This window comes from Globicatella sanguinis NBRC 15551 (genome assembly GCF_001552295.1).
In the GTDB taxonomy this organism is placed as follows: domain Bacteria; phylum Bacillota; class Bacilli; order Lactobacillales; family Aerococcaceae; genus Globicatella; species Globicatella sanguinis.
The window spans coordinates 1-41079 of record NZ_BCQX01000001.1 but is presented as its reverse complement, the minus strand read 5'-3'; the positions used below and the strand labels follow the sequence as shown (position 1 = coordinate 41079).

The following is a 41079-nucleotide window of genomic DNA, read 5'->3' as shown; positions in this document are numbered from 1 at the left end:
TGAACAATAATCTTAATTATATTTTTCAAGTTTATGTCTAGCTATCGGGCAGAAATGTTTTAAAAGGTCCCTAAGAGCAGTATTACTTTTTAGTTTCTACTGAATAAGGGGAGGTTTTATCTTTTCTGTTCGGTCTTTTTTGCTATAAAATAGGAGAGTGGCTAAAGTTTTTCAGATTAGAGAAGTCAATGGAACATGCAGACAAAAGGCAAAGCATATTTTCGACTGCTTCTCCACTTCCAACGATACTGTGGTTAGGCAAACATGACAAAAATATTAAATTTTCTATTTCTATCCCACTGCCAACTGTGCCGAGGAGGTTAGACGGAGCTTAAACTACTTTATTTTCTACTTCTGGTATAGGCCCTAATATGCCGGGGATTACCTGAAATAAAAAAACTAACTTTCTACAGCTTGCTCACTCACAATTGTGTGGGCTGAACTGATGAAATACAAATTATTTCATTTCCTTCTGGTTCACTCCAAGCTTTGCTAGGGTGGGTAGACAAAGTATAAATTATTTTATTTTCTACTTTTGGTTCACTCCCCAATACCCCTGCAAATTTTTAGATAAGTCATTTTATGATTTATGACTAAATTATCTGTCATCCTTCATCATTAGTAAAAGAATCCCTTGATTTACTAATGGTTTAAGTAGTTGTATTGAACAATCTGTTTTTTTAATATAACAGAGTTATTAAACTGTACTAATTTAATAAAAATAATTAATGAAAAGGCTTGAAGCGATTTCGTTATGTGATATAATTTAATTATAGAAGACTATTACATTTATTAATAACAGTTTAGGACAAGGAGGATTTTAAGATGACAGAAACTGTAACTCCTGTCATTGGACATGTTCATTCTACCGAAAGCTTTGGTTCAGTTGACGGTCCAGGAATTAGATTTATTAGCTTTATGCAAGGATGTCGGATGCGTTGTGAGTTTTGCCATAACCCAGATACCTGGAATACACGAGGAGGCAAAGAGTATACTCCGCAACAATTGTTTGATGAAGCAGTTCAATACCAAGCTTTCTGGGGAGAAAAAGGTGGCGTGACCGTGAGTGGTGGTGAACCTTTACTACAGATTGATTTTCTAATTGAATATTTCAAGCTATGTAAAGCCAATGGTGTTAATACAACCTTGGATTCTTGTGGGGCTCCTTTTACACGTAAAGAGCCATTCTTTAGTCGTTTTCAAGAATTAATGAAGTATACGGATTTAATTTTATTGGATATTAAACATATCGATCCAGAAGGACACCGTAAATTAACAGGACACCCAAATGACAATATTTTAGATTTAGCTCGCTATTTAAGTGAAATTAATCAACCTGTTTGGGTTCGTCATGTTCTAGTACCAGAAAGAACAGACTATGATGAGTATTTAGAGCGATTAGGAGCGTTTGTCGCGACTTTAGATAATGTTTTAAAATTTGAAGTATTGCCTTATCATAAATTAGGGGTATATAAATACAAAGCTTTAGGTATTAAATACCGTCTAGAAGGTATCGAACCGCCTACAGCTGACCGGGTTGAAAATGCTAAACGTATTTTAAATACTGAAAGTTACCAGGGATATTTAAATTATAAACCTAAAGAATTTGCCGGTTATTAAAATTAAAACTCTTTGTTATCAGATAGCTGATACAGGGAGTTTTTTTAGATTCTAATAGATTAAATTTTAAATATTTTAGTAAATTATATAAGCTTTTATAATATTGAATGGTATTTTTGTGAGTTTATTCTCAAGTAGTTTGAAAAGCAAAATATTTTAGAGTATAATTGAGACGTCTTAAATTATTCATAAGGAAAGGGGATCTATTATTGGCTAAAGCTCAAACAAAGGCTGAGTTACGTGCTAAAACGGGAGAAGTAAAAATCTTTGGTTTACTACAAAAACTTGGTCAAACATTTATGCTACCTATTTCATTATTACCGGTAGCGGGTATCTTATTAGGGATTGGTTCTTCATTTACAAATCCAACCGTTATTGAAATGTATAATTTACAGAATATTTTACATGAAGGTAACTTTTTATATGGTGTGTTAAGAATCTTTGCTGATGCAGGGGACATCATTTTCGGTAACTTAGGTTTATTATTTGGTATTTCAGTTGCTTCAGGTTTAGCAAAAACTGATAAAGGCGTTGCATCGTTATCTGGTATTATTGGTTATTTTGTAATGTACGCTGCAATGACAAGTACGTTAAACAACTTCCGAGATGTTGAAGAATTAAGTAAAGTACAAGGTTTAATTACTAGCTATTTAGGCTTTGACAATACCATGAACTTAGGTGTTTTAGGTGGGATTGTCCTCGGTTTAGTGGTGGCATATTTACATAATAAATACCATACCATTGAATTACCTGAAGCTTTATCATTCTTCGGGGGAACACATTTTATTCCAATCGTTTCATCAGTTGCTGGATTAATCTTAGGAATTATGTGGGCTTTCGTATGGCCAATTGTTTCTTATGGTTTCTCTAGTTTAGGTGGATTTATTTCAGGATTAGGCATTTTTGGTATTTTCTTATATGTCTTTATTTACCGTGCCTTAATTCCATTTGGTTTACACCACGTCTTCTATTTACCTTTCTGGCAAACAGCTATCGGTGGAACAGCAGTAGTCAATGGTAAAACAATTGTAGGGGCTCAAAACATTGTGTTTGCTCAATTAGCAGCTGGGGTACCGATTGATCCTCATGCAGCGGCTCACTTTACGTATATGTTCCCTGTTATGTTATTTGGTATTCCTGCAGCCGCTATCGCTTTATATCGTGCTGCTCGTCCAGAACGTAAAGCTGAAGTTAAAGGTTTCTATACTTCAAGTGCTTTAACTTGTTTTATGACTGGGATTACTGAACCAATCGAATTTGCTTTCGTGTTTGCTTCACCAGTTATGTATTACTTAGTCCACTGTGTACTTTACGGTATTTCAGGTGTCTTAGTTTATGTATTAGGTGCTGGGGTTGGTTTAACATTCTCAGGTGGTATTATTGACTTCATCTTATACGGTGTTTTACCAGGTAACCACATTACTAACTGGGTTCCGGTATTGTTATTAGGATTAGCATATTTTGTATTATACTTTATCATCTTTAGCTGGGGTGTTCGCAAGTTCGACTGGAAAGTTCCTGGTAGAGAAGATGAATCAGAAGAAGTAGCGGTTGAATTTGCTGATGCTTCATACGATGAATTAGATGAAAAAGCTCAACGTGCTTACCGTATTGTTGCTGGTTTAGGTGGTTCAAACAACTTAAACGATGTAAGTAACTGTGCAACTCGTTTACGTGTTCAAGTTAAAGACGGTTCACTTGTTAACGAAGCCTTATTAAAACAAACTGGCTCAGCTGCGGTTGTTGTTAACGGTCAAAACGTTCAAGTTGTCTATGGTACAACAGTTCCTAACGTTAAATCATCGATTGATCAATTAATTGCATCTGGTAATGCGCCAAAAGAAGGTGTCGTAGCAAATGGTCATGCAGCTGACACTACAGAAGTAGTTGAAGAAAAAGTTGAATTACCAACAGAAACTGGAAAATTAGTTGAAATTTACGCACCTGCTACTGGTAAAGTGATTGATATTGCGAAAGTAAACGATCCAGTATTTGGTGGAAAAATCATGGGTGAAGGATTTGCCGTTCAACCAACAAATGGCAAAGTCGTGTCTCCAGTTGATGCAGAAGTTGTGATGATTATGGATTCAAAACATGCGGTTGGTTTAAAAACAGCTGATGGCTTAGAATTATTAATTCACATGGGTATTGAAACTGTTCAATTAAATGGGGGAGGATTTGAATTATTTGTTCAAGAAGGCGACCAATTAAAAGCTGGTGACGCTGTTGCACAAATGGATTTAGATTATATTTTAAATGAAGGCAAACAAACCGATGTCATTGTTGCCTTAACCAATACCCCAGATATGGTGAACCGTACGATTATTGAAGATGAAAAATCAGTAGAAGCAGGTTCGTCTATCGGTCAAGTTGACATCAAAGCTTAGTTTAGATAAAAAGATTATCATTATTAAATGGGGTAGTCTTGTTGATATAAAAGTATAATTTAAGACAAAAGAGTGAAGACCACGAGGCATCAACTTCGTGGTTTTTTTGATTACTCGTAGCATTAATCAATTTTGAAAAATGTAGTTTTGGTCATTGGTTGGATTAAGCATATACTCATTTAGTTGTTAATATTGAATCATTTGAATTCAGATTGCAAAAAACACGAATATTCTAATTAAAAACGAATTTATTATTAATAATTCGGTTGAAGAACTTCAATAATATGGCTATATTATTATTTGTTGATTAAACAAATATTTTTTATGAGGTGTAAGTGTGGAAGAGAAAATAATCGTATCCCCAGAAGATAAGCTATTATATGGCATTAATGATGTGCCACCTATGGGTGTGAGTATTTTATTAGCGTTACAACATATTTTAGCGGCCTTTGCCGGGATTATCGCTGTTCCTTTAGTTGTCTGTAGTGTATTAGGGTTTGATGTTCAAACTACTTCGATCATGGTTAGTGCTACCATTTTTGCATCAGGAATTACTACATTTATTCAATCAAAAGGGGTAGGTCCAGTTGGATCGAGAGTTTCAGGCATGATGGGAACGGACTTTACTTTCGTGAATCCATCCATTAGTGTAGGAGCTAAATTCGGCATAGCTGGGATTGTGGCAGCAACCATTACAGGTTCTCTAGTTGAAATTATTTTAAGTCGTTTTATTAAACCCTTAATGAAATTTTTCCCACCATTAATCACTGGGACAGTTGTTTCATTAATCGGGATTACCTTATTACCTGTTAGTATGGATTGGGCTGCTGGTGGTGTTGGCGCTGCTGATTATGGTTCAATTAAAAATATTGCGGTTGCTTTTGTGATTATGGTCTTTACTTTATTTTTAAATCATTATGGTAAAGGGATGTGGAGTACAGCTTCTGTCTTTATTGGGATGGTATTTGGTTATATCGTTTGTATTCCTTTAGGGATGGTTGATTTAGATTCCGTAAAAGACGCTGCTTGGTTTGCGTTCCCAAATGTATTACGTTACGGTTTTAAATTTGATTTAGCTTCAACTTTATCATTTGTACCTGCTTATGTGGTATCTTTAATTGGTACAGTGGGTATTACGATGGCGATTGGGGAAGCATCAGGTGAGAAATTACCAAGCGAACGTGCTGCTAGTGGTGTTTTAGCTGATGGTGTTGGTTCAATGATTTCTGGTTTGTTCGGTGGTGGACCGAACACCGCTTTCTCGCAAAACGTTGGTTTAATTACATTAACTAAAGTAGCGAGTCGTCACGTGATGGTGGTAGCCGGGATTATTTTAGCTATCTTAGGTGTTTTTCCTAAATTATCAGCATTAATCTCTGTTATGCCTCAACCAGTTTTAGGTGGTGTAGGGGTCATTATGTTCGGTTTAGTAGCTGCTCAAGGGATTAAAACTTTAGCGCAAATTAAATTAGGCGACCGAGAATTATTAATTATTTCCGTTGCATTTGCCTTAGGGATTGGCGTAACGGTTCGTCCTGAATTATTAGAAGGTTTACCAAATGCGCTACAAATGTTATTATCATCTGGTATTTCTACTGGTACATTAGCAGCCTTAATCTTAAATGTTGTTTTAAAAGAAAAGTAATTTAATAAAATAAAAATAAGGAGTGGGCAAGTTTTTCTTGTCCACTCCTTATTTCATTAGGCAAGTTATTGCATAAAATGTAGTTAATAAGCCATTAGCTTTATTTAAATTAAACCAGTGTCTCATTAAAAAAATTTATGGATGTTTCGGCCGGTGTCACTTTTAGAAAGTTAATTGATGTTACGGCGTTTCATTTCATTTAAAATAAATTGTTTAGAATTTTCTAGATGCTCACCAATAATCAATTCGATTTGATCTTTATCACGATTTTTCATTCCACGGTAGATTAACCAGTGTTCTCTTAAAGCTAAGTCACGACGATCAGATGAACGAATCGATAAGTCACGAAAATAAAGTAAATATTCAGATAATTTAGTAACGATTGATTTCAAACGAACCATTTTACTTTTCTCCCAAATAAAATTGTTGAAATCAGAAAAGTTCTGTAAAACTAAATCAATCTCATTGGCATCATTATATTTTTCACCCGTTAATAATAGTTGTCTTAATTCTTCAAAATCATCATCTGTCATTTGTTCACAAGCTTTAACTGTCGCAAGTGTATCTAGAGCTTTGCGGATATCATAAATTTCAAAGGCATCTTTAATGGTAATTCCTTTAACAATCCGTCCTATTCGAGGAATATGTTCGACTAATTTTTCTTTTTCTAATTCCAATAAGGCATAGCGTACGGGAGTGCGACTAATATTTAATTTTTCAGCTAATTCCTTTTCATTAATACGTTCACCCGCAGGGATTTCCCCAATAATAATGGTTTTACGTAATGCTTCATAAACGGAATCTTTCAAAGGAATATCTTGAGAAACTAAAATATTGGATTTGATAATATTAATTTGTTGTGGCGTTATCAAAACAATCACCTCTCTATTAATGAAACTCAGCATTTAAATAATATCTCTACTGTGTTTTTATTGTTTTTTTAAGACAATCACAATTAAAATCGTTTATAATAAACATAAGATTAATTTTAATTAAGCGTTTTAATGATTAACGCTTATTATTTTAACATAAATCATTATAAAATACATATAATTTAAGAAAGAGAGAGCAGATAAATGAGCAATATTTGTGAGTGGATTGCGTCAAATGCTGAAAAAGCTTTGTTAGTAGAAGTGATGTTGACGCCCAAACCAGGGTTAGTTGATTGTATGAATAGTGGCGCGCATTCAGATATGAATTATTTTACTTTTATTGAAAGTACGAAAGCATTGACGCCATTTTTCAAACAGTATCTACAATTGGGAGTGGAACATGAAGGTGACTTACAACAATTATTTATGAAAGCTCGACAAATGGGTTTAAAAGCCGAGCAAGCGATGTTACAAGCTACTAAGGGGGTTAATACTCATAAGGGTGCTAATTACTCTTATGCAACGATTTTAACGGCTTTAGGATATTATTTAAAGCAACATCCCGAAAAAACAACCTTTAGTGCACAAGATACCGAAGCAATCCTATCGTTATCAGAACCCATGACCTATCATTTTTGGCAATCAGAACTAGCGCAATTGAAAGATCAAACAGAGGAGATTACTAATGGGGAGCGTATTTATTTAGATTATGGTTTAACAGGGATTAAAGGGGAATCGATGAATGGTTATCCTTTATTGAGAGAGACGGTTTTACCTTTTACTAGAGAATTATTAAATTATACGGACAATTTGCAATATGTCTTATCTAAAGCGCTATTATTATTAATATCTCAAGCAGAAGATACTAATATTATTCATCGAGGTAATTATAAGATATGGCTAAATGTGAAAGCGAAGGCTAGATCTGTATTAAAAGAATTAAATGAGGATAATTTTCAATATTTAATTAGTCAATGGGACCAAGAATTGATTGAAAAAAATTTGAGTCCGGGTGGTGCCGCTGATTTATTATCGATAGTCGTATTCTTTTTATATTTGGAAAAAATATTGTAAGATAAAAAAAAGAATGAGGAGGCACCAAGGTGAAGTTAAATAAATCGCTACTCAATAGGCGAGAATTTTTATTAATCATTACTTTATATACATTTGTATTTGCGCTATTTATTCCTGAAGAAACGAACGTTTTACAGATGTATTCTCAATTAATCATGTCCCAAACTAATTTATTGACGGATTTTATTGAAATAGCTGGTTTTAGAGCGACTTTCTTTAATGTGGGACTTCATAGTCTCGTTATTTACTTACTTTTACTGTGGAAGGGTCAGCGTTATCTAACCAGTTTTGAATTAGGTGTAACAGGATTATTTTTAGGACATGCTTTCTTTGGAACGCATATCATTAATATAACGCCGATTATTTTAGGGACGATGTTTTATTATTATAGTATGCATCATGAAAAAGAGTATCGTTTGGTAAGTATTCTAGCGACTGCCAATGCACCCTTGGTTAGTTCAATTTATTTGGATAGTGGATTTGGTCCTTATCGTTGGCTTTTAGCGATGGTGGTAGGATTTGTTATTGGTAGTATTTCAGTTAAAATTGCCAATCACTTTGTCCAATTCCATAAAGGGTATACGCTCTATAATTTTGGGTTTACTATGGGTGTTATCGCCATGTTTATTAGTTTCCTATTCCCTTATTTCGATATGAATGTAGAAATTAATTTGTTTCAAGATAACGAGTATGCGATCAATTATTTTGAATTTTACTTTTGGGGTTGGCTAATCCTTTTAGCAATCATTGGGTTATATCGTCAAAAGGTCCAGTTTAAAGAATTATGGTCTTTTATTAAAATAAAAGGGAATTTTTTCCATGATCAATTTCGATATTTTAGAACCTCTACCTTAGCACTTAATATGTTAATTAATGGTATTGTATTCTATATGTTACTTAAGTTGATAAATGTCTCTTTAAATGGCCCAATAATCGGAGCAATGTTAACGGTTATTTTATTTGGTGCTGTCGGAAAAACAATATTAAATTCACTGCCGATTAGTTTAGGTATCATCTTTTCAGTTTATATTTCTGGTAATTCATTTAATAGTACCTTTATTGTATTAGCGTTACTATTTAGTACTGGATTAGCACCGATTTCGGCTCGTTTTGGACCATTATGGGGCTTTGTTGCCGGGGTACTGCATTTCCACATGGTCGAAATTAGTGGACAACTTCATCTAGGGATGAATATTTATAATAATGGATTTGCGAGTGGTTTTGTAGCAGCGATTGTCATTCCTATTATCGAATTAATTGGTGAGTGGAAAGACTCTATATTAAATCCATCTTAAATACGAGTTCGAGTATAGAACTATCAAGGAATACTTCTTTGGTTAAGAGTCAAGAATTAATGTGAAAATATGGCTTGGTTGAGACGAAAGTGTCTTTCCAAGCCATGTTTATTTTTTAGTAGTGTGCTAAGGATGGGCGTTATTGGGCGGTTGAAGTCTGCAATTAATGATGTTGGTTATCCTTTATAGCTTTAATATTGCGAATAATCGTATGAGCTTCAGGGGATGTTAAATAGTCAAAAGTGGTACTAGGCACTGATTTTTTTACAAAATCCCAGTCATCCTCTTTAATGGCCGTTCTAACTTTTGAAGCACTGATTGCTTGATTAGATTCATCTTGTTTACGTTCAATAACCGTTAATCGAAGAGGGGAGTCTTGAAAAACATTTCTCATCATTTGGTTGTAAATGTTTGTCATTTGACTATATGGCTCTTCACCCACAAAGCGATCGGTAATATCTAAGTGTTGGGCGATTTTCATAAAGATGCTTGCATCGACCACCGCTTGGCTTTCAATGACACTTTGTTCATCTTTTTGGAAATAGCCTGGAAAGGTTGCTTGGCTAATAATATAATGCCCAGTTGGTACAATCATCACATTCGGTAGGTATGCTATCCCTTTTTCTACTAAGTTTTTTCTAACAGCGTAGGGAAAAACACTCGCATCTTCCTCAAGTAAAAATAGATACACCCAATCAAATTTAGCCGCAACCGTTTCAACTAAATATTGGTGTCCCAAAGTAAATGGATTACAATTCATGACGAGAGCCGCTTTCGTGCCAGAATCTTTTTTAAATGGGTTGAGTGAGTTTAAATAGTGATCAAATCCTTTTGGTTTATTTTCTAAAAAAGTAATACCATTTTCAGTTTGCACCAGTTTATAAAATCCTAGTTGTTCAAAAAAATGCGCAGAGTCATTTTTAGTGTAGACAAAAAGATGAAAAACATCTTGGTAATAAAGCTGATGAATTAAATGGGTAATAATTTGATTCATCAACCCTTCACCTTGATAGCGATCATCAATTGCTAAGCAACGTAAAGTGTTGCGATAATAACTACCAGTCGCAATCATCTCATCTTTATCATTAAAAATGGCACAACTATAGTCAATATTTTGATCGAGACGTATACCTTGTTGATTTAATAATGTTACCATTTTATCTTTTTGCTCTTTTGTATATAAAGTGGTTACTTCATAATGCATCGTCATCATCCTTTCAATATTAGATATCAGCGTATTGATTATCTTTATCTTATCAAAAATTTGTAAGGAAGCGTATTATTTATGATAGAAATACGATAAAAAAACACGATATCTAATTATATTTTGAAAGTTGAGAAAATATTTATTCAATGAGATACTAGAATTACTAACAATGTATAAAGAGGAGTGACGATCATCGAGACGATTTACTTGGCCGGAGGCTGTTTATGGGGCATACAATACTTTTTTAAAGAAATGACAGGGATTCATCATGTGGAAGCTGGTCGAGCTAATGGAACTACAAATTCTCTAGAGGGGCCTTATGATGGCTACGCTGAATGTGTTAAGATTGATTATGACCCAGAAAAAATTTCTTTGACCCAATTATTGGATTATTTATTTGAAATTATCGACCCTTATAGTTTAAATCAACAAGGATTTGATAAGGGTGAAAAATATCGTACTGGCATCTACAGTCAAAAAACAGAACCTTTAATAGTTGCCCGGCAATATATCGATGCACGTGATGATGCGAAAAAAATCAGAGTCGAAGTGAAACCCTTGACAAATTATATCGCCAGCGCTTTGATACATCAAAATCACTTAGATATTTATCCCGAAGATCGTTATTTGTGTCATTTACCAACAGCTGTTTTGAACTGGTATCGGAAAACGCAACCGGTTCAAGATTGAAAAATTTATTCGTGCTATTAACACCAAGCCAATCTAAATAGCAATAATTCAAAACTAAACATGATGTTAATCTAAGCACAAACTAGAAGGGGATAGGCAAACAAAGCAAAATTTATTTGATTTTCTACTTCTATTCCACTCCCTTTCTTTATTTTTCTTGCAAAGATTGATAAAATAGAGAGAATGAAAAAATTAGAAAGAGGAACATAATGAAAATACTGTTCATAGGTGATGTTGTAGGTAAAAAAGGGCAAGCAGCTTTAAAGGAGTTTTTACCGGAGTTAAAACAAACGCATCGTCCGCAAGTGACAATTGTTAATGGCGAAAATATCTCAGACGGAAGAGGGATTTCAGAAAAATTATACAAATGGTTATTAACGATGGGCGCTAATGTCGTGACTTTAGGTAATCATGCTTGGGATAATTATGAAATTTACCAATTTATTGAAAAAGCCCAATGTTTAGTTCGACCCATTAATTTACCAAAAGGCACTCCAGGACAAGGAATTACTTATCTTAAAGTAAATCAACAAAAATTAGCGGTTATAAATGTTTTGGGAAGTGTTTTTATGAATGCTTGCATTGAACCATTTACTTATTTACCAGAAATAATCGATGAAGTGCGTAAAGAAACCCCCTTTATTTTTATTGATTTTCATGCAGAGGCTACCAGTGAGAAACAAGCCTTAGGTTATTTACTCGATGGAAAAGTTTCAGCTATCGTTGGTACCCATACTCATGTACAAACTAATGATGCGCGCATTTTACCTAAAGGGACAGCCTATCAAACGGATGTTGGCATGACCGGGACATTAGATAGTGTGATTGGCTTTAATCATCAACAAGTCATTCAAAAGTTTTCTACTCATTTACCGATGCGTTTAGAACAATCAGAGACAAATGAATTATTATTAAGTGGCTGTGTAATTGAGTTGGATAACCAAACAGGTTCGGCCTTGAGTATTGAACCGATTTATATGACAAACCAAAAACGATTTAAAACACGTAAGTATCGTCATGTATAACTAGATAGAAAGGAGAAATCGTATGGCAAAACAATCAGCCCAAACCCCAATGATGCAACAGTATAATGATTTAAAAGCTCAATATCCTGATGCGTTCTTATTTTTTAGATTAGGCGATTTCTACGAACTATTTAATGAAGATGCCATTGAAGCTTCAAAAATATTAGAAATCACCTTAACTTCACGTAATAAAAATGCAGATAATCCAATTCCTATGTGTGGGGTGCCACATCATTCTTCAAAAGATTATATTCGAAAATTAGTGGAAGAAGGTCACAAAGTTGCGATTTGTGAACAACTAGAAGATCCTAAATTAACAAAAGGGATGGTCAAACGCGATGTGATTCGTGTGGTGACACCCGGAACGATTCTCGAAGATGAAGCTTTGGTTGGAAAAGAAAATAATTATTTAGCTTCATTTGTTTACGAAGCAGGCCAATATTATATCGCTTATGTCGATGTGTCAACAGGTGAAATTCGACTTACGACGACGGCTAATCAAGATTTATTTATTAACGAATTAAGAGCTATTGAAGCGAGTGAGATTGTTTTAAGTCCATCATTAGACGACTATTTTAAAACTCAATTAAAACAACAAGTTACCAGTTATTTCACTGAATTTAGTCCTACTGAAGCTTTAGCCGTTAAACCTTGGACCTTAAAAGATGCGACTCCCGCTGAAGAGAAAGTATTAACCTTTTTATTCCAATATTTAATGAGTGTTCAAAAACAACTGAATGACTTTGTGCAACCCGTTGAACGATATGAAATTAGTGATTTTTTACAAATGAATCATTATACGAAATCGCAATTAGAGTTAACCAAATCATTGCGTACCCAACGTAAAAAAGGGAGTTTATTATGGTTGTTAGATAAAACCAAAACAGCGATGGGGGGACGACTTTTACAACGTTGGTTAGATAAACCTTTACTCAGTCAGTCAGCCCTTGAAGTTCGTCATCAAAAAGTTGAAATATTAAAAAATGCTTATTTTGAACGCTTAGAATTAGTCGATTACTTAGCAAATGTTTATGACTTAGAACGTTTAGTGACGAAAATTAGTATGGGGCACGCCAATGCCCGTGATTTGGATCAATTACGGTACTCTTTAAGTCAAATAGGTCCCATTAATCAAGTGCTATCGGTCATTCAACAATCTTTAACCGTACCAGTCTTTGATTTGTTACCTTCATTTGATGAATTGTATACTTTAATTGATTCTCAATTAGTGGAAGAACCTCCGATTTCGGTTACCGAAGGTGAGCTGATTCGTGACCAAGTGAGTCAAGATTTAGATCGCTTTAGAGATGCTTTAACGAATGGTCATCAGTGGTTAGCGGAATTACAACAGCGTGAACGTGAAAAAACAGGGCTCAAAACGTTAAAAGTGGGATTTAATAAAGTCTTTGGCTATTATATTGAAATTAGTCGTCTACAAGCCGCTCAATTAAATGATGAGCGTTATGAGCGTAAACAAACTTTAGCGAATAATGAACGGTTCATCACCGAAGAACTGAAAGAATTGGAAACGACTATTTTAACAGCTCAAGAAAAATCGGTTAACTTAGAGTATCAACTGTTTACTCAATTGCGAAAAGATGTTTTACCTTATATTCCCGGCTTACAAGCATTAGCGCATCAAATTGCGGCTTTAGATGTATTGGCGAACTTTGCGGCACTAAGCGAAGAGGAAAATTATGTGCGAGCAACCATTAGTCAAGAAGAGGGTTATTTTAAATTAACGGATAGTCGTCATCCCGTAGTAGAGCATTTAATTGGCCAATCGAAATTTATTCCGAATGATCTATTGATTACGAATGATCAAAAAATGTTACTATTAACTGGTCCGAATATGTCTGGTAAATCAACTTATATGCGACAAGTAGCTTATTGTGTGATATTGAACCAAATTGGTTGTTTTGTCCCTGCTAAAGCAGCAACACTCCCAATGGTCGATAAAATCTTCACGCGAATTGGGAGTTCTGATGATATTTCTACCGGTCAAAGTACTTTTATGGTAGAAATGATGGAAACTAATACCGCTATTCGGGGCGCAACGGCCAATAGTTTGTTATTATTTGATGAATTAGGGCGTGGAACGGCTACTTATGATGGTATGGCGCTTGCTGAAGCGATTATTGATTATATTGCCAATGAAGTGCAAGCAGCAACCATTTTCTCAACGCATTATCATGAATTAACCACATTAGTAGAAAGGTTATCTGTTTTAAAAAACATCCATGTTGGTGCGATTGAGCAAGATGGTAAAGTGGTGTTCCTCCATAAAATTTTAGATGGTCCTGCCGATAAAAGTTATGGTATTCACGTCGCCCAGTTAGCGGGTTTACCTGATTCCTTAATACTACAGAGTAGGGAAGTGTTAACCCAATTAGAACAACAAGCGCCGACCAGAACCAATGCTGATGCTATCCCTTTATTTGATGAACGGATTTTTGATGCAAATACACTTTTAAATAATTCAGAAAACACCGCGGTCATTGATGAATTAAAACAACTTGATCTTAATCAAATGACACCTATTGAAGCCTTAACGACTTTAATGCAATTACAAAATAAAATAAAATAGTTATAGAATTACATTTGTTAGGAGGGATAAGCGATGGGAATCATACGACAAATGCCCGAGCAATTAGCTAACCAAATCGCTGCGGGTGAAGTTGTCGAAAGACCAGCATCCGTCGTGAAAGAATTAGTCGAAAATGCCATTGATGCGAAAAGTACTAAAATATTGATTGAATTAAAAGAAGCGGGTATTCAACTTATTAGAATTAGTGATGATGGAATTGGAATGGAACAATCAGACTTACGCATGTCGGTCCTACCGCATGCTACTAGTAAAATATATGATATTCACGACTTATTCCAAATACAGTCTTTAGGTTTTCGTGGTGAGGCGCTTGCTAGTATTGCGTCTGTCAGTAAAATGACCATTGAATCAACCGTTAATCAAATGACCGGCACTCCGGCTAATCAAGGTTATTTCATCAAAGTTCATGGCTCTGAAATCGTTGAAGAAGGGGTCACCGCACCTCGTCCGGGTACCGTCATGACCGTTGAAAGTTTATTTTATAATACACCGGCCCGTTTAAAACATTTGAGTAGTTTAAAAACTGAAATTCGTCATATTTTAAATTTTGTGCAACAAATTGCTTTAGCATACCCCATGATTCGCTTTACTTTAATTAATGATGGCAGTCAGATTTTTAGCTCTTATGGAACAGGTGATTTAAGACAGGCGATTGCGAATGTCTATCAACCTTCAATCGCGCGTCAACTGATCCCCATAGCAGCTGAAGATGAAGACTTTATTATTAGTGGTTATGTATCGCCACCTCAATTAACGCGGACCTCTAAGTATTATATTCATTGGTTAATCAATGGACGCGTTATTCAAAGTTATCCCTTAACCCAAATGTTATTAAAAGCATATGGTCGACAATTAATGATTGGACGGTACCCAATTGCGATTATCAATATTGAATTAGATCCTCAATTAGTCGATGTTAATGTGCATCCTACCAAGCAAACGGTTCGCTTAAGTAAAGAAACCGAATTAGGTGCTTTATTAACCCAAGCTGTCAATGATGTGCTTGAAGAGGTTAACCCAGTACCACAATTACAAGTAGAGGATGTACCAGGGTTTAAAACAACACGTACAAAAGAGAAAATTCAGTATGAAGATTTGCCTTTTGATTTAACCGCTCGTCCAACAGTAAAAGATTCTCAATTGGATTCAAATCTTTCGGTAGCACCCTCACAATCAAATCATGATAAAAATAAAGAAAAATATGGTAAAATTGATGAGTCAACAGAACACTACGATAATGAGCGAAATGAACTTCATCATCCTATTGAAAGACCCGAAACATCTAGGTCTAATCCAGAAGATTGTCGTGACGTTTCGTCTCTGGAAGATTATGACCGTTCTTCACAGGAGTTGAGCGATCATCAGCCAACGTTATCAGCTAATAATAATCCAGATTTTAAGGCTAATCAATCATCGTTAACACCGACTTGGGATACCCAAAAGGTTCCTTTTTATGATTTAAGATATGTCGGCCAAATTCATGGAACCTATTTAATTGCTGAAAGCGAAGAAGGGTTTTATTTAATTGATCAACACGCTGCGCAAGAGAAAATACGGTATGAACATTTGATGAAAAATGAACCGACTGAATTTGATCAACAACATTTATTATTACCTTTTGTTTTTCATTTTTCTCCAGCGGAAGCTGCAGTGGTGGAATCCTTGCTTGAGCGTTTTGAGGCATTAGGCTTAAGCTTATCTTCATTCGGACCTAATACTTATCAATTAGAAAGTTATCCCAATTGGTTAAATGAAGATCAAGTAGAAAAGACCGTTCATGATTTAGTCACTTTATTAGATGAAGAACCTAATTTAACGGTGAATCAATTATTAGAAAAATCGATTATTATGCAAAGTTGTCGCGGAGCGATTAAAGCTAATCATTACTTGAGCGAAGTTCAAGCACAAGCTTTAATTCGTGAGATGGCGGACTTGGAAGATCCCTATCATTGTCCTCATGGCAGACCGGTTTTTGTTGAATTTAATCAAACGACATTAGAAAAATTATTTAAGCGTATTATGGATGCTCATGAGAGTGGCCATCGTGCTTAAAGGAGGAAATAAAATGGCAAAAAAAGAATTTGAAGAAAGATTAAATGAATTAACGGAGTTACAATATAAAGTAACACAAGAAAATGCAACCGAAAGACCTTTTACTGGTGAATACGATGATTTCTACGAAAAAGGAATTTATGTGGACATCGTCAGCGGGGAACCATTATTCTCAAGTACCGATAAGTATGATGCGGGGTGTGGTTGGCCATCATTTTCACGTCCAATTCAAGAAGCGATGTTAACAGAACATGTTGACAATACCTTAGCACGTAGTCGTACAGAAGTGAGAAGTTCGAATGCAGATTCGCATTTAGGTCATGTATTTGAAGATGGGCCTCAAGAATTAGGTGGTTTACGTTACTGTATTAATTCAGCAGCATTACGTTTTGTGCCATTAACCGAAATGGAAGCAGAAGGCTATGCTGACTATATTCAGTATGTGGAGTAGGATTAAATGTATGAATATTTCATTGGGAAGCTGACACACATCGCTCCCACTTATTTAGTGATTGAAGTCAATCAAATTGGATACCGTGTGCTAGCACCCAATCCTTTTAAATATGCTTCAAAACAAGATCAAGAAATTAAAATTTATGTGGAACAAGTTGTCAGAGAAGATGCCCATACATTGTATGGTTTTAATGATCAAGAGGAAAAAGCTTTATTCTTAACTTTAAATAAAGTGTCTGGTATCGGACCTAAGAGCGCCTTGTCGATTTTAGCAGCAGATGATCATCAAGGATTAGTGCAAGCCATCGAATCAGGAGACAGCAATTATTTAACTAAGTTTCCCGGAGTCGGCAAAAAAACTGCTCAACAAATTATTCTAGATCTTAAAGGCAAATTGGGAGATTTATTGGATCAGAGTGTGCCAACGCCTTCGGCTACCGATACGAAGGTGGCAGGTACCAATACGCAATTAATGACGGAAGTAACCGAAGCATTAGCTGGTTTAGGTTACTCTCAACACGAAATTAAGCGTATTGAAAAACCATTAGCACAAGCACAATGTCAAACGACACAAGAAGCGTTAAGTTTAGCATTTAAATTATTATTAAATAAATAGAAAGGGAGCGCCTGTATGGAAGAAGAACGCTTAGTCTCTGGCGAAAAATTAGCTGAAGACAGTCAAAATTTTAGTTTACGACCTCAATATTTACATGAGTATATTGGGCAATCACAATTAAAAGAAGAATTAGCTATTTATATTCAAGCGGCCAAACAACGTCAAGAAGCCTTAGACCATGTCCTCCTTTATGGGCCTCCTGGACTAGGTAAAACGACCATGGCAATGGTCATTGCCAATGAATTAAATGTGGGAATTAAAACGACCAGTGGCCCGGCGATTGAACGCCCTGGTGATTTATTAGCATTACTGAATGAATTAAATCCAGGAGATGTTTTATTCATTGATGAAATCCATCGGATGCCAAGATTAATTGAAGAAGTTCTTTATTCGGCAATGGAAGATTATTATGTCGATATTATCATTGGACAAGGTACAACTGCCCATCCGGTTCATTTTGAATTACCACCCTTTACTCTCATTGGGGCGACCACTCGGGCAGGGATGCTGACACAGCCTTTACGTGATCGTTTTGGCATCATTGCCCATATGCGCTATTATGAAACGGAAGAACTCAATTTAATTGTTAACCGTAATGCTGAAGTCTTTAATACCAAGATTGCGCCTGACGGTGCATTGGAAATTGCGTTAAGAAGTCGAGGCACACCACGTATCGCCAATCGCATTTTAAAACGAGTGCGTGACTTTGCGCAAGTTGAAGGGGACGGTCGCATTACCAAAGAGCTAACTCAAAGAGCGCTAAAAGTCTTAGCCATCGATGATAAAGGATTGGATCCAATTGACCGTAAATTATTGAGAACTTTAATCGAAGAATACAAGGGTGGCCCTGTCGGAATTGGGACGCTCGCCATCAATATTAGTGAAGACAGTGAAACAGTCGAAGATATGTATGAACCTTTCTTGTTACAAAATGGGTTTATTAGACGCACGCCAAGAGGTCGTGTCGCAACCGAATTAGCTTATACTCATTTAGGCTATCCATATTTACTAGAAAACGAGGATTATTAATTAATGTTAACTACAAAAGATTTTGATTATGAATTACCAGAAGAATTAATCGCCCAAACCCCCTTGAGTGATCGCAGTTCTTCTAGGTTATTGGTATTAGACCGTGAAACAGATGAACTAACAGACACTCATTTTACTGAAATTATTGATTATTTAAATCCCGGTGATGCTTTAGTCGTTAATGAAACACGTGTTATTCCGGCTCGTATCTTTGGTGTAAAACCAGATACTGGTGGACATTTAGAAGTATTATTACTGAATAATACAGAAGGTAATCATTGGGAATGTTTAATTAAGCCAGCTAGAAGAGCGAAAGTGGGGACCGAAATTCATTTTGGTGACAATGCACAATTAAAAGCGACGGTTACCAAAGAATTAACCCATGGTGGTCGCATGATAGAATTTCATTATGAAGGAGTTTTTCTAGAATTATTAGAAACCCTAGGTCAAATGCCATTACCACCGTACATAAAAGAACGCTTAGATGATCCTGATCGTTATCAAACAGTTTATGCCAAAGAAAATGGTTCAGCTGCTGCCCCAACAGCAGGGCTTCACTTTACTCCGGAATTACTGGAGAAAGTAAAAGCCAAGGGAATTGAAATTATTCCATTGGTGCTTCATGTTGGATTAGGAACGTTTCGTCCTGTTTCGACCGATAAAATTGAAGAACATGAAATGCATGCCGAATACTATATGTTAAGCGAAGATTCAGCGGCTAAAATTCGTCAAGTAAAAGCGAATGGTGGCAAAATTACCGCTGTCGGAACGACGAGTGTGAGAACTTTAGAAACGATTGCCTCAGAACATAATGGCGAAATCGTCGCAAGTTCTGGCTGGACTTCCATTTTTATCTCACCAGGTTATCAATTTAAAGTGGTGGACCATTTAATCACGAATTTCCACTTACCACAATCAACTTTAGTGATGTTAGTGAGTGCTTTTTATGATCGTGAAAAAATCTTAAAAGCCTACGAACATGCAGTAGTTGAGAAATATCGTTTCTTTAGTTTTGGCGACGCAATGTTTATTAAATAATGCCGTCATCATTTGGCTCGAGTAAGTTGAAGCCCAATAGGGCTATTTAAATGATTTTTACGCAAATTTTTAACGAAGTATATGTCTAGTAAGCTATGCTCAGCGCTATAATTGAATAAAAAAATAAGCTTTTTAACTGGATTCCAATGCATAAAGTAGAATTCAGCTAGAAAGCTTTTTTGTTGGGAGTGGACCAGAAGTAGAAAATGAAATAATTTTCGCTTCGTTTGTTCACCCCCGTAAAGTTGAGTGGCCTCAAACTGCGTCTATCGACTTGTTTGAGGCCACTCAACCACTGCGTTGTTAATTATCGAGCACTCACTCAATTGAATTTATCAAATTGATGCCAAACCCCATTAAGACGCATTTTGATACCACTCAACCACTGCGCTTTGACTTGAATAGATATGCCTGAACAGAATTATAAAAATTTGCATAGCCTCATTAAATCATGAAATAGACAATCGCAATATAATGAGCCAGTGAAGCTAGAATAATAAAGAAATGCCAAATCATATGGAAGTATGGTTTTTTCTTAGCATAGAAGAGGGCACCAATCGTATACAGCAGACCCCCTAATACCATTAAAGCTAGAAAGATGGCGCTCGTATGTTTAATCACATCCGGTAATATAAAAACGACCAACCATCCCATTATTAAGTAAAGGAATAAGGAAAACTTTTCATTGACTTTTTTAGCGAAGATTTTGTATAAAATACCAAAAATGGTGATGCCCCATTGTAAAACGATAATCGCGATGCCTAACCAGCCACCAATTAACGAAAGTGCAACCGGGGTATAACTACCCGCAATCGCAATAAAAATCATACTATGATCGATGATGCGCATGACATATTTATGAGGTGAACCGTAACTCATTGAATGATAAATGGTAGAAGCTAAGAACATTAAAAATAAACTGATTGTAAAAATAGACATCCCCACAATGGCCGTGACGTCATAATGGACATAAGCATAAATTGCGGTTATCGGTAAGAGGATTAACATGGCTAAAGCCGCTACACCATGCGAAACACTATTACCAATTTCTTCACCAAATGATAGTTGAATACTGGGTTTAAATCGTGTCATGTTCATTATTTTTTTCTCCTTTATAGTCTGCAATAAGAGCTTGTGTTTGATAATATAAGATAACTGTTTGACAAGCTGATTGAATAATTGCTGGGACCTCGATTTCATTGTTTTGATCTTTAGCTAAACATTTGACAAAACCATTATACAATGTTTCCGAATCATAATCTTCACTTAACATCTTCAGTGTTTGACTGATATGTTGAATCGGAAATACATTTTTAAGGAAAGTTATCGCAATCAGTCTAGCGACTTGGCTTTTACGGTATTTTTTTTTAATTGGCTTTTCAATATGATGATGTTTGACATAATTATTAATCATTGAAGCTGTTAAACCTTTTTCTTCCGACAATGTGGGTTCCACTATCAAGTCATTGATTAAAATTAAAACTTGGTCTAAATATAAATCTAAATCAGGCAATTGATGTCAATACGGTAACTTTATCATATAAAATAGCCACCTCCTTACATCTAGTCTTTATAACTAGATTGTAAAGTTATCATAATCCAATGTCAAGTAAAGAGAATGAAAAAAACAGGTAAAGAAAGAGAACATTTCATTACCTGATTTTGTTTATTTTTTATATTGAGTAATCAATTGATAAAAATCTTCAATGGAATTACTGATTTGATATTGGTTCATTTGTGCAATCATTGTCTCTTTTTGTTCAGTCAAAGCAACTAATTTTTCTTTCAACGTTTCTGGAGAAAGTTCTTCTTCGTTTAAAACAAGGGCATATCCTTCATTTTGGAAGTTTTGAGCATTTAATAATTGATCTCCACGACTAGCTTGAGCGGTTAAGGGAATTAATAGCATCGGTATTTTTAAAGCTAAAAATTCAAAAATTGAGTTAGAACCCGCTCTTGAAATAACATAGTCGGTAATCGCTAATATATCATTTAATTCATCCGTTACAAATTCATATTGGACATAGCCGTCTTGAGTTAGAGAGTCATCTTTTAAACCTTTACCCGTTAAATGGATTAATTGGTATTCTGTCAATAAATAATCTAAATTTTGACGAATCGCATCATTGATTGCTTTCGAACCTAAAGAGCCCCCCATAACCATCATAATTGGTTTATCAGGTGTTAGACCTGTAGATTGATAACCACGTTCCGCATTACCTTCAAATAAACTATCGCGGATAATAGAGCCAATAACGGTAGCTTGTCCTTTGGGCAAATGTTCTGCTGCTTGTGGAAAGGTTGTAAAAATATGATCAGAAAACTTAATACTAATTTTGTTTGCTAAACCAGGTGTCACATCTGATTCATGTAACACGATAGGAATCTTTAACATTTTGGCTGCCATCGCAACCGGCACACTTACAAAACCACCTTTAGAAAAAATCATCGTCGGTTGTTGCTTTTTCAAAATAAAATAAGCATCGCTAACGCCTTTCATGACTTTAAAAGGATCGACAAAGTTTTGCCAATCAAAATAACGACGTAATTTACCACTACTAATGGGATAGTAGGGCACATTGTCTAATTTATTAATCATCTCACGTTCAATCCCGTTTTTTGATCCTATATAAAATGTTTCATAACCTTTTTCTTGAAAATAAGGGATTAAGGCTACGTTAACTGACACATGGCCAATAGAGCCACCACCAGTAAAACAAATTCGTTTAACCATAAGAGCCTCCTAAAAATTATTCTCATTAATTATAGCGTTCAAATCTAGATGTGTCTAGTTAATCGTTATGCTAGGAGGAAGAAGAATAGCGAAAAAGTTAATAGGATAGATAACACATCACACGCTATAAAAATAGATTAGTTGCACTATTTTTGATGCTTGATGATGGATGAACTCATACTCTAATGTTTTTTATGGCTAGATACCGTGGCACTAACTTTAGAAGATCCTTTTCATCAGATTTTTGATAGATTTGAGAATAAGTGTCTCCATGAGCATAGATCTTTATTTTGATTGAGCTATTCACTTGATGGATGATTTCAATGTTGTTTATTTCATCAAATTTTATTAGTTTCCATCTCAAAAGGAGAGTCTACACCATTTAATAGGTCATATAACTTTCGAAGCTATGAATTTCTAGTGGATTAAAAAAATATTTACAAAAGCTCTTTACAACCGTATCTTTTATTGTATAATAGTAAGAGTGGTCTGCGGACCCCAAATCACGATATTCCGCTGGATAGACAATTCTGCTATCTATGAGTGTTTGTTAGAAGAGGAGAAAAAAACATGAGTAAATTAATTGAAAAAATTACTGCAGCTCAATTACGTAACGATATCCCTGAATTTCGTGCAGGTGATACAGTTCGTGTACACGCATTAATCGTCGAAGGCGAACGTGAACGTGTGCAAATTTTCGAAGGTTTAGTTATTAAACGTCGTGGTACTGGAATTAGCGAATCTTTTACAGTTCGTAAAATTTCAAATGGTGTAGGTGTAGAACGTACATTCCCATTACATACGCCACGTGTAGCGAAAATTGAAGTTGTTCGTAAAGGTCGCGTACGTCGTGCGAAATTATACTACATTCGTGCATTGTCTGGTAAAGCAGCTAGAATTAAAGAACGAACTAGATAATCCAAGATTTGAATACTCGGTTGATTGTATTGACAGTCAATCGGGTATTTTTCATTTACAATAAGATATTCACCTAAATGCCATTCGTCTCGGGGTTACTCTATTAGAATTGAATTACGCTCTGAGCCCGATGGTCTCACCTAAATTTAAACAAAAATATTCACCGTTCTTAATTTCTAATCAAATTTATAAACGATAAGCTTAACTTTATCTAATGCTATTTTGTCCACTCTAAACATGATTTTGATAACGTTATGATTCCTTGAAAGAACGCTCCCATTTTTCATTAAAATGTGTTAAAATATATTAGTAATCTTAGAGGGAGGTATTATGAAAAAAGATAAGCAAACCCTTCGATTAGAAAGTATCAATAAACTTCAAGAGTTGGATAGTGGGCAACGACGCCAATGGGAAAGTGATTTGAAGCAACAATTTTTTGGGTATTTACAAACAATCAAAGTTCAAAAATTAGCTTTGTTTTATAGCTTTCATCCTGAAGTAAATGTTTTGCCCATATTAGAAGAATTAGAAGCACAAGGTTATGAAGTGTATTTACCTTGTTTAGCTCCCAATTATCAATTAGAGTTTGCTCCTTATAAAATGGGGGACACACTTAAAACAGTTTATCGCAAAGTGGTGCAACCGAAGACTCACCAACGACTAGAACCTGAGCAATTAGATTTAATCATTGTTCCAGGCTTATCTTTTTCGAGTGAGGGGTATCGGGTCGGCTTTGGTGGCGGTTATTATGATCGTCTACTAGCAAAATTACCTACCACCAATACGGTTTCGCTCGTTTTTCCGATTCAAATGGTCGACAATGATTTATTGCCTGTCGAATCATTTGATCAACCTGTTAAAAAGCTCATCATTGCGAGATAGAGAGGAGCAATAATGGAAAAAATTAAAAATCCTGAATGGTGGCGTCAGGCGCCATTTGTAACGTATATTTTATTAACACTTAATATTGCTGTTTTTATATGGATGTTATTCGTTTTTGGTACTACACAATCGAGCGAAGCATTAGTAAATGCAGGTGCAAATTTTAGACCTTTCATTGTTCATTTTAATGAATGGTGGCGCTTATTGACTGCCGGTTTTATTCATATTGGATTCGAACATATCTTGATGAATATGGTTTCCCTTTATTTTGTGGGGATTGAACTTGAAAAAATATTAGGTCATGGACGTTATTTACTGGTTTATTTAATTAGTGTTCTAGGTGGAAATGTTGTTTCTTTCGGCTTGGCGAGTGCGGGTTCTCTTTCTGCAGGAGCTAGTACCGGTATTTTTGGTTTATTTGCGGCTTATATTGTATTAGGTCGTCTATATCCACAATCAAATTATTTAAGACAGCGTGGTCAAACGTTTCTGACATTATTTGTTATTAATGTCTTGATGAATCTATTTTCAGGTACGATCGACAATTGGGGTCATATGGGCGGCGCTTTAATGGGAGCTTTGATGACCGCAGCCATTGGTATCAAGCAATATCATCCATTAACGAAGAAACAACGTTTATTATTATCCATTAGCATCGTTTTATTATTGATTTTATTTATTTTTATTGGGATACAAAGAGAAATTTAAAGGAGTAGGAAAAATGGAGAAAAAAATTATTGGGATTGACTTAGGTGGTACTTCAGCAAAATTAGCAATTTTAACACCCGCTGGTGAAATTCAAAAAAAATGGAGTGTTCAAACCAACATCTTAAATGATGGCGTACATATTGTCCCGGATATTATCGATTCGATTAAAGAGCAATTATCATTATTAAATTTAACAGAAGAGAGTTTTTATGGTATTGGGATGGGAACGCCAGGGAAAGTAGATGCTGAAAACAAAACAGTTATTGGTGCTTACAATTTAAACTGGAGTGAATTACAAGAAGTTGGAAAGCAATTTGCCGAAGCTTTTAATTTACCTTTTTATATTGATAATGATGCGAATGTGGCTGCTTTAGGTGAACAATGGAAAGGTGCCGGTAATGGTGAACCTAATGTCGTGATGTTCACTTTAGGTACTGGTGTTGGTGGCGGAATTGTTTTAGATAATAAATTATTACATGGTGTCGGTGGTACAGCGGGCGAAGTGGGACATATTTTTGTTGATACAGAAAATGGTTTTGAATGTACTTGTGGTAATAAAGGCTGTCTAGAAACAGTTGCCTCAGCAACAGGAATTGTTAATCTTGCACGTCATTATTCAAATGAATTTGCAGGTGATTCAACGATTAAAGCACGTATTGATAGTGGCGATCAAGTAACCGCTCGTGATATTTTTGATGCAGCAAAAGATAGCGATACATTTAGTGAACATGTAGTTGATATGTTTTCTCATTATTTAGGCATCGCGACTTCCCATATTGCGAATATTTTAAATCCAAGTACGATTGTTTTAGGGGGCGGCGTTTCAGCGGCTGGTAATTATTTAAAAGAGCACGTTGAAAAATATCACCGTCAATATTCATTCCCACAAGTACGTGATGTCACAAAAATCCGTTTAGCAACAATTGGTAATGATGCTGGTGTTATCGGGGCTGCTCGATTAGTACCAGTTGATGAGTTAGGAGAGTAATTAATTTAATGGAAATTTTGAAATTTATTTTAGCTTTAATTGTTTTAGGTTTAGTCATTTATGGTGGCTACTTACTTTATTTATGGTGGATTGCACGTAATTCCGCTCAAATGATTGAAGCGACGGAATTAGAAACATTACGTGCTGGAGCACAAATTGTGGATGTACGTGAAATACCGGAATTCGAGGCGCGTCATATTTTAGGAGCACGCAATATTCCAATGTCACAGTTTAAACAACGTCAAGCCGAAGTACGCCGTGACAAACCCGCATATTTATATGACGAAGATGGTAATTTAGCACCACGTTGTGCCCGTATTTTAAAGAAAAACGGTCATGATAATGTCTTTATCTTGAAAAATGGCTTTTCTACTTGGGGTGGAAAAGTGAAATCAAGAAAATAATGTATAGCAAATATTAGTCAATAAAGATGGTGATAGTTTCATTTTTAATGGGCTATGACGATCTTTATTTTTATCACCTTGAAAGGAGTGTTGAAATGATTGAAAATATTTTAATGGATGAAATGGCCATCAATCGGACACTTAAACGAATTGCCCATGAAATCTTAGAACGCAATAAGACTTTAGAGGACGTTGTGTTAGTCGGGATTAAAACGCGTGGCGAATACTTAGCTAATCGCATTGCGACGAAGATTAAAGAAATTGAAGGGCATGAAGTAGCGGTTGATTATGTGGATATAACCTTTTATCGCGATGATTTGACCCATGCGACGGTTTCCGATGAACCAGAAGTAACTGAAGCGAGCTTTACTCATGCTTTAACGGGCAAAAAAGTCGTCATCGTCGATGATGTATTATATACCGGACGCACGGTAAGAGCTGCAATGGATGCGATTTTAGATCAACATCGTCCTTCGCATATTCAATTAGCTATTTTAGTGGATCGTGGACACCGCGAATTACCGATTAGAGCAGATTTTGTGGGTAAAAATGTCCCAACTGCCAAAACAGAGCGAATTGCGGTCCGCTTAAGTGAAGTCGACAATGGTGAAGACCAAGTGGTCATTGTAAAATAAAAAAGAAACTGAAGTTATGATGTGGTTGTGAGGTCTACTCGACACTCAACTCATCTTGTAACTTCAGTTTTTTTTATTATATTGATAGATAAAGGCTTTTGTTAGTCACCAAATGGACTGCTCAATACTTTAAAGGCTCCACTCAAATAGCCAATTGAGTTAATTGTCAATTTGATAGGTACGTAATTTCTGTTCATCAGGTGTCACATAAATAGTGCGTTGACCTTCATAAATCACATAGCCAGGTTTAGCACCATTGGGTTTACGTAAATGTTTGACTTGTAATAAGTCTACTGGAACGGAGGATGAATCACTGAACTTAGAATAATAAGCAGCGAGTTCTCCCGCTAGCGTAATGGTTTCATCACTTGGTTGGTCACTTTCAATGATCACATGAGAACCAGGGATATTTTTGGCATGGAGCCACCAGTGATTTTTACTGGCTTTTTTAAGACTGAGTTCGTCATTTTGATGATTATTGCGTCCAACATAAATCATGACCCCATCATCACTGCGATAGCGTCTTGGTTTTGACGTTGATTTTGAACGTTTTTTAATATTTTGTTTACGTTGTGCAACATAACCTTCGCTCGTTAATTCTTCTTTAATATCTTCAATGTCTTCCAAATCAGCTTGTTGAATTTGGACAAGTACTGTTTCTAAATACTCATTTTCTGCTTCAGCCAATTGGGTTTGGTGGTCAATATATTTTAATGAATCACGGTATTTAGTATACTTTTTAAAATATTTTTGGCTATTATCAATCGCTGATAAACGTGGGTCAAGTTCAACTAATAAAGGTTGATTATTGTCATAATAATTATCCAATGTCACTTCTGTTTGACCTTTTTCAATTTGGTAAGCATAGGCTTTTAAGAGTTCACCTTTTGTCCGATAGGTATCTGAAGCCTGGGCTACTTTGCGATCTTCTGCTAATTTTGCTATTTTAATTTGATTGCGTTCAATCACATGTTCAATTTTTTGAATTAAATCGCCTGATAATTGACGAATACGATCTAAATGAATTTTTTGTTGGAAAAAGGCTGTTAATAAAGTTGAAAGTGAAGGGTAGTGAATTTGTTCAGCTTCAAAATGCTTAACAGGATAATAATAAAAGGATAATTTGGCATTTTTTTGCTTGAAAATCGTGGGTTGTGCAGTAGTGGTGGCGGCCATCAATTGATTGATAGCTTCACCGGCTGTCATTTTTTCTTGATTCATTAAATATTCGATTTCATTGGCACCAATTTTTCCTAATCCTTCAATAATTCGAGATGCCAGACCATCTGCTAATAGCTGATAATGTTCATTCGCCCAACTTTCTAAGTCTGGTAAAGCAAAGACATTCGTTTGTTGTGGATTTTTGGGTGGTTGAACATATTCAGCCCCTGGTTGTAATCCGCGATAGCTATTGAGACTAGGAGAGACATGTTTAATACAGTCAATAATCGTATTTTTAGCCGGATTCACTAATAGGATATTACTGTGGCGACCCATCAATTCAAAATAAAGATGGTAATTCTGTTGGTCACCTAATTCGTCTAAGCCACTCACAATAAATTGTACGATACGGTCATTGTCAATTTGCCGGATGTCTAATACAATGGCATTTTCTAAATGTTTACGCATCAACATACAAAACATTGGTGCATGAGTGGGATTACTTGGACGCTCATCTGTTAAACCTAAATGGTAATAAGTGGGATGAATCGAGCTGTTTAAACGATAATTGGTACGATGATTACGAATCACCAATTGTAATTCTTGCTCGAAAGGTTGATACACTTTGGAAATACGGCCACCAATTAGATGATCCGCTAATTCCTTGACTAAGGCACGTGTAAAAAAGCCATCAAACGTCATACTTGGTTCCTCCTAAAAAGAGATATAAATACATTTTACATGATTATCCACTAAAGTGAAAGTTATCGCGATTAATAAACGGTTTCGATAGCGAATTTACTTGAACTGTCGTATAATAGTGAAGGTTATTATTTTAGATTGGAGAGGTTGCATGATACATTTATTATTAGTCATGATTTATTTATCATTTATCAGTCTTGGCTTACCGGATGCCTTATTAGGTTCAGCATGGCCCGTAATGCATCAAACTTTAGCGGTTGATGTTTCTTATGCCGGCGTTATTTCGTTAATTATTTCTTTTGGAACAATCATTTCCAGTTTGCAAAGTGATCGCTTAACGAAGACATTTGGTCCTGGTAAAGTAACTGCATTTAGTGTGCTATTAACGGCCGTTGCTTTATTTGGTTTCTCAATTAGTAATCAATTTTGGATGTTATGTTTATGGGCGATTCCTTATGGTCTAGGTGCCGGCAGTGTCGATGCTTCATTAAATAATTATGTCGCTTTACATTATAAGAGTCACCATATGAGCTGGTTACATTGTATGTGGGGTGTAGGAGCAGCGATTGGGCCTTATATTATGTCCTATGCCTTGACGAATGGTTCGGGTTGGCAAAGTGGTTATTTATATATTGCGATCATTCAAATTGTTTTAACAACGAGTCTATTTATTAGCTTACCTTTATGGCAAACACATGAAGCCAAAAGCAATGGCAAACGTGCTGAAGGCAAACCATTAAGCATTCCAGAAATTTTATCATTAAAAGGTGCTAAAGAAATTATGATTGCCTTCTTTTGTTACTGCGCGATTGAATCGACTGCAGGACTTTGGACAAGTAGTTATTTTGTATTAGTAAAAGGTATTGAACCTGAGACTGCCGCCGGTTATGCTGCTTTATTTTATATTGGTATCACGGTAGGACGTGCTTTAAGTGGCTTCTTAACCTTTAAATTTAATGACGAGCAAATGATTCGCATCGGGATAGGTGTCCTAGCAACGGGCATAATTTTATTATTATTGCCAATCAAAATTCCAGTGATTGCGCTAATTAGTTTAATTATTATTGGATTAGGGTGTGCACCTATTTATCCAAGTATTATTCATATGTCGCCACGTTATTTTGGAAAAGATAAATCACAAGGCATTATTGGGGTGCAAATGGCCAGTGCCTATGTGGGCGCAATGGCGATGCCACCTATCTTTGGTTGGATTACGAAAGTAACAGGCATGGGAATTTTACCGATTTATTTAGCATTATTAACCATTTTAATGTTATATATGTCAGAACGTTTTACCCAAAATGGTCCGATTGAGGAGGAAGGATAATGTATAAAGTAGGGCGAATTGTCAATACCTTTGGTATTAAAGGTCAAATTAAAGTCATTGCGGATACGGATTTCCCTGATGAACGCTTTGCTCCAGGTAAAAAATTAGCGATTATCGACGGAGAGAAGGTACTAACAAAATTAACTGTAGCGGATGCCTATTTACATAAAGGGACTTATATTTTAAGTTTTGAAGGAATCCATAATATTAATGATATTGAACACTATAAAAATTATTGGTTAGCGATTGAAAAAGACCAACAACAGTCACTGCCTGAAGATGAATTTTATCATCATCAAATTATTGGCTTAAAGATTATCACTACCGATGGTAATGAATTAGGAACCGTTAAGGAAATTCTATCGTTAGGTTCGAATGATGTTTGGGTGGTTAAACGTCATGAACCAAAAAAACGCGATGTGTTATTACCCTTTATTAATGATGTCGTGAAAGAGGTAGATTTAACCAACGGCATCGCGATAATCGAATTGATGGAAGGTTTGATTGATGATGCAAATTGATGTGTTAACTTTATTCCCAGAAATGTTTGCACCCCTTAATACCTCTTTAATGAAGGAAGCACAAAATAAAGAAAAAATGACCTTAAATTTACATGATTTTCGTCAAAAAGCGGTCAATAAACATGGTCATGTTGATGATTATCCATATGGTGGCGGAGCGGGCATGTTATTACGGGTTGAGCCTATTGTCGAAACACTCGAAGCAATTGAACGTAAAGATAAATCGAAAGTCATTTTAGTTGATCCAACCGGCAAGCCATTTACCCAACAAATGGCTCAAGAATGGTCAACAGCAGAACAATTAATCTTTATTTGTGGTCATTATGAAGGTTTCGATGAACGAATTCGTGATTATGTAACCGATGAGGTGTCACTCGGTGATTATGTTTTAACGAATGGTGAAATGCCGACAATGGTGATGATTGATGCGACAGTCCGGTTAATTCCCGAAGTTTTAGGAAATGCGCACTCAATTGTAGATGAGTCACATCAACGTCATTTATTAGAACACCCACAATATACGCGGCCACGAGAATTTAGAGGAAAAGTGGTACCGGATGTCTTATTAAGTGGCCATCATGAAAAGATTGAAAAATGGAAAGCCAAAGAAGCTATCCGCAAAACCTATGAAAGACGACCAGATTTACTTGAAAAGGCTGAATTAACAGAGCAAGAACAAGAATGGTTAGCAGAAATTCAACAAGAAAATGAAAATATTTCTTTAAAATAGCTTAAGATGTGATAAAATATAGAAAAGACCTTTTTAGGAGGAATTAATAAATGTCTAAATATTTAGTGTTCGGACACAAAAATCCAGATACTGATACGATTGCTTCAGCCATTGCGATGAGCTTCTTTTTAGAGCGTCAAGGGTATGTTGCAGAACCTGTTGCTTTAGGAACCCCAAATGAAGAAACTGAATTTGCTTTAAATTATTTTAATGTCGAAGCACCACGCGTGGTGACGACAGTTGCCAACGAAGTTGAGCATGTTGCTTTAGTGGACCACAATGAACCCCAACAATCAGTCGATGATTTAGCGGATGTGACCGTGGATTATGTCATCGATCATCACCGTATTGCTGGTTTTGAAACAGCGCAACCTTTATATTACCGTGCAGAACCCATTGGTTGTACCGCCACTGTCTTATTAAAAATGTTCAAGGAACATGATTACGATATTCCAAAATCAATTGCTGGTTTAATGTTATCGGCTATTATCTCGGATACTTTATTATTCAAATCACCCACTTGCACGAATCAAGATGAATCTGCAGCGCGAGAATTAGCGAAAATCGCAGAAGTTGATTTAGAAAAATATGGTTTAGAATTATTAAAAGCAGGAACCAATTTATCAACTAAAACAATTGATGAATTATTAACATTAGATGCGAAATCATTCGATATGAATGGTAAAAAAGTGCGCATCGCTCAAGTAAACGCGATTGGTTTTGAAGAAATGCAAGCGCAAAAAGCTGAATTATTAACTGCAATGGATGCTTCAGGATATGATTTATTCGTGTTAATCGTAACCGATATTTTAGAAAGCAATTCATTCGGTTTAGTATCTGGTGAAGACTTCACACAAGTAGAAGCGGCTTTTGGTACTACAGTGATTGACAATGAACTATTATTACCAGGTGTCGTTTCACGTAAGAAACAAGTCGTACCGCAATTAACAGCGGCTTACGAAAACTAATAAATTAAGACTGACAGAAAGATATCTGACTGCCTCCTTCAAATAAACTAGAATATCTATTTGAAGTGAAGCCGAACATTGATTTCTGTTGGTCTTTTTTGTTTGTCCTAATCCATCTAGTTTCTGGCGTTAGGCAATATAGAAGGAGATTTTATTCAATTGTATGGGGCTAAATTTGCATGGTGTCAGTGGCTCTTATAAGCAAGGGATTTTAGTTAATTGTATGGAGGGAAACTTGATTGATGCCAGTACCCCATAAGCAAGGGAATTTTTTCAATTGAATAGGGTAAACATCTTTTTGAGGGTGGGCCGACGAAGCGAAATCATTCAATGTTCTATTTCTGGTCCACTCCCAACTGTGCGGAGGAACAGACGAAGCGAAAATCATTCAATGTTCTACTTCTGGACCACTCCTAATCATGTGGAGACTATAATTAACGCAAAAACTAATTGATTTGAGAAATAGTTTTTGCGTTCTAATAATAAAAGTTAGCATCACTCATTTTACCCTAAGCCATGAAGCATTATCTGTAAGCGGATCATGCATTATTCATCAATATTCAACGAAGGCCTATTTTTAAACAGAAGTGAATTTGATACAATAGGACTATCGATATTATTTTACGAGGAGGGACGAGAGTATGGCTTTACAAATTGTAACCGGCGATTTGTCAGTTAATAAAAAAGCTCCCCTAATCCAAGAGCTATTTAAAATTAAAGCACAAGATCCGCAAGCAATTATTTATTATTTAGTGCCGGAACATATTAAGTTTGACATGGAAACCTTTGTACTAAAAGAAAGTCAAAAAATGAGCGGACGCCAAGAATCGGCCATGATGGACATTCAAGTGGTCAGCTTTACACGTTTGGCTTGGTTTATGTTAGATGAGAAACAACATCAACGCACTAATCTATCCGATATCGGTTTAACGATGGTGATTAAGCAACTATTAGATCAATATCAAGACCAATTGATTGTTTATAAAGGGCAACAACATCACTTAGGTTTCGTTGAGAAATTATTGGCGCTATTCGAAGAGTTATATCAAGGCAATGTTAATCCTGAAGCCTTAACCGATGATATGGTGAGTAAACAAGTAGTTGAGGCGACGATTTTAAATATGGAAGCGCAACGTATTAAAGAATTACAATTATTATATACCGCTTTTATTGATACGATCGAAACGCAATCATTAGCTAATTATCAAACATATTTGGATTTATCACACTATTTAGCCCAACATGAAGGATTTGAGCATCATTATTTAGTAGTAGATCATCATTATTTTTTTAATGCACAACAATATCAATTATTAGTAGACCTCGCTCAAAAATTTAAGCGAGTTTGGTTAACCTTACCGATTAAACAATCCCAAATTAATAGTGCTGAATGGTTACCAATGGTTCAAATAGTAAAAGACACTTATCGTCAACTTAAACATTATGGACAATTATTTAATTTTGAAGTGTTGCCTGATTGGGAGATTCAAGCGCATTATTTTAATTATCAACCCGCCATTTTAGAAGTTGCCTCACGTTTCCAACAACAACAATCACAATTATTAGTGCCACAGGCTTTAAATAGCGCTACTACGCATCATTATTTTTGGCAATTTGAAACAGTGCAAAGTGAATTACGTCATATTAGTAATCAGATTCATTATTTAGTAACGATTGAAGGGTATCGTTATCGTGATATTTTAGTGTTAACCCGCGATATGGATTTATATCAACAAATGCTAGGCCCAATCTTTGAGATGAATCAAATTCCTTACTTTTTTGACCATGAAGCGAATATGTCGCAACATCCCTTAGTCTTGTGGTTAGAAGCAGTACTGAATTTGTCCTTAAATCATTGGCGGTATCAAGACTTAATGCTCGTCATCAAGTCGGATTTGTTAATGCCGGAATGGCTAGAAGGGAATATTGAAGAGGCACGTCATCAAAAGGCCCTTTTAGAAAACATTTTAATTGCCAATGGTTATTTTGGCTTCCGCTTTTATAGTGAAAAGTTTGAATGGCAATTTCCGCAATCAGAACAACCCTATGTTAATTATCAAGGTGATGAAACGAACGAAACCATTTTTGAAGTGGTGAGTCGTTGGCGTCAGTGGCTTGTGTCCTATCTATATCAACCCTTAAGTCGTTGGGACAAAGGGCTGTCAGGTCAACAAGCCGGAGAATGGTTATATCAATTATTAGTCGATACCCAAGTGCAAAAGCGCCTCATGGCTTTACGTGATCAAGCGATTGAACGAGGGCAAATCGATTTGTCACGTCGTTTTGAACAAGTATGGCAAGTATTGATGGATGCCTTAGATGAATTCCATCAACTTTATGGTGAAAAGAACTTGTCATTAGCGTTGTTTGCTGAATTATTACTAACTGGTTTACAACAAGCGACCTATCATATTATTCCACCAACGATGGATCAAGTGACGGTTACCAGTATTGAAAGTCCACAAGTGCAACCGGCTAAAATTTGTTTTATTCTAGGAGCCGATGATCATAGTTTACCGAAGACTTATACCAGTGATTCTCTCTTAACAGAAGATAATCGTGCGGAGATTCAAGAACGTTTACTACCACATCAAAACCTAGCCGATACCTCCAAGCAACGCAATCAAATGGAACAGCTCATTGGCTATCAATTATTATTGGATGCGACCGATCAATTATATTTTTCAGTGGCACTCAGTGTAGGCGATTCACAAAGACAATTTTCACCTTATATCCTCAATCTGATTAAAGCTTGTCAATTTAAAGTGGAGTCATTTGGTAGTGAACAACACCCATTTTTAAATGAAAATATTCACAGCAACCAATTAGGGCGCCTGCCGATGCAATTATCGCCTCTACTTGGAGTATTGCGTCATCAATATCAGAATAGTTTACCGATGACGCATCAACAAAAACAATTATTACATCAAGTATTGTATGCGCCAGAAGCCATTGAAAAGAATTGGCAACAGTTAGTGCATCAGATTTTTAAATTCAATGTTTTACCAACGGCACTCACACCTGAAACCGCCATTGCTTTATTTGGCCAAAATATTTCAGCCTCTGTGTCGAAGATAGAAGCTTATTATCAAGATCCATTCAGTCATTTTTTAACCTATGGTTTAAGATTAAAAGAGCGAGAACAATATGAAATTGATGCGGCTAAAACCGGGGATTATTTCCATCATGCACTAGACTTGGTGATGGCTAAAATTATTGCTTCTGGGCGTACTTTAGTTAATTTAACCGCTGAAGAATTAAGGGTCATTTTAAATGAAAGCATTGAGGCCATTAATCAAGAGTGGAAATTCAATATTTTCAGTGGTCATCCACGAATGCAGGCCATTAAGTTACAACTTGATCAACAATTATGGCGCTTTTTACAATTTAGCTATCAACAACAAGCTAAAATTAAGATGCGCACCTTAAAAACGGAAGCCATCTTTGGGATGAATCCGCAACATGATTTAAAAGGGATGAGTTACCCATTGTCCAGTGGCGGTAAATTATATATTACCGGGAAAATTGACCGTATTGACGAATTAGTGGGGGCGAATAAATTACAAATCATTGACTATAAGTCAGGTAAAAAACAATTTAAGCTAGAAGATGCTTATTATGGTCACGATTTACAAATTCTAACTTATTTAAATATTGCTTTACAAAACTATCCGCAGTTTGAAGCATTAGGTGCTTTTTACCAACCATTGATTCATAATTTTAATGAGGTAACACCAGATGTCTTAGCCCAAGCGTCTCAAGGATCCCTTTATGATACCCAATTAAAAAACAATCTATTACATGGATTTGTAGCAGCCGATGAAGCGGATTTAATGCAAATTGATCCCGATATTGAGGAACAATCAGATAGTTTGATTTATCCGGTATCATTAAAGAAAGATGGTCAATATAAGGCCAGTTCAAAAGTCATTCGTGGCGAGGATTTACAATTAGTTTTACGTATGACCGATGAGCGCTTTATCCAAGCCGCTGAAGAAATGCAGTCGGGTCGTATTGACTTAGCGCCGTATAAAGATAATCCTTATACAACGGCTTTACAACCGGGGTATCGGGTCATTTCAGGCTTTGATGCTACCGAACATTATCACTTATATCGCCGTAAAACGATCAAAGCTAAAGAAGTTATTAACCAATTGAAAATTGACTTTGAAGGGAAGGAGGAAGGATAGATGTTAATTGAACCAAAACCTAAAGATGCGCAATACAATGACGAGCAGTGGCAAGCGATTCAACAAACAGGATCTAACTTACTGGTCGCAGCCTCAGCAGGATCGGGTAAGACGACGGTCTTAATTGAGCGAATCTTAACCCATATCCGTAAAGAGTTTGCACAAATCGATGAATTACTGGTGGTCACCTTTACCGAAGCTGCCGCTAAAGAAATGAAGGAACGGATGGAAACCAAACTCAAAGCGGTTATTTACCAACCGGAGTACCAAGATAAACAAGCTCTCTTTTTAGAGCAAATCGCGAAATTACCGGTAGCCCATATTCGGACCTTGCATAGTTTTTGCTTACAGGTGATTCAACAATTTTTCTATTTGATTGATTTTAATCCAAGCTTTACTTTATTAGTGGACGAGACTCAAAAGGCCTTGATTTTTCAAGATGTTTGGGAAGTATTAGTGGCTGATATTATCGAAGGCAAGGTGACCGGACTGGATGCGAATGACTTACAAGAATTATTAAGTCGTTATGCCAATCCTAGAAGTGACCAAGACTTATTTGACTTAGTGCTTAACTTACATCTATTTTCTTCGTCCCACCCTGAACCGGAAATCTATTTACAAAACTTATCGCAATATAGTCGTGATTTTAATCAGTTTAGTCAAACAACCTTATACAAACAACAATTAGCGCCTAATCTACAAAGTAATCTTCAATCGGCTTATCAATTATTATTAAAAGCTGAAAACTTATTAACAGGTGCCAGCGATGAAATTGCGCAAAAATATGGGGATTTCTTAGCGGCTGAACGAGAAATGATCGGTCAATTATTAGATAATCTATACCAAGATCAATTAGCGAACTTTGCTAATATGTTGGCGGTGGTGGAATTTAAGCGTTGGCCAAGTAAACCGCGTAAGACGGAGGAAAGCGAGTTAATCGATGCGATGAAAGTGGCCCGTGACCAAGCCAAAACATTGATTACCAAAAATGTACAACCGGTCTTTCCATTAGCTTATCCCGAATTGGAAAAAGTCGAAGCCCAGTTAGCCCCAATTATTGATAAATTAAGCCAACTTACCTTACACTTTAAACAAGCGGTCGCTCAGCATAAAGCTAAACTTAATATTATTGATTACAATGATTTAGAGCATTTAACCTTAAATATTTTAGCCCCTTATAATCAACAGACTGGGCGCCGTGAGGCCAGTATTGCCGCTACTTATTATCAAAATCTTTTTAAAGAAGTCATGGTCGATGAATACCAAGATATTAATGAAATTCAAGCGACAATTTTATCTTGGTTATCACATGAACAACGACCGGATTTAACAGGCAATTTGTTTATGGTAGGGGATGTTAAACAATCGATTTATGGCTTCCGTATGGCCGAACCGAGCCTATTTATGAAAAAATATCGCCAATACCAAGCACATGAAGACGGCGAATTAATTGTGTTAGATAAAAATTATCGCTCACGCGATGAAGTGCTGCAATTTACCAATTATGTATTTGAGCGCATTATGGACGAGCAATTTGGTGAAATGAACTATGGCGAACAAGAGTCCTTAAAAACAGGTAATCTGTCCTTTGAACCCGTTTCGCCTTCACCACGCTTTAATATTCAACTCTTATTGCATGAAAAAGCCGAGGACAGTGATGAAGCAGCGACAGCCTTTAATGACGAAACGACTGATACCGATGAACTTACAGATGAACTCGCTTTTGATAGTTCGATTGAAGCCCAAGCTCATTTAATTGCCCAAGACATCCGTCAAAAAGTACTGTCTAAGTGGCAAGTCTATGATAAAAAAGCCAAAGGCATGCGTCCGGTTGAGTACCGTGACTTTGTCATTTTATCATCTACCAAAAAGCCATTTTTAGAAATTCAACGGGCTTTCCAACAATATGAAATACCGATTAATGCGCAAAAAATTGATACTTATTTCCAAAGACAAGAGATTCAATTAATGATTGCACTATTGAAAATCATTGATAATCCTCGACAAGACTTGCCTTTAGTGGCGATTTTACGTTCTTACTTTGTCGGACTGAGCGATGAAGCATTAAGTAAAATCCGGATTCATCATCCTAGCGGGACTTATTATGAAGCCGTCTTAGATTATATGACCCAAGTAGATGATGCGCTTGCGGATCAATTAAGACAATTTAATCAACAACTGGTTCATTGGCAAACAATTGCCAGTGAGAAACGCTTAGTTGAATTGATTTGGCAAATATATCAAGAAACGTATTTCTTAGACTATGTTACCGGCTTAACCAATGGTGCCCAACGTCAAGCGAATTTACATGCCTTCTACCAACAAGCCGCTAGCTTTGAAAAAAGTAATTTTAAAGGGGCATTTGGCTTTATTCGTTATATTGAAGAATTAACCGAACATAATCAAGATATTGCTGAACCGGTCTTATTAGGCGATAATGAAGACTATGTGCGCATGATGACGGTTCATGGTAGTAAGGGATTAGAGTTTCCGATTGTTTATTTGATGAATATTGAAAAGCAATTTAATATGCAAGATATTAATCATAAACGCTATGTTTTATCGAAAAACTCAGGCATGGGTACCGATTTATATGATTTTACCACGATGTTAAAATACCCATCGATGGTAAATAAAGCAATAAAAATCGAAAAAACGATGCAAGCTAAAGCCGAAGAAATGCGTAAATTATATGTGGCTCTAACCCGTTGTGAGCAACAATTAATTTTAGTTGGAACCATTGATTCACAGGATAAATGGCAAGAAAAAAATGAAAAAACCCGTGAATTAACCGATAAACAAGATAAATTAGTCGTCTTACAAGAACGTCAAGCAGCTAATTCGTGGTTAGAGTGGATTCGTCAATCATTAGCTGTACCGGATACTTTAGCCGAAAAAGTTACTGATTTTGATATAGCACAAGTGGATGTTACTTTTAAAAATCAAGCAGAGATTTTCCAAACGCAAGGCGAATTAATTCAACAACGACAATTCATCACCGAAGAAAGTTGGCTCGACTTTACACTGAAGGCGATAAAAGAAGTCTCGATGGATGAACCTCTTTCATCCTTAGCGCAAACGATGGCCGCACTAGCTAACCCTGTCTACCCGTATCAATTGGCGAGTCATACGTCCTCTTATCAATCGGTATCTGAGTTAAAACGTTTGTATGAAGAACCGGCACATGATCAATTAAGTCATTTTAATGACCGAACTAAGCCAGTCAACACTGAAACGGACCATCAACCTAAGCTAAGAAAAGGGCAGTTGTCCGCTACTAACAATCAGTCAGCAAGCGACGTCACGGAACAAGCAGGGATTCAAAGTATTCGCTATACGCAGGACACCTTTGAACCACCACAGTTTATGAAACCGAAAACGATGACTTATGCCGAAATCGGGAGCTTAACCCATTTTGTGATGCAACATTTGGCCTTTGATCAGTATCAAGGTGAAGCGATTGAATCCTGGGTGGCAAGTGAAATCAGCCGCTTAGTGAGTGAAGAGTATTTAACAAAAGAAGAAGCAGCCCTAATTAAAGTGGAGACTTTAGTATGGTTCTTAAAAGACCCGTATGGTCAACAATTATTTAAGCATCATCAAACATTACAACGTGAACAAGCTTTTTCTTATTTATTGCCTGCTAAATGGTTGTTTAAGGCACAGTTAACCGAGGAAACAATGCCACAGTTGGCCGATGATCAATTATTAGTCCATGGGATTATTGATACCTTTTACGAAACAGACGATGGCTTGGTCATATTGGATTATAAGACAGACCGCTATCGTCAATATGGCAATGTCCCGCGCAGTGAGCAAATTGAATTGATTGCTGATAAGTATAAATTCCAGTTGAGTTTGTATGCACAAGCCCTGAGTCAAACCAAAGCGAAGCCAGTTAAAGATGTATGTGTGGTATTGTTAGACTTTAATGTGGTCTATCGTTATGACGAATTATATACCTTTTAGTTGCAATATTTCTGATATATCATAAAAAAGTCCATAGTCTTGAAGGAGATTATTTGCTAAACTATAACTAACAAACTTGAATAGTGAGGGAAATCGATGAAAATTGAACACGTAGCGATATATGTTAATCATTTAGATAAAGCAAGAGATTTCTTTGTTAAATATTTTGAGGCAACATCAAATGAATTGTATTTCAATCCGAACACGGAGTTTAGCTCTTATTTTTTAACATTTGAGGACGGCGCTCGTTTAGAGTTAATGACAAGACCAGATATGGTCGATACTTATAAAGGCTTAAATCGGACCGGACTGGTTCATATGGCAATGAGTGTGGGCAGTAAGGAGAAAGTAGATGCCCTAACTAAAGAGTTAGAAAATGATGGTTATGAATTAATTGACGGTCCACGTACAACCGGTGACGGCTATTACGAGAGTAAGTTCATCATCTTTGAAGGCAATCAATTAGAAATTACGGTTTAAATCAAAGGAATGATGATGACTTGTCCGTGAAAATTATTAATGACTAAGAAAGTAATTTTACATACCTTGATTCAGAATGAGAGAGGAATGGCAATAAAGAATTTGCTGTTTGATGCGACCAGAAGACTGGTTGTGGGAGTGGGCAAGAAGT

General features: G+C 36.0%; 32 protein-coding genes. 26 read left to right on the top strand and 6 right to left on the bottom strand.

The window, feature by feature from the left end; genetic code table 11:
* The first annotated feature begins 825 nt into the window (after positions 1–825).
* The 3 genes from pflA (at position 826) to GSA01S_RS00150 (ending at position 5652) form a co-directional block, all read left to right on the top strand.
* The gene (gene pflA / locus GSA01S_RS00160; protein ID WP_066123388.1) at positions 826–1620 is read left to right on the top strand and encodes a pyruvate formate-lyase-activating protein; all 795 of its coding nucleotides are present in this window, start codon (positions 826–828) and stop codon (positions 1618–1620) included.
* A gap of 209 nt (positions 1621–1829) precedes the next feature.
* A complete protein-coding gene (locus GSA01S_RS00155; RefSeq protein WP_083513116.1) occupies positions 1830–4007 on the top strand; it encodes a PTS sugar transporter subunit IIABC in 2178 nt (725 codons plus the stop codon).
* 337 nt (positions 4008–4344) lie between these two features.
* Positions 4345–5652 (top strand): nucleobase:cation symporter-2 family protein, encoded by a 1308-nt coding sequence (locus tag GSA01S_RS00150; RefSeq protein WP_066123385.1) that lies wholly within the window; start codon positions 4345–4347, stop codon positions 5650–5652.
* Positions 5653–5822: 170 nt separating this feature from the next.
* Here GSA01S_RS00150 and GSA01S_RS00145 read toward each other — a convergent pair whose 3' ends face one another.
* Positions 5823–6506: a GntR family transcriptional regulator gene (locus GSA01S_RS00145; RefSeq protein WP_373276896.1), complete on the bottom strand. Its 684-nt coding sequence runs from the start codon at positions 6504–6506 to the stop codon at positions 5823–5825.
* 222 nt (positions 6507–6728) lie between these two features.
* Between GSA01S_RS00145 and citG the strand changes: the two genes are divergently transcribed.
* Positions 6729–7598, top strand: a complete 870-nt coding sequence (gene citG / locus GSA01S_RS00140; protein ID WP_066123379.1) for a triphosphoribosyl-dephospho-CoA synthase CitG — start codon at positions 6729–6731, stop codon at positions 7596–7598.
* A 29-nt stretch (positions 7599–7627) separates the two neighbouring features.
* Positions 7628–8893: a DUF1576 domain-containing protein gene (locus tag GSA01S_RS00135; RefSeq protein WP_066123376.1), complete on the top strand. Its 1266-nt coding sequence runs from the start codon at positions 7628–7630 to the stop codon at positions 8891–8893.
* Between the two features lie 163 nt (positions 8894–9056).
* On the opposite strand, the gene citC is transcribed toward GSA01S_RS00135, so the two are convergent.
* On the bottom strand, positions 9057–10097 hold the full coding sequence (citC, locus tag GSA01S_RS00130) for a [citrate (pro-3S)-lyase] ligase (protein WP_066123372.1): 1041 nt from the start codon (positions 10095–10097) through the stop codon (positions 9057–9059).
* Positions 10098–10283: 186 nt separating this feature from the next.
* Here citC and GSA01S_RS00125 point away from each other — a divergent pair, with 186 nt between their 5' ends.
* From GSA01S_RS00125 to queA, 8 genes are all read left to right on the top strand, one after another.
* Positions 10284–10790: a peptide-methionine (S)-S-oxide reductase gene (locus GSA01S_RS00125; RefSeq protein ID WP_217994616.1), complete on the top strand. Its 507-nt coding sequence runs from the start codon at positions 10284–10286 to the stop codon at positions 10788–10790.
* A gap of 209 nt (positions 10791–10999) precedes the next feature.
* Positions 11000–11815: a TIGR00282 family metallophosphoesterase gene (locus tag GSA01S_RS00120; protein WP_066123369.1), complete on the top strand. Its 816-nt coding sequence runs from the start codon at positions 11000–11002 to the stop codon at positions 11813–11815.
* Positions 11816–11837: 22 nt separating this feature from the next.
* Complete coding sequence (mutS, locus tag GSA01S_RS00115) at positions 11838–14402, top strand: DNA mismatch repair protein MutS (RefSeq protein WP_066123366.1); 2565 nt, start codon at positions 11838–11840, stop codon at positions 14400–14402.
* A gap of 33 nt (positions 14403–14435) precedes the next feature.
* On the top strand, positions 14436–16475 hold the full coding sequence (gene mutL / locus GSA01S_RS00110) for a DNA mismatch repair endonuclease MutL (protein ID WP_066123363.1): 2040 nt from the start codon (positions 14436–14438) through the stop codon (positions 16473–16475).
* Between the two features lie 13 nt (positions 16476–16488).
* Positions 16489–16926: a peptide-methionine (R)-S-oxide reductase MsrB gene (gene msrB / locus GSA01S_RS00105; RefSeq protein WP_066123360.1), complete on the top strand. Its 438-nt coding sequence runs from the start codon at positions 16489–16491 to the stop codon at positions 16924–16926.
* 6 nt (positions 16927–16932) lie between these two features.
* Positions 16933–17544, top strand: a complete 612-nt coding sequence (gene ruvA, locus GSA01S_RS00100) for a Holliday junction branch migration protein RuvA (RefSeq protein ID WP_066123358.1) — start codon at positions 16933–16935, stop codon at positions 17542–17544.
* Positions 17545–17559: 15 nt separating this feature from the next.
* Entirely contained in the window at positions 17560–18573 is a 1014-nt protein-coding gene (ruvB, locus tag GSA01S_RS10915) for a Holliday junction branch migration DNA helicase RuvB (RefSeq protein ID WP_066123355.1), read from the top strand.
* A 3-nt stretch (positions 18574–18576) separates the two neighbouring features.
* Positions 18577–19611, top strand: coding sequence for a tRNA preQ1(34) S-adenosylmethionine ribosyltransferase-isomerase QueA (gene queA / locus GSA01S_RS10910; RefSeq protein ID WP_066123351.1), 1035 nt, complete (start codon positions 18577–18579; stop codon positions 19609–19611).
* A gap of 444 nt (positions 19612–20055) precedes the next feature.
* Here queA and trhA read toward each other — a convergent pair whose 3' ends face one another.
* From trhA to murG, 3 genes are all read right to left on the bottom strand, one after another.
* The gene (trhA, locus tag GSA01S_RS00085; protein ID WP_066123348.1) at positions 20056–20709 is read right to left on the bottom strand and encodes a PAQR family membrane homeostasis protein TrhA; all 654 of its coding nucleotides are present in this window, start codon (positions 20707–20709) and stop codon (positions 20056–20058) included.
* Positions 20690–21124 carry a DUF1836 domain-containing protein gene (locus GSA01S_RS00080; protein ID WP_066123345.1) on the bottom strand — a complete coding sequence of 145 codons (435 nt, stop codon included), beginning with the start codon at positions 21122–21124 and terminating at the stop codon, positions 20690–20692. Before GSA01S_RS00080 ends, trhA begins: the two co-directional genes overlap by 20 nt.
* A gap of 153 nt (positions 21125–21277) precedes the next feature.
* Positions 21278–22345, bottom strand: coding sequence for an undecaprenyldiphospho-muramoylpentapeptide beta-N-acetylglucosaminyltransferase (murG, locus tag GSA01S_RS00075; protein WP_066123342.1), 1068 nt, complete (start codon positions 22343–22345; stop codon positions 21278–21280).
* Positions 22346–22915: 570 nt separating this feature from the next.
* Here murG and rplS point away from each other — a divergent pair.
* The 6 genes from rplS (at position 22916) to pyrR (ending at position 26880) form a co-directional block, all read left to right on the top strand.
* Positions 22916–23263 (top strand): 50S ribosomal protein L19, encoded by a 348-nt coding sequence (gene rplS, locus GSA01S_RS00070; RefSeq protein WP_066123339.1) that lies wholly within the window; start codon positions 22916–22918, stop codon positions 23261–23263.
* 330 nt (positions 23264–23593) lie between these two features.
* Positions 23594–24145, top strand: coding sequence for a 5-formyltetrahydrofolate cyclo-ligase (locus GSA01S_RS00065; RefSeq protein WP_066123336.1), 552 nt, complete (start codon positions 23594–23596; stop codon positions 24143–24145).
* Between the two features lie 12 nt (positions 24146–24157).
* Positions 24158–24853: a rhomboid family intramembrane serine protease gene (locus GSA01S_RS00060; protein ID WP_066123333.1), complete on the top strand. Its 696-nt coding sequence runs from the start codon at positions 24158–24160 to the stop codon at positions 24851–24853.
* 13 nt (positions 24854–24866) lie between these two features.
* Positions 24867–25841 (top strand): ROK family glucokinase, encoded by a 975-nt coding sequence (locus GSA01S_RS00055; RefSeq protein WP_066123330.1) that lies wholly within the window; start codon positions 24867–24869, stop codon positions 25839–25841.
* A gap of 8 nt (positions 25842–25849) precedes the next feature.
* Complete coding sequence (locus GSA01S_RS00050; RefSeq protein ID WP_066123327.1) at positions 25850–26245, top strand: rhodanese-like domain-containing protein; 396 nt, start codon at positions 25850–25852, stop codon at positions 26243–26245.
* Positions 26246–26343: 98 nt separating this feature from the next.
* Positions 26344–26880 (top strand): bifunctional pyr operon transcriptional regulator/uracil phosphoribosyltransferase PyrR, encoded by a 537-nt coding sequence (gene pyrR / locus GSA01S_RS00045; RefSeq protein WP_281176403.1) that lies wholly within the window; start codon positions 26344–26346, stop codon positions 26878–26880.
* A gap of 159 nt (positions 26881–27039) precedes the next feature.
* Here the strand turns inward: pyrR and GSA01S_RS00040 are convergent, their stop codons facing one another.
* The gene (locus tag GSA01S_RS00040; RefSeq protein WP_066123320.1) at positions 27040–28743 is read right to left on the bottom strand and encodes an Rqc2 family fibronectin-binding protein; all 1704 of its coding nucleotides are present in this window, start codon (positions 28741–28743) and stop codon (positions 27040–27042) included.
* A gap of 151 nt (positions 28744–28894) precedes the next feature.
* On the opposite strand from GSA01S_RS00040, the gene GSA01S_RS00035 reads away from it, so the two are divergent.
* The 7 genes from GSA01S_RS00035 to GSA01S_RS00005 all read left to right on the top strand — a co-directional run bounded on the left by GSA01S_RS00035 (position 28895) and on the right by GSA01S_RS00005 (position 40928).
* A complete protein-coding gene (locus tag GSA01S_RS00035) occupies positions 28895–30070 on the top strand; it encodes an MFS transporter (protein WP_066123317.1) in 1176 nt (391 codons plus the stop codon).
* On the top strand, positions 30070–30591 hold the full coding sequence (gene rimM / locus GSA01S_RS00030; protein WP_066123314.1) for a ribosome maturation factor RimM: 522 nt from the start codon (positions 30070–30072) through the stop codon (positions 30589–30591). The genes GSA01S_RS00035 and rimM overlap by 1 nt, the downstream gene beginning before the upstream one ends.
* Positions 30581–31321 carry a tRNA (guanosine(37)-N1)-methyltransferase TrmD gene (gene trmD, locus GSA01S_RS00025; RefSeq protein WP_066123391.1) on the top strand — a complete coding sequence of 247 codons (741 nt, stop codon included), beginning with the start codon at positions 30581–30583 and terminating at the stop codon, positions 31319–31321. The genes rimM and trmD overlap by 11 nt, the downstream gene beginning before the upstream one ends.
* 50 nt (positions 31322–31371) lie before the next feature.
* The gene (locus GSA01S_RS00020; RefSeq protein ID WP_066123311.1) at positions 31372–32289 is read left to right on the top strand and encodes a manganese-dependent inorganic pyrophosphatase; all 918 of its coding nucleotides are present in this window, start codon (positions 31372–31374) and stop codon (positions 32287–32289) included.
* Between the two features lie 641 nt (positions 32290–32930).
* Complete coding sequence (locus tag GSA01S_RS00015; protein ID WP_066123308.1) at positions 32931–36479, top strand: PD-(D/E)XK nuclease family protein; 3549 nt, start codon at positions 32931–32933, stop codon at positions 36477–36479.
* The gene (gene addA, locus GSA01S_RS00010; protein ID WP_066123305.1) at positions 36480–40448 is read left to right on the top strand and encodes a helicase-exonuclease AddAB subunit AddA; all 3969 of its coding nucleotides are present in this window, start codon (positions 36480–36482) and stop codon (positions 40446–40448) included.
* Positions 40449–40544: 96 nt separating this feature from the next.
* Positions 40545–40928 carry a VOC family protein gene (locus tag GSA01S_RS00005; RefSeq protein ID WP_066123302.1) on the top strand — a complete coding sequence of 128 codons (384 nt, stop codon included), beginning with the start codon at positions 40545–40547 and terminating at the stop codon, positions 40926–40928.
* Positions 40929–41079 lie beyond the last annotated feature (151 nt).

Bases quoted from the DNA above. Each gene is read 5' to 3' on its own strand.
- GSA01S_RS00050 (WP_066123327.1), top strand. From the start codon at position 25,850: ATGGAAATTTTGAAATTTATTTTAGCTTTAATTGTTTTAGGTTTAGTC.
- GSA01S_RS00065 (WP_066123336.1), top strand. From the start codon at position 23,594: ATGAAAAAAGATAAGCAAACCCTTCGATTAGAAAGTATCAATAAACTT.
- msrB (WP_066123360.1), top strand. From the start codon at position 16,489: ATGGCAAAAAAAGAATTTGAAGAAAGATTAAATGAATTAACGGAGTTA.
- citG (WP_066123379.1), top strand. From the start codon at position 6,729: ATGAGCAATATTTGTGAGTGGATTGCGTCAAATGCTGAAAAAGCTTTG.
- addA (WP_066123305.1), top strand. From the start codon at position 36,480: ATGTTAATTGAACCAAAACCTAAAGATGCGCAATACAATGACGAGCAG.
- ruvB (WP_066123355.1), top strand. From the start codon at position 17,560: ATGGAAGAAGAACGCTTAGTCTCTGGCGAAAAATTAGCTGAAGACAGT.
- ruvA (WP_066123358.1), top strand. From the start codon at position 16,933: ATGTATGAATATTTCATTGGGAAGCTGACACACATCGCTCCCACTTAT.
- mutS (WP_066123366.1), top strand. From the start codon at position 11,838: ATGGCAAAACAATCAGCCCAAACCCCAATGATGCAACAGTATAATGAT.
- GSA01S_RS00005 (WP_066123302.1), top strand. From the start codon at position 40,545: ATGAAAATTGAACACGTAGCGATATATGTTAATCATTTAGATAAAGCA.
- GSA01S_RS00035 (WP_066123317.1), top strand. From the start codon at position 28,895: ATGATACATTTATTATTAGTCATGATTTATTTATCATTTATCAGTCTT.
- pflA (WP_066123388.1), top strand. From the start codon at position 826: ATGACAGAAACTGTAACTCCTGTCATTGGACATGTTCATTCTACCGAA.
- murG (WP_066123342.1), bottom strand. From the start codon at position 22,345: ATGGTTAAACGAATTTGTTTTACTGGTGGTGGCTCTATTGGCCATGTG.
- citC (WP_066123372.1), bottom strand. From the start codon at position 10,097: ATGCATTATGAAGTAACCACTTTATATACAAAAGAGCAAAAAGATAAA.
- GSA01S_RS00055 (WP_066123330.1), top strand. From the start codon at position 24,867: ATGGAGAAAAAAATTATTGGGATTGACTTAGGTGGTACTTCAGCAAAA.
- GSA01S_RS00020 (WP_066123311.1), top strand. From the start codon at position 31,372: ATGTCTAAATATTTAGTGTTCGGACACAAAAATCCAGATACTGATACG.
- mutL (WP_066123363.1), top strand. From the start codon at position 14,436: ATGGGAATCATACGACAAATGCCCGAGCAATTAGCTAACCAAATCGCT.
- rplS (WP_066123339.1), top strand. From the start codon at position 22,916: ATGAGTAAATTAATTGAAAAAATTACTGCAGCTCAATTACGTAACGAT.
- rimM (WP_066123314.1), top strand. From the start codon at position 30,070: ATGTATAAAGTAGGGCGAATTGTCAATACCTTTGGTATTAAAGGTCAA.
- GSA01S_RS00060 (WP_066123333.1), top strand. From the start codon at position 24,158: ATGGAAAAAATTAAAAATCCTGAATGGTGGCGTCAGGCGCCATTTGTA.
- GSA01S_RS00015 (WP_066123308.1), top strand. From the start codon at position 32,931: ATGGCTTTACAAATTGTAACCGGCGATTTGTCAGTTAATAAAAAAGCT.
- GSA01S_RS00120 (WP_066123369.1), top strand. From the start codon at position 11,000: ATGAAAATACTGTTCATAGGTGATGTTGTAGGTAAAAAAGGGCAAGCA.
- trhA (WP_066123348.1), bottom strand. From the start codon at position 20,709: ATGAACATGACACGATTTAAACCCAGTATTCAACTATCATTTGGTGAA.
- trmD (WP_066123391.1), top strand. From the start codon at position 30,581: ATGCAAATTGATGTGTTAACTTTATTCCCAGAAATGTTTGCACCCCTT.
- queA (WP_066123351.1), top strand. From the start codon at position 18,577: ATGTTAACTACAAAAGATTTTGATTATGAATTACCAGAAGAATTAATC.
- GSA01S_RS00040 (WP_066123320.1), bottom strand. From the start codon at position 28,743: ATGACGTTTGATGGCTTTTTTACACGTGCCTTAGTCAAGGAATTAGCG.